44 protein-coding genes (2 of these 44 only partly in view) are annotated in these 57,671 nt (G+C 72.9%); 20 read left to right on the top strand and 24 right to left on the bottom strand.

All coding sequences use genetic code 11. The features are described 5' to 3' along the window. From QEZ54_RS27855 to QEZ54_RS27845, 3 genes are all read left to right on the top strand, one after another. A protein-coding gene (locus QEZ54_RS27855) for an AfsR/SARP family transcriptional regulator (protein ID WP_281307697.1) crosses the window boundary here: on the top strand, nt 1-1,301 show its end. It extends 1,765 nt beyond the left edge of the window; only the last 1,301 of its 3,066 coding nucleotides appear in the window; its start codon lies off the left edge, out of view; the stop codon is at nt 1,299-1,301. Nucleotides 1,302-1,423: 122 nt separating this feature from the next. Then, the gene (locus QEZ54_RS27850) at nt 1,424-1,669 is read left to right on the top strand and encodes a hypothetical protein (protein ID WP_281307696.1); all 246 of its coding nucleotides are present in this window, start codon (nt 1,424-1,426) and stop codon (nt 1,667-1,669) included. A gap of 150 nt (nt 1,670-1,819) precedes the next feature. Beyond that, the gene (locus QEZ54_RS27845; RefSeq protein ID WP_281307695.1) at nt 1,820-1,978 is read left to right on the top strand and encodes a hypothetical protein; all 159 of its coding nucleotides are present in this window, start codon (nt 1,820-1,822) and stop codon (nt 1,976-1,978) included. A 355-nt stretch (nt 1,979-2,333) separates the two neighbouring features. On the opposite strand, the gene QEZ54_RS27840 is transcribed toward QEZ54_RS27845, so the two are convergent. The 5 genes from QEZ54_RS27840 to QEZ54_RS27820 all read right to left on the bottom strand — a co-directional run bounded on the left by QEZ54_RS27840 (nt 2,334) and on the right by QEZ54_RS27820 (nt 6,631). Then, the gene (locus tag QEZ54_RS27840) at nt 2,334-3,254 is read right to left on the bottom strand and encodes a universal stress protein (RefSeq protein ID WP_281307694.1); all 921 of its coding nucleotides are present in this window, start codon (nt 3,252-3,254) and stop codon (nt 2,334-2,336) included. Nucleotides 3,255-3,377: 123 nt separating this feature from the next. Then, nucleotides 3,378-4,478 carry a CBS domain-containing protein gene (locus QEZ54_RS27835; protein ID WP_281307693.1) on the bottom strand — a complete coding sequence of 367 codons (1,101 nt, stop codon included), beginning with the start codon at nt 4,476-4,478 and terminating at the stop codon, nt 3,378-3,380. A gap of 47 nt (nt 4,479-4,525) precedes the next feature. Next, complete coding sequence (locus QEZ54_RS27830) at nt 4,526-5,506, bottom strand: nitroreductase family protein (protein ID WP_281307692.1); 981 nt, start codon at nt 5,504-5,506, stop codon at nt 4,526-4,528. Nucleotides 5,507-5,735: 229 nt separating this feature from the next. Further along, a complete protein-coding gene (locus QEZ54_RS27825; protein ID WP_281307691.1) occupies nt 5,736-6,161 on the bottom strand; it encodes a CBS domain-containing protein in 426 nt (141 codons plus the stop codon). Next, on the bottom strand, nt 6,158-6,631 hold the full coding sequence (locus QEZ54_RS27820; RefSeq protein WP_281307690.1) for a universal stress protein: 474 nt from the start codon (nt 6,629-6,631) through the stop codon (nt 6,158-6,160). Before QEZ54_RS27820 ends, QEZ54_RS27825 begins: the two co-directional genes overlap by 4 nt. A 300-nt stretch (nt 6,632-6,931) precedes the next feature. Between QEZ54_RS27820 and QEZ54_RS27815 the strand changes: the two genes are divergently transcribed. The 3 genes from QEZ54_RS27815 (at nt 6,932) to QEZ54_RS27805 (ending at nt 8,563) form a co-directional block, all read left to right on the top strand. Continuing rightward, nucleotides 6,932-7,327 (top strand): Hsp20/alpha crystallin family protein, encoded by a 396-nt coding sequence (locus tag QEZ54_RS27815; protein ID WP_281307689.1) that lies wholly within the window; start codon nt 6,932-6,934, stop codon nt 7,325-7,327. A 65-nt stretch (nt 7,328-7,392) separates the two neighbouring features. Then, nucleotides 7,393-7,809 (top strand): CBS domain-containing protein, encoded by a 417-nt coding sequence (locus tag QEZ54_RS27810; RefSeq protein ID WP_281307688.1) that lies wholly within the window; start codon nt 7,393-7,395, stop codon nt 7,807-7,809. 523 nt (nt 7,810-8,332) lie between these two features. After that, nucleotides 8,333-8,563 (top strand): hypothetical protein, encoded by a 231-nt coding sequence (locus tag QEZ54_RS27805; RefSeq protein WP_281307687.1) that lies wholly within the window; start codon nt 8,333-8,335, stop codon nt 8,561-8,563. Between the two features lie 44 nt (nt 8,564-8,607). Here the strand turns inward: QEZ54_RS27805 and QEZ54_RS27800 are convergent, their stop codons facing one another. Beyond that, complete coding sequence (locus QEZ54_RS27800; protein ID WP_281307686.1) at nt 8,608-11,133, bottom strand: cation-translocating P-type ATPase; 2,526 nt, start codon at nt 11,131-11,133, stop codon at nt 8,608-8,610. 169 nt (nt 11,134-11,302) lie between these two features. Here QEZ54_RS27800 and mgtA point away from each other — a divergent pair, with 169 nt between their 5' ends. The 4 genes from mgtA to QEZ54_RS27780 all read left to right on the top strand — a co-directional run bounded on the left by mgtA (nt 11,303) and on the right by QEZ54_RS27780 (nt 17,639). Further along, nucleotides 11,303-13,990: a magnesium-translocating P-type ATPase gene (gene mgtA / locus QEZ54_RS27795; RefSeq protein WP_281307685.1), complete on the top strand. Its 2,688-nt coding sequence runs from the start codon at nt 11,303-11,305 to the stop codon at nt 13,988-13,990. Between the two features lie 116 nt (nt 13,991-14,106). Further along, nucleotides 14,107-14,487, top strand: a complete 381-nt coding sequence (locus QEZ54_RS27790) for a hypothetical protein (protein ID WP_281307684.1) — start codon at nt 14,107-14,109, stop codon at nt 14,485-14,487. Further along, nucleotides 14,484-15,032 carry a hypothetical protein gene (locus QEZ54_RS27785; RefSeq protein WP_281307683.1) on the top strand — a complete coding sequence of 183 codons (549 nt, stop codon included), beginning with the start codon at nt 14,484-14,486 and terminating at the stop codon, nt 15,030-15,032. Before QEZ54_RS27790 ends, QEZ54_RS27785 begins: the two co-directional genes overlap by 4 nt. Before the next feature lie 240 nt (nt 15,033-15,272). Next, on the top strand, nt 15,273-17,639 hold the full coding sequence (locus tag QEZ54_RS27780) for a phosphoketolase family protein (RefSeq protein WP_281307682.1): 2,367 nt from the start codon (nt 15,273-15,275) through the stop codon (nt 17,637-17,639). Nucleotides 17,640-17,858: 219 nt separating this feature from the next. Here the strand turns inward: QEZ54_RS27780 and QEZ54_RS27775 are convergent, their stop codons facing one another. Further along, nucleotides 17,859-19,382 (bottom strand): multicopper oxidase family protein, encoded by a 1,524-nt coding sequence (locus QEZ54_RS27775; protein ID WP_281307681.1) that lies wholly within the window; start codon nt 19,380-19,382, stop codon nt 17,859-17,861. A 231-nt stretch (nt 19,383-19,613) separates the two neighbouring features. Here QEZ54_RS27775 and QEZ54_RS27770 point away from each other — a divergent pair, with 231 nt between their 5' ends. The 4 genes from QEZ54_RS27770 (at nt 19,614) to QEZ54_RS27755 (ending at nt 23,502) form a co-directional block, all read left to right on the top strand. Next, nucleotides 19,614-20,342 (top strand): VIT family protein, encoded by a 729-nt coding sequence (locus QEZ54_RS27770; RefSeq protein WP_281307680.1) that lies wholly within the window; start codon nt 19,614-19,616, stop codon nt 20,340-20,342. Nucleotides 20,343-20,520: 178 nt separating this feature from the next. Further along, nucleotides 20,521-21,486, top strand: a complete 966-nt coding sequence (locus QEZ54_RS27765; RefSeq protein WP_281307679.1) for a GlxA family transcriptional regulator — start codon at nt 20,521-20,523, stop codon at nt 21,484-21,486. Nucleotides 21,487-21,546: 60 nt separating this feature from the next. Next, the gene (locus QEZ54_RS27760) at nt 21,547-22,908 is read left to right on the top strand and encodes a DJ-1/PfpI family protein (protein ID WP_281307678.1); all 1,362 of its coding nucleotides are present in this window, start codon (nt 21,547-21,549) and stop codon (nt 22,906-22,908) included. A gap of 189 nt (nt 22,909-23,097) precedes the next feature. Continuing rightward, on the top strand, nt 23,098-23,502 hold the full coding sequence (locus tag QEZ54_RS27755; RefSeq protein WP_281307677.1) for a DUF6069 family protein: 405 nt from the start codon (nt 23,098-23,100) through the stop codon (nt 23,500-23,502). Nucleotides 23,503-23,675: 173 nt separating this feature from the next. On the opposite strand, the gene QEZ54_RS27750 is transcribed toward QEZ54_RS27755, so the two are convergent. The 8 genes from QEZ54_RS27750 to QEZ54_RS27715 form a co-directional block, all read right to left on the bottom strand. Next, the gene (locus QEZ54_RS27750) at nt 23,676-24,206 is read right to left on the bottom strand and encodes a hypothetical protein (protein WP_281307676.1); all 531 of its coding nucleotides are present in this window, start codon (nt 24,204-24,206) and stop codon (nt 23,676-23,678) included. 101 nt (nt 24,207-24,307) lie between these two features. Continuing rightward, nucleotides 24,308-25,741 (bottom strand): VCBS repeat-containing protein, encoded by a 1,434-nt coding sequence (locus tag QEZ54_RS27745; protein WP_281307675.1) that lies wholly within the window; start codon nt 25,739-25,741, stop codon nt 24,308-24,310. A gap of 90 nt (nt 25,742-25,831) precedes the next feature. Continuing rightward, nucleotides 25,832-28,801 carry a BTAD domain-containing putative transcriptional regulator gene (locus QEZ54_RS27740; protein ID WP_281307674.1) on the bottom strand — a complete coding sequence of 990 codons (2,970 nt, stop codon included), beginning with the start codon at nt 28,799-28,801 and terminating at the stop codon, nt 25,832-25,834. A gap of 226 nt (nt 28,802-29,027) precedes the next feature. Next, nucleotides 29,028-29,645, bottom strand: a complete 618-nt coding sequence (locus QEZ54_RS27735; RefSeq protein WP_281307673.1) for a C39 family peptidase — start codon at nt 29,643-29,645, stop codon at nt 29,028-29,030. Nucleotides 29,646-29,762: 117 nt separating this feature from the next. After that, nucleotides 29,763-30,983 (bottom strand): DUF6596 domain-containing protein, encoded by a 1,221-nt coding sequence (locus QEZ54_RS27730; protein WP_281307672.1) that lies wholly within the window; start codon nt 30,981-30,983, stop codon nt 29,763-29,765. Continuing rightward, on the bottom strand, nt 30,980-31,312 hold the full coding sequence (locus QEZ54_RS27725; protein WP_281307671.1) for a YciI family protein: 333 nt from the start codon (nt 31,310-31,312) through the stop codon (nt 30,980-30,982). The genes QEZ54_RS27730 and QEZ54_RS27725 overlap by 4 nt, the downstream gene beginning before the upstream one ends. A gap of 117 nt (nt 31,313-31,429) precedes the next feature. Next, nucleotides 31,430-33,859 carry a glycoside hydrolase family 3 C-terminal domain-containing protein gene (locus QEZ54_RS27720; protein ID WP_281307670.1) on the bottom strand — a complete coding sequence of 810 codons (2,430 nt, stop codon included), beginning with the start codon at nt 33,857-33,859 and terminating at the stop codon, nt 31,430-31,432. After that, a complete protein-coding gene (locus tag QEZ54_RS27715) occupies nt 33,856-34,302 on the bottom strand; it encodes a MarR family transcriptional regulator (RefSeq protein WP_281307669.1) in 447 nt (148 codons plus the stop codon). Before QEZ54_RS27715 ends, QEZ54_RS27720 begins: the two co-directional genes overlap by 4 nt. A 159-nt stretch (nt 34,303-34,461) precedes the next feature. Between QEZ54_RS27715 and QEZ54_RS27710 the strand changes: the two genes are divergently transcribed. Beyond that, nucleotides 34,462-35,946, top strand: coding sequence for a cellulose binding domain-containing protein (locus QEZ54_RS27710; RefSeq protein ID WP_281307668.1), 1,485 nt, complete (start codon nt 34,462-34,464; stop codon nt 35,944-35,946). On the opposite strand, the gene recQ is transcribed toward QEZ54_RS27710, so the two are convergent. Next, nucleotides 35,936-37,762 carry a DNA helicase RecQ gene (gene recQ, locus QEZ54_RS27705; protein WP_281307667.1) on the bottom strand — a complete coding sequence of 609 codons (1,827 nt, stop codon included), beginning with the start codon at nt 37,760-37,762 and terminating at the stop codon, nt 35,936-35,938. The two genes, QEZ54_RS27710 and recQ, sit on opposite strands and share 11 nt — an antisense overlap. Before the next feature lie 241 nt (nt 37,763-38,003). On the opposite strand from recQ, the gene QEZ54_RS27700 reads away from it, so the two are divergent. After that, entirely contained in the window at nt 38,004-39,026 is a 1,023-nt protein-coding gene (locus tag QEZ54_RS27700; RefSeq protein ID WP_281307666.1) for a LacI family DNA-binding transcriptional regulator, read from the top strand. A 78-nt stretch (nt 39,027-39,104) separates the two neighbouring features. Further along, nucleotides 39,105-39,611 carry a GNAT family N-acetyltransferase gene (locus QEZ54_RS27695; protein WP_281307665.1) on the top strand — a complete coding sequence of 169 codons (507 nt, stop codon included), beginning with the start codon at nt 39,105-39,107 and terminating at the stop codon, nt 39,609-39,611. Nucleotides 39,612-39,752: 141 nt separating this feature from the next. Here the strand turns inward: QEZ54_RS27695 and QEZ54_RS27690 are convergent, their stop codons facing one another. Continuing rightward, nucleotides 39,753-41,141, bottom strand: coding sequence for a hypothetical protein (locus QEZ54_RS27690; protein ID WP_281307664.1), 1,389 nt, complete (start codon nt 41,139-41,141; stop codon nt 39,753-39,755). A gap of 225 nt (nt 41,142-41,366) precedes the next feature. On the opposite strand from QEZ54_RS27690, the gene QEZ54_RS27685 reads away from it, so the two are divergent. The 3 genes from QEZ54_RS27685 to QEZ54_RS27675 all read left to right on the top strand — a co-directional run bounded on the left by QEZ54_RS27685 (nt 41,367) and on the right by QEZ54_RS27675 (nt 45,537). After that, the gene (locus QEZ54_RS27685) at nt 41,367-44,318 is read left to right on the top strand and encodes an AfsR/SARP family transcriptional regulator (protein ID WP_281307663.1); all 2,952 of its coding nucleotides are present in this window, start codon (nt 41,367-41,369) and stop codon (nt 44,316-44,318) included. Between the two features lie 70 nt (nt 44,319-44,388). Next, the gene (locus tag QEZ54_RS27680; protein ID WP_281307662.1) at nt 44,389-45,021 is read left to right on the top strand and encodes a M15 family metallopeptidase; all 633 of its coding nucleotides are present in this window, start codon (nt 44,389-44,391) and stop codon (nt 45,019-45,021) included. A 45-nt stretch (nt 45,022-45,066) separates the two neighbouring features. Further along, entirely contained in the window at nt 45,067-45,537 is a 471-nt protein-coding gene (locus tag QEZ54_RS27675) for an Rrf2 family transcriptional regulator (protein ID WP_281307661.1), read from the top strand. Between the two features lie 12 nt (nt 45,538-45,549). Here QEZ54_RS27675 and QEZ54_RS27670 read toward each other — a convergent pair whose 3' ends face one another. From QEZ54_RS27670 to QEZ54_RS27640, 7 genes are all read right to left on the bottom strand, one after another. After that, entirely contained in the window at nt 45,550-47,151 is a 1,602-nt protein-coding gene (locus QEZ54_RS27670) for a bifunctional 3-(3-hydroxy-phenyl)propionate/3-hydroxycinnamic acid hydroxylase (protein ID WP_281307660.1), read from the bottom strand. A gap of 87 nt (nt 47,152-47,238) precedes the next feature. Further along, the gene (locus QEZ54_RS27665; RefSeq protein WP_281307659.1) at nt 47,239-50,313 is read right to left on the bottom strand and encodes an AfsR/SARP family transcriptional regulator; all 3,075 of its coding nucleotides are present in this window, start codon (nt 50,311-50,313) and stop codon (nt 47,239-47,241) included. A 375-nt stretch (nt 50,314-50,688) separates the two neighbouring features. After that, nucleotides 50,689-53,049 carry a M4 family metallopeptidase gene (locus QEZ54_RS27660; RefSeq protein WP_281307658.1) on the bottom strand — a complete coding sequence of 787 codons (2,361 nt, stop codon included), beginning with the start codon at nt 53,047-53,049 and terminating at the stop codon, nt 50,689-50,691. Between the two features lie 99 nt (nt 53,050-53,148). After that, nucleotides 53,149-54,492 (bottom strand): alpha-lytic protease prodomain-containing protein, encoded by a 1,344-nt coding sequence (locus QEZ54_RS27655; protein WP_281307657.1) that lies wholly within the window; start codon nt 54,490-54,492, stop codon nt 53,149-53,151. Nucleotides 54,493-55,408: 916 nt separating this feature from the next. Beyond that, on the bottom strand, nt 55,409-56,305 hold the full coding sequence (locus QEZ54_RS27650) for an aminoglycoside phosphotransferase family protein (protein ID WP_281307656.1): 897 nt from the start codon (nt 56,303-56,305) through the stop codon (nt 55,409-55,411). Then, the gene (locus QEZ54_RS27645; protein ID WP_281307655.1) at nt 56,298-57,341 is read right to left on the bottom strand and encodes a LacI family DNA-binding transcriptional regulator; all 1,044 of its coding nucleotides are present in this window, start codon (nt 57,339-57,341) and stop codon (nt 56,298-56,300) included. Before QEZ54_RS27645 ends, QEZ54_RS27650 begins: the two co-directional genes overlap by 8 nt. 32 nt (nt 57,342-57,373) lie before the next feature. Beyond that, on the bottom strand, nt 57,374-57,671 hold the 3' end of the coding sequence (locus QEZ54_RS27640) for an ABC transporter permease (protein WP_281307654.1). It continues 725 nt past the right edge of the window; only the last 298 of its 1,023 coding nucleotides appear in the window; its start codon lies off the right edge, out of view — the gene reads right to left on this strand; it ends in the stop codon at nt 57,374-57,376.

Here is a 57,671-nt window from a genome sequence, read left to right as displayed (position 1 = left end):
ACCAGCCGGAGTTCGCCCGCTACGCCTACCACGACCTGGTCGGCAGCTTCGCCCGGGGCAACCTGCGGCAGCTGCCCGACGGCAGCCGCGCCGACGCGGTGCGGCGCCTGGTCACGCACTACCTGAGCGCCAGCGGAGCGGCGTGCGCGGTGCTGTTCCCGGGCCGCAACCACCGCCCGACCGGCGTCGAGCCGCCCGCCGGACCCGCGCCCGCGTTCGGTGACGCCGACCGAGCCCAGACGTGGTTCGGCCGCGAGCACATCACCCTCGTCTCGGTGGTCGACCTGGCGGTGCGGGAGGAGCTCTTCCAGCATGCGGTGTTCCTCAGCCGCGACGTCGCGTTCTACCTGAACGCCTGCGGTTACCTGGACGAGTTCGCGGAGCTGGCCCGGATCGGCGTCGCCGCCGCCCGGCGGCTGGGCGACGCCGGGATCCTGGGCATGAGCCTGTCGAATCTCGGGGTGGCCTGCTGGAAGCTGGGGCGCTTCGACGAAGGCGTCACCGTCGCCGCCGAAGGGCTGGAGCTGGCGGTACGGGCCGGCGACCAGCGCACCCAGGCGCACTGCGAGGGAACCCTCGGGCTGTACAAGGGGCTGCTGGGCGAGTTCGACGCGGCCCTGGCGCATCTGCGGGCCGCGATCGCGCTTGAGCACGAGTTGCGCACGCCCAGGGCCGCCGCGGAGAGCCTGACCGTGCTCAGTGCGCTCTTCGAGCAGTGGGGCCGCTACCCGGAGGCCGTCGAGGCGGCGGCTCAGGCGGTGGCGCTGATCCGCGGCCTGAGCAGGCACGAGTCGGCGCTGGTCGCGTTGACCGACCTGGCCGCGGCGCGGCTGGGCCTGGGCGAGGTCGACGGGGCCGAGCAGTGCCTGGCCGAGGCGCGGCTGTCCTGCGACGACAGCCGGGAGGCCGGTCAGGTGGCGCTGACGCTTGCGCTGTCCGCCGAACTCGCCCACCGCCGGGGCGACCTGGGGGCCGCGGCGGAGTACGCGGGGCAGGCCGCCGAGGCCGCCGAGCGGACCGCCTCGCCGCTGCGCCGGGCCAAGGTGGAGAACCTGCTCGGGCGGCTGCTGCTCGCGCGCGGCGACGCCGGGGCGGCGCTGCACCTGCACACCCGCGCGTACGAGACCGCCGTCGCGGTCAGGTTCCGCGTCGAGGAGGCGTACGCGCTAGCGGGGATGGCTGCCGCCGCGCACGCCCTGGGCGACCGGGACGCGGCCGCCGCCTTCGGGGCCGACGCGGAGGCCGTCTTCGAGGCGCTGGACATCCCGCGCGACCGCCGCCGTCGGCCCGCCGCGGCCTGAATTGCCGGTCGCCTGCCGGTCGATTGCCTGGCCGGTGACGGCCGCCATGGGCAGGCTGGCAGGTGACGACCCTGTGCCGCCGGTCGCCGTACGCGCTTCGCACCTGAACAGGGAGAACGGCCGTGACCAGCTACCGCGTCGACACCGCCACCACCGACGGCATGCACCGGGTGGTCGCGATCGGGGTCGCGACGCCCGACGGCGCGGCCCACCCCGCCGCACTCACCGAGGCGGAGCTCGCGGTGCTGCGGTCGGCGGTCCGGGGGCGGCTCGACCAGCTGGGACATGAGGCGGGCCCGGCGGTGACGGTCGTGGCCATGATCGACGCCCGCCCGCACATCGTCTCCTGCCGCCCCGTCGGCGCCTGATCGCCGCACCGGCGGCTGCCAGCGGTTCTGAGCTGCGCGGACGACTCGTTCCCGGCGATGCCGGCAGCAGCGGGAATGCGACGGGACCGGTTCGGGAACGGTCGGCGCGAACGTGGGGCCATCCGATACGCAGTCCAGCGGGGAGCCGTCATGAAGCGCAAGCTGATCCTGGTGTCCGGCATCGTCGCCGCGGCCCAGGCCCTGGTCCTCACGGCCGCCGTGGTCGGCGGTCACGCCGCCCCGCAGCCGCGCGGCACCGGCTACACCGTGCTCGCCGAGGACAAGGGCCCGACGGTCGTCGGCCGTTGAGCAGACCGGAGCACGACCGCGGCGCCCGCGACCGGTGGTCGCCGGGCGCCGTATACGGCGCAGCCGTGGAAGGAGCGGATACCGCGGGCGCGGCGGTCTCCGCCGCGCGTATGAGTCCTGTCCGCTCCGGCGAGGCTGACGCGGCGAGCACGGCCAGCGCGAAGCCTGCCGCCGGTGCGAGCAACCCCTCGCGGATACGCCGTCCGGCCCGCCGGTCCAGGCCGAGGGCCACGCCGGCGATCGCGCCGCACTCGGGTCCGAGGATCATGACGGCGACGATGAGGATCTCCACAGCTCGCCGGTCTGCGCCGCCGCGACGGGCGACGAACGTCGCGGCGCCAGCTCCCTGACGCCGTCACCGCTGGTGGACGACAGCGACCGTGCCTTTGCCATGCACGACCAGCGCGTGGCTGGCGGAGCCCAGTAGCATGCCGGCGAATCCGCCGTGGCCGCGGCTGCCGACGACCGTCAAAGCCACATCCGCGGAGGCGTCGAGCAGCACCCGTTCAGCGTTCAGGCTCAAGACCGCACGCAGTTCGATGTCGAGGATGTCAGCCCACGGCGTGACCGCCTTGGCGAGCATCTGCTCGGACTCCCGCCGCGACAGCTCTTCCGAATTCATGTCCGGCTCTTCACCGTAGCCCCAGGTTGCCGGCGAGTGGACGTTCAGCATGATCAGCTTGGTCCGGCGCAGTGCGGCCTCCTGGGCGGCGAATGCAAGGGCTGCCAGCGCGGTGGCGGATCCGTCGTACCCGACCAGGACCGGTCCGGGCAGCAGCGATGCCGTGCCCGCTCCCCCATCGGGTTCGCGTAGACGGACGACGATGACGGTCGTGTGGGCATGCGCGGCCACCTGGGCGGCGACCGATCCCAGCAGCAGCCCCTCGAATCCGCCGGCACCCCGGCTGCCGACGGCGACGATCTGTGCACGGCGTGACTGCTCGATCAGCACGGACGCACCCGCCCCTGCCAGCAGGCGGGTCTGGATCTCCAGCGCCGGGTGAGCGGCACTGATCTGCGCCGCGACGGCGGCCAGCGCCTGCTCGGCGCCGTAGCGGGAAGCCTCCTGCCCGCCGGCCAGGCGGTCGGCGCCGAGCCATGGGCCGAAGCCGTAGAGCGGGCTCTGGTATCCGCAGCACAGTTCGAGTGTGGTGTTGCGCTCCTGGGCGAGCAGTGCCGCATACTGCGCGGCCTGTGCGCTGTGGGCCGATCCGTCCACCCCCGCGACGACGGGGCGAGGATCTCGACTGACTCCACCCTCGACGTCAGGGTCCATATGTCCACGATGCTCCCGTGACCACAGCGTCCGCTACGAAACAACGGATCTGACGGGCACGGATCCGGGGATGGCCGGTCCTGCGTTCCGCGACTGCTCGACCTTCCGCCGGGGACGCGGACGCTACCGCGAGTGAGCCGTGCGGTGGGGAACCACGAGTACCGGCACGCTCGCGCCCCTGATGCACTCGGCACTGACCGAGCCCAGTCGCCGCCGCGCTCCCGCCGCACCGTAGCGGCCCAGGACGAGCATCGTGGCGTCGGCGGCTTGAGCCATGAGGACGTGCGCGGGCCTGCCCTGCAGGACCGCCGTTCGGATCACCACGTCGACCCGGTGCCGATCCGGCAGATCGCGAATCTCGCCGGACAGCATGGTCTCCATCTCGCGGCACTGGTCGGGGTTTCCATCACGCGGATCGCGGACCGCGATGGCCAGCACGCTGCCACCCCGGGTCGCGGCAGCGGCCACCGACCACCGCAGTGCCTGCCTGGCGTCGTCGGACCCGTCGACTCCGACGACGAACTGCGGGCCCGGGTGGTTCGGGGGCGCCGCCGATGCCGCGGGCTGCGGTGCGGCAGGGTCGTCGTCGATGTCGAAGGTGAGCTGGTCGATGACCTGGGTGACGCCTGGCACCGTCCCGGTCAACCGGGCCGCGATCCGGCTCTTGCTGGCCTGGTGTACCGCTCCGGTGAGGGTGACGACTCCGTGGTCCACGGCCACGGCGATGGCGTGGGGTTCCAGGCGCAGCACGTGCAGCACGGTCTCGGCGATATCAGCTCTGATGTCCGAATCTCTCCGGCGGAAGACCTGCAACAGGTCGCGCCGGGTCAGCATGCCGATCATGCGACCCTGCCGATCGACGACGGGAAGCTGCTTCACGCGCTGCTCGGCCATCAGCCGGGCGGCGTCGGCGGCGCTGGTCTCAGGGGGCACCGTCAGCGCCGGGGCGGTCATGAGCTGCGACGCCACGGCCGCCTCAGCCTTGTGGCGGGCGGCTCTGCGGGAGGGTCTCTCCAGCAGGGGCCGGGTTCCGACCGGCTCGTCAGAGAACTCGACCCGGCGCAGCAGGTCCCCCTCGGTGACGATGCCGGCCAGCCGGCGCAGGTCATCGTGCACGGCGACCGCGTTGACCCGCTGCCGGGCGAGCAGCCCCGCGATCTCGGCGTACGGAGTGTCCAGGCCGACGGTGGCCGCGTCACGGGTCATGAGATCGCGGACGCTCATCCGACGGTCACCGGTGCGCGCGACGTCATGGCAGCCTCCTCGTCGCATCAGCGTGGGTTGATGACCTCTTCGGCCAGTCGCCGGGTCGTCGACGGGGGCGGTTCGCCAGGCGGGCCGTAGCCGACCCGAACGGCGATCTGCGGATGCCCGATGCCCGGCAGCAGGGTGCGCAACTGGTCGCGGGTGGTGGGCAGTTCTGTGACGTCGCTGATCGGCGCCGTGGACAGCCCGGTCGCCACAGCGGTCAGCAGCAGCGCCGACAGTGCCTCCCCGGCCCGCAGCCAGTGGACCGGTGTGTCGCCGTCGGTGTACACGAGCAGGTACCGGGCGCCGCGGTCGTTCTCCCATCCCGGGTGCATCACGGGTCCGCCGAATGGTGCGTAGTCGCGTACCGGAACCCGGCGTGGCGCGGCGGGCACGGCCCCCGCGGTGTCGACACCGTCGCCGCTCCACGGCGGCCGGTGGGTCCAGTCGGCGAGTTCGGCACGATAGTAGGCGTCGGACAGTTGAAGGGCGCCCGCTTCGACCGCGATCAGCCCGAGGACGGCGATGTGGCTGTCGTCGACGACGAGCGCGTGCGCATGTTCTGATTCCGCGGCGACTATGAGCGTGCGGCAGATGGCGTCGCCGACCGGCTGGGCGGTGAACGGACGCCGGTCGGTGCGGCGGCGGTTGATCGCCGCTGCGGCCTGCATTTCGGCGAGCGTCGGCTCGTGCGGCCCGGTGACCCGGATGGTGGCGAGCAGGTCGGGCTCGGTCGGATCGGGCATCCGGGCGATGTCACACGCTTCGCCGGCGTCGGCGAGCGCGACACGGCCGTGGTGCAGGGCGGCGCCGCAGCTGACGGTCATCAGACGGCCGTCAGGGTCGGCGACGAGCAGTTGCCGGCTGCGGTCGGCGTACAGACGGGCGCGTGGGCCGTCGATCCGCCACCGCCAGGGCTGGGTATTGAAGATCGACGGCGCGGCGAGAGCTGCCCGAACGGCGCGCTGCAGGGCCTTTTCCTCGGTGTTCTGTGTGGTCTGCATGATTTCACCGTGCGCGTCCGGACGCGGGCGCCGACAGGGAACGGGGACCTGCCTGGGCATGCCGATGGTCCTCTACTACGCACCAGGCGCAGTCGATGCGAAACCTGCCGTAAGAGGGGAACGGGCACTGATCGTTTCCAGATCAGTGCCCGTTCGACAGGGGATGAAGCGCCACGGCGGGCGCTGACGTCTCACTCCATCGGTATGCGTCAGCGCCTGTCGATGGCGGTCAGCCGGCTAGTAGCGCGATGAGATCGCTGCTGGTGAACATTCCGACCGCCACTCCGGAGCCGTCGACGACCGCCACGGCGTCACCGCCGTGGCCGCGCATCACGCGGGCGGCATCGCCGACGGTCGCCTCGTCGGTCACGACGGCGGCACGTTCTACGACCGCACCTGCGGCGACCAGCCCGAGATCCGGTTCGGTGGCCCAAGCGCCGGTGATCGCGCGGGCGGCCAGGACTCCTTCGCACCGCCCGGAGTCGCCGGTGACCACCAGGTGCCGGATCCCGGCCCCGAGCATCACGGCGGTCGCCTGACGCAGGCTCGTCTCGACCGCCACCGACACCACCGGCCGGGTCATGACCTGAGTGACCGAGCGGCGCAACCACCGCCGGTCGTCGCCGGTCACCGGGACGCAGTAGAGCGCCTTCATCCGACACCCGGCCCAGCCGCCACCGGGACCGGCTCGGCGGCCCGATGCGCCGTGGTCGGCACCGGGATGACCACCACCGGGCACGGCGACTTCGACACGCACTCCTCGGCGACCGATCCCATGACCGTGTGGTGGACCCGGCTGTGACCGTGGCTTCCCACGACCAGCAGTTCGGCTGTCTGAGCGGCCTGGGTGAGCACGTCGGCGGCTCGGCCTTCGACGACCTCGGCGGCCACGGTGACACCGCGCCGGCCCGGTGCCGTCTCCAGTTCGCGGTCGAGCGCCTGCTGGGCGAGGTCGCGGTAGACGCCTCGTCCGGCCACCGGCCCGTCCGGGTCGTCCCAGCTCCAGGCCAACACGACCTGTACCGCCGCTCCGGTGGCCGCAGCCTGCCGCAGGGCCCAGTCCAGCGCGCGCCGACCACCCTGGGAGCCGTCGACACCGACGACGATCTGCCGCATCCCGTCCATGTCCCTCACATCCTTGTCGTTGGGTCCTCTCCGTCACTTCTCCTTCCAGGCTGCGGCGGCCCACTCGGCCGGGTGAGGGCCGAAATACCCGGACGGCAGGGACCATCGCCGTGACCTGCACAGCTATCACCGACAAGTCGCCTGCGTCCCTGGCACACTGAGCAACCATCCCAGCGGCCCGCTGGTCCGCCGTTTTCGCAGTTCAGGACCGAAGTCCCACCTTGAGCACACCTACCGGCCCTGCCGCTGGGCGTCCGGTGGACATGCAATGGAGGCAGCAGGACACGAAAGGAGGAGGTCATGACCACGCTCATTCCCCGCCTGTTCGGGGACCTGTCCGACCTGTTCGAGCCCGAGCGGCCCATGTTCGCCGGACACGTGATCCGGGTCGAGGACTCGCTCACCGACGAGCATTACCAGATCAGGGCTGAGCTGCCGGGCCTAGACCCGGAGAAGGACATCCAGGTCAGCGTCGACGGCGGCGTGCTGAGCATCCACGCCGAGCGGCGGGAGCAGGAGAAGGGCAAGACGCGCACGGAGTTCCGCTACGGCATGCTCAGCCGTAGCGTACGGCTGCCCGGCAACGCTGACCTGTCCGCCATCCGCGCCGACTACGACAAGGGCGTGCTTGAGGTCACGGTGCCGCTGAAGGCCACCGAACCGCCGGCCCGACAGATCACGGTCAACGCCAAGTAGACCCCGACCGCCGGTGCCACGGTCAGTCGTCCACCGGCGGCGCCCACGCGGAGAGGACCACCACCATGAAGACCTCCGCGGACACGCGGCCGCAGCTCGCGCGGACACCGGTGCAGCAGATCATGAGTCGGCCGGTGTACTGTGCCCGCATCTCCAGCCTGCTCGGTAACGCGCTGGCCGGGATGGCCCGCCACCGGGTACGACATCTGGTCGTCATAGACGACTATGACCGCTGTGTCGGTGTCATCGCCGATCGTGCGATCGTCGCCGCATGGGCCGCCAACCCCACATCGCTGAGCAGTCACACCGTCGAGACGATCCTGGACCCGCACCCGGCTGTCGTCGACAGCGACGCCACCGTCATGGACGCGGCACGGCTCATGGGCAAGACCGGGGTCGACGCCGTCGCGGTCGTCGAAGGGCACGGTGTCGCGACAGGCATCATCACCGGCGTGGATCTAGTAGCCCTGCTCGCTCACTGACCCATCAGGCTCGGTCGCGCAGTGTCGACACTTGCGGTACCGCGTCGCTGCGGGGGAGTCCGCGTTCGCCTGCCTGAACGCGCCGGGAACGGGCAGTTCGAAGGAGGCGGTGTGACTTAGGTCCTGTGTTCGGGACGGCAGGACCCTGACCAGGACCGGTTGCCGTACGCGACGGTAGAGACGTGGAACTGCAACGCGTACTCGACGGCATGTGCCGGGAGGGCGTCTGGGCCGAGGCCGTTCGGGGCCGGGCGTCCATGGAAGCAGTCGGCAATCTCCTGGCTGCGGTCGGCCACGCGGTGAACACGGGTCGGCCGTATCAGCCGCCGTCGCGGACACGGCCATCCGTGCAACGGCTGGGCACCCGGCCGACCGATAGGCGCCGCCCGGAGTTCTGGCGTGCCGAGCAGCACAGCCGGGCCGACATCTTCCGCTGGGGCGGGCATGATGATGCCGGCCGGTACCTGGCGGTGGTCATCGGTACCCACGACGACACCTTCCCGAGCACGAAAGAGCCGCTGAGGTGGTGCAGGTGCTACTGCGCGCCTTCGCGCGAGCGGGCGTGGTCGTGACGCTGCACCCGCAGATCGCGCAGGTGCCTGCCGGACGCGAACACCTACGGCTGCTGCTGGGCCGCCAGGGCGCCATACAGATGGTCATGACGGCGGGGCCGCTGCAGGGCGGCATGAATGCCGGGGCGCTGTCGACGATCCTGCGCACCGAGCCGCTGCAGTCGGCGCCTGACGCACGGTAAGCACCCTGCCGCCTGCTGCTCGACCCGCCGACCGCAGGCTCTGATCAGCTTTCGGGCCGGCGAACGCGGCGCGCACACCACAGCAGCAGGCCGGGCAACGCCGCCAGCAGGACACAGCAGCCAAGCTGTGATCCGGTCAGGGCAGCGGTGTCCAGCAGTGTCCGCAGGGCAGGGATGCTGACGGCGGCCAACTGCGCCAGCGCCGACAGCGCCACAGCGCCGAGCAGGCCCGGATTGGCCCATCTGGTGGCTGCGGTGCGGTTGGCCCGGACCGCCAGGGCCACGCCGAGTTGCGCCAGGCCGAGGGTCATGAACAGCATGCTCTGCCAGGGCCAGCCCTGACGCGACCCGTACACCCCCGCAGTCAGGGATACTGCCGTCAGCGCGGCGCCCAGGGCGAGAATCGCCCGGAGCAGGCCGTCACCGAGGACCTGCTCGCCCGGTGGCCGGGGCGGGCGGTGCAGGACGCCGGGTTCGGCGGGTTCGGCGCCGAGTGCCACGCCGGGCAGGCCGTGGGTGAGCAGGTTGATCCAGAGGATCTGGCCGGGCAGCAGCGGCACGCCGAGGCCCAGTAGCGGTCCGAGGAGCATCACGGCCAGTTCGGCGGTGCCGCCAGCGAGTCCGTAGCGAAGGAAGCGGCGGATGTTGTCGTACACGCGGCGGCCTTCGCCGACGGCGTGGGTGACGGTGGCGAGGTTGTCGTCGACGAGGACGAGGTCCGCGGCCTGGCGGGCCACCTCCGTGCCGCCGCCCATCGCGACGCCGATGTCGGCGCGGCGCAGCGCGGGGGCGTCGTTGACCCCGTCACCGGTCATCGCGACGACCTCACCGTGCTGCTGGAGTTCGGCGATGATGTCGAGCTTCTGCTCAGGGTGGGTGCGGGCGAACACCTGCACCCGGTGGGCCTGCTGAGGCTGCCCGCCGGTGCCGACGGGTTCGCCGGGGTGCCAGATGCCCAGCTGCGCGCTGATGTGGGCGGCGGTCGCCGGGTGGTCACCGGTGATCAGGATGAGCCGGATGCCGGCAGCGGCGAACCCGGCGGCGGTGGCCGCCGCCGCGGCGCGCAGGGGGTCTTCGATGCCGACGACGCCCACCACCCGCAGGCCGCGCGGTGCGATCGGGCTGCCGGGCGCCGCCGACGTCGCGGCGGCCACGGCGATCACCCGCATACCTGCGGCGGCCAGGTCCGCGGCGGCGGCACGGGCCGCAGGGGCACCGGGGTCGTCCTCGGCCAGGACCGGTGAGGACAGCACGGTCTCCGGTGCGCCCTTGCAGATGGTGAGGAAACCGCCGCCGGGTTCGGCGTGCACGGTGGTCATCTGCCGGGTGGCCTGGTCGAACGGGTGCTCGGCCAGGCGCGGCGCGCAGTCCCGTACCGCGTCCGGGTTCAGGCCGCACCGCCCGGCGAGCGCCACGAGGGCGGCTTCGAGGGGATCGCCGACCGCCGACCAGCCCGAGTCCTCCGCGGTGGGTGGCAGCAGAGCCGCGTCGGAGCACAGCACCCCGGCCCGGGCCAGGGCCAGCAGTCCCGGGGCGGGCGGCGGCGTGACGGTTCCGGCCGGGGCGTACCCGACGCCGGTGACCGTGTAGTCGGTGCCGTCGGCGTACGCGCGCCGGGCGCTCATCCGGCCTTCGGTCATGGTGCCGGTCTTGTCGGCGGCCAGGACGGTGACGGAGCCCAGGGTCTCCACGGCGTGGAGGTTGCGCGGGATGGCCCGGTGCCGCGCCATCCGGCGGGCGCCCAGAGCCAGGGCGAGGGTCACTACCGCGGGCAGGGACTCGGGCACGGCCGCCACCACGAGGCTGACCGACGTCAGCGCCATCAGCAGCAGCGGCCGTCCGGCGGCGATCCCGGCGGCGAACACGACCAGGCAGAGCACGACGATCGTGGCCCCGAGGACCCGGCCGAGCCGGGTCAGGCGCCGCTGCAGCGGCGTCGGTCCGCCGGTGGTGTGGGCGACCAGCGTGGCGATGCGGCCCATGGCGCTGTCCGGCCCGGTCCGGATGACCTGCCCGACCGCACGGCCGCTGACCATCACGGTCCCCGCGCTGAGGTGCTCTCCCACCGTCCGGGTCACCGGCACCGACTCGCCGGTGAGCGCGGACTCGTCGACCTGGCAGCCGAACGCGTCCGACAACCGCAGGTCCGCCGGCACGACATCGCCTGCCTCGATCCGGACCAGGTCCCCGCGCACCAGCCCGGCCGCGGCCACGACCCGGTCGGTGCCGTCGCGTACCACGCGGGCGGCCGGTGCGGCCAGTTCGTCCAGGGCCGCGATGGCGCGGTCGGCGCGCACCTGCTGTACGACACCGATGGCGGTGTTGAGGAACACCACCACGGCGATGATCGCGGTGTCCGGCCAGTCGCCGAGGATCGCAGTGACCGCTCCGGCGGCCAGCAGCAGTGTGACCAGCGGGTCGGCCAGTTGCCGGCCGACCCTGCCCCAGAGGTGTCTGCGTCGGGGCTGCTCGACCGTGTTCGGGCCGTCGGCGGCGAGCCGGCGGACGACTTCGTCCGTGCTGAGGCCGTGCGGCGATACGTCGCGGTCCGGGATGGTCGTCGCGGTCATGGGTTCAGCGTGCGCTGCGGGGGGGCCGACGGCCCAGGGCCGAGCCGACCGCCGTACCCGGGTCGAAAGTCCTGCCGCAGACGCGGACCGGGCCGGCAGGCGCTGCGGCACGACAGCATGGGCCGGAAGACCCTGTGCGCGGCCGCCGTGCTGAGAGTGACATGGTGGTATGGCATCGATCGCGCCCGTGACCGGTCGTGGTCCGACGACCGTCGACACGCTCGACGTCGGACAGGCGTCGGCGATGCCCGCCGAGGAGGTCCTGGCCGCGCTCGGATCCGGGCCCTCGGGACTGTCGGATGAAAGCGCGGCGCGGCGTCTGCGCTCACACGGGCCGAACGCGGTACGCACCCACGCCGTGTCGCCGTCGGCGGTGCTGCTGCGCCAACTGCGCAGTCCCCTGCTGGTGCTGCTCGCGGCCGCCGCTGCCGTGTCGTTCGCCGTGGGCCGGCATCCTGACGCCGTCATCATCGGCATCATCCTGCTGGGCAGCGTCGGCCTTGGTTTCGCCAACGAGTTCCGGGCCGAACGCGCCGCGGCGATGCTGCACGAGCGGATCCGGCACACCGCGGTCTGCCTGCGCGGCGATCGGCCCTTGAGCCTCGACGTCACCGACCTGACCCCGGGTGATGTGGTGCGGTTGTCGGCCGGTGAGATCGTGCCCGCCGACGTTCGGCTGCTCGCCGTCCAAAGTCTGACGTGTGACGAGTCCGTGCTGACCGGTGAGGGCAGGCCCGTGCCCAAGCAGACCGGCCCGGTCGAGGCGGGCGCCGCGTTGGCGGAGCTGTCCTGCTGCGCGCTGATGGGCACTGTGGTGCATGCCGGTATCGGCACCGCCGTCGTCGTCGCCACCGGAGGCCGGACCCGGTTCGGCCTGGTGGCGCTGCAGCTGGGCACCCGCCACCCGGAGACACGTTTTCAGGCCGGGCTGCGCAGGTTCTCCGAGCTGTTGCTGGGCGTGGCGGCCGTGCTGACCGTCGCGATCTTCGTCATCAACCTGCTGCTGGCCCGGCCGTTGCTGCAGGCGCTGCTGTTCTCGCTGGCGATCGCCGTGGGTATCACGCCGCAGCTGCTGCCGGCGATCGTCACGACGAGTCTGGCGTCCGGTTCCCGGCGCCTGGCACGGATCAAGGTGCTGGTCAAACGGCTGGTCTGCATCGAGGATCTGGGCGACGTCGACGTGCTGGTGACCGACAAGACCGGGACTCTCACCCGGGCCGCGGTCGCCTACGCCGAGGCGCTGGACCCGTACGGCGATCCCCGCCCCGCTGTCGCGACGCTGGGTCTGGTCTGCGCCGATCCTTCTGCGCGGGGTGGTGGCAACCCGCTGGACGTCGCGCTGTGGCAGGCTGGCCTGCCCGAGCCAGTGGGCTGGAAGGTGCTGGCGGGTGTTCCGTTCGATCACGAGCGGCGGATGGCCAGCGTCCTGGCCGACGACCCGGACGGCGTACGGCTGCTGGTCGTCAAGGGCGCACCCGAATCGGTACTGGCCCGGTGCGAAGACGTGCCCGACCGCGCGGAGCAGGTGCTAGGCGACCGCTTCGCCGCCGGTGCCCGCGTGATCGCGGTGGCCAGCCGCCCCGCCCTCGACGTCACGGCGGTGTCGCCTGCCGACGAAGCCCGGTTGCACCTGGCAGGGTTTCTTGTCTTCGCCGACCCCGTCAAGCCCGACGCGAACGAGGCGGTCGCCCGCCTGACCGATCTCGGCATCGCCGTCAAAATCGCCACGGGCGACAACGCGCTGGTCACCGCCCAAGTCTGCGCCCAGATCGGCATGACCGGACCGCTGGTGCTGACCGGCGCCGACGTCGACCGGCTCGACGACGCCGCGCTCGTCGACGCCGCCGACCAGGCGACGGCGTTCGCCAGGGTGACCCCTGAGCACAAGGCAAGGATCGTAAGGGCGCTGCGCGAACACGGGCGAGCGGTCGCGTTCCTCGGCGACGGGGTCAACGACGCCCTCGGCCTGCACGCCGCGGACGTCGGCATCTCCGTCGACACCGCCACCGACGTCGTCAAGGACGCCGCCGATGTGATCCTGCTGGACAAGGACCTGCACGTACTTGCCGACGGTGTCGTCGAAGGGCGGCGCATCTTCACCAACACCGTCAAGTACGTGCTGATGGGCACCTCCAGCAACTTCGGCAACATGTTCAGCGCCGCCGCCGCGTCGGCGTTCCTGCCCTTCCTGCCGATGCTGCCGTCGCAGATCCTGCTGAACAACCTGCTGTACGACACCGGTCAGCTGGCCATCCCGTCCGACCGGGTCGACCCGGAGCAGCTGCGCTCCCCCAGCCACTGGGACCTGCACCTCATCCGCCGGTTCATGCTGTTCTTCGGCCCCATCAGCTCCGTGTTCGACTTCCTCACGTTCGCCGCCATGATCGGCGTCCTGCACGCCGGGCCGGCGCTGTTCCGCAGCGGCTGGTTCGTCGAGTCCCTGGCCACCCAGACCCTCGTCATCTTCGCCATCCGGACCCGGCGCACGCCGTTCTTCCGCAGCCGACCCAGCACGCTGCTCGTGTTCGCGGCGGGTGCCGTGGTCCTCGCGGGGGTGCTCATCCCGTACTCGCCCTGGGCGGCCGTCCTCGGTTTCCGACCGCTGCCCGCCACGTTCCTGCTCGCTGTCGGCGTGATGGTGGTGGCATACCTCGCGCTGGTTGAAGGCGGCAAACGGCTGTTCTACGCCGAACCTGCCGGCGCCCCTGCCGCGCGCTGGCGAAACACCGCGCATGCGGTCGGCCGCCGCGCCGCGAGGTTCAGCCATCGGCGCCATGCGCGTCCCCTACGGCTGCGAACGGCGGCAAGACCGAGGCTTCGGGCAGGAAGGCGACCGGGGTGGGACAGGCGGCGCTGAACCGCGCCTAGTCCCGTCGCACCCGGATGCGGGGCGTGGGCGGCCGCCAGGCCGCCACTGAACCGCGGCGAGCACCGTTGGTGCAGGTAGGTCCCGTCTATCTGCAAGGAACCGTCATGCGCGCAACATCGAAAGTGCTCATGCTGGTCGCGCTAGCGACCGCCCTGCTGGCGAGCGCCTGCGGTGCCACCACGGACGTCGCCGGTGCGTCGAAGCAGGCCGTGAGCGGCTCGGCCACCGCCGCAGCGACTCCGGCGGCCGCACCGGCGGCATCGCCCGCGGTGCGGATCTCGGCGAACACGGCGACCGAGAAGGACATCGCCGCCGCGCTGGGGGCCGTCGGGGTCGCCAACCCGGGCCGGTGGGCCGAGGAGGTCGTGGAGTACCGGCCGTACGACGCGGCGGACGTGAAGCTGGACCGGCTGCGGCAGAAGCTCGCCAAGTACAAGCCCGGCGACGACACAATGAACAAGATCCTCAGCGCGTTGAAGCCGTGACCGTACAGGAGCGGCTGCGCGGCCTCGGCACCGCCGCCGGGTTGCGGATCGGCGTGCTGTGCCTGGCGGCGGTCGCCGCCGGCGGCACCGCCGTGGAGCTGGCCGCCGAGCGGCACTGGGACACCCCGGTGCAGTTGCTGCCGTGGGCGGCGCTGGCGCTGCTGGCCGCCGCGCTGCTGCTTCTGGCCGTCCGCCCCCGACCCGCTTCGGTCCGCACGAGTCGGGTGCTCGCGGCGATCGTGCTGTTCCTCGCGGCGATCGGCGTCTGGGAGCATGTCGAGGCCAACTTCGACGCGGGTTGGCTGGACGCGCTCCACGGCTCGGGCTGGGACTCCCTGCCCACGTCGACCCGCTGGTGGTACGCGGTCGCCAAGGTCGTGGGACCGGCCCCGCCGCTGGCTCCCGGCGTGCTGGCACAGGCGTCGCTGCTGGTGCTGCTGGCTGCCTGGCGGCACCCGGCCAGCGCTGCACCATGCCGAGATCGCCCTCGACGGCCAGGCCTACCAGGTCGACGTACGCATACTTCTCGATCCGACGTGTCCTAAGCATCTGGCGACGTCGACTGTCGCCGAGGACGTCGAGGAGTCGCGGCGGCCACACAGCAACCCCACGATCGACAAGGACCGGCAGCTGGCGCCCTACGGTGGGCCTTTGGTCCTTCATCGGCATGAGCGGCGGGAGACGGCCGAGCCGACACGGCGCGGGCGCGGCGGTCGACAGGCCGAAGGTCCCGGCATCCACGGGGAAGCGGACTCTACGTCACATCCTGCACACTCGTCACGCTGATGCGCATGGATATCGCGCAGGGCGCCCCGCTGGGCGCGCAGGAACTCTTCCGCCTCGACGCGCACTGGCGCGCGGCCAACTACCTGTCCGTGGGGCAGATCTATCTGATGGCCAATCCGCTACTGGCGGGGCCCCTGCTACCCGAGCATGTCAAGCCGCGCCTGCTGGGCCACTGGGGCACCACGCCGGGCCTCAACCTGCTCTACACCCACCTCAACCGGATCATCAGCACGCGTGGCCAGGAGGCGATCTTCATTACCGGCCCGGGTCACGGCGGGCCGGGCCTGCTGGCCAACACCTGGTTGGAGGGCACCTACAGCGAGGTGTATCCGCATGTGAGCCGCGACGAGCGGGGCATGGGCCGGCTGTTCAAGCAGTTCTCGTTCCCAGGCGGTGTGCCCAGCCACGTCGCGCCGGAGACACCGGGCTCCATCCACGAGGGCGGCGAGCTCGGCTACAGCCTGTCCCATGCGTACGGTGCGGCGCTGGACAACCCGGAGCTGCTGGTCGCATGCGTCATCGGCGACGGCGAGGCTGAGACCGGCCCGCTGGCGGCGTCGTGGCACTCCAACAAGTTCCTCGACCCGGTCGGGGACGGCGCGGTGCTGCCGATCCTGCACCTCAACGGCTATAAGATCGCCAATCCGACGGTGCTTGCCCGCCTGTCGGACGACGAGCTGACGGCGCTGCTGACCGGTTACGGGCACAAGCCGTATCTGGTGGAAGGCGATGATCCGGTCGCGGTGCACCAGCTGCTGGCCGCGACCCTGGATGCCGTCTGCGAGGAGATCGCCGCGATCCAGGCCGCCGCCCGCGCCGGCGAGCCGGCCGACCGGCCGCGTTGGCCGATGATCGTGCTGCGTACGCCGAAGGGCTGGACCGGCCCGAAGGAGGTCGACGGGCTGCCGGTCGAGGGCACGTGGCGGGCGCACCAGGTGCCGTTGTCGGCGGCCCGTGACGATACCGACCACCTCGCGATGCTCGCCGAGTGGATGCGCTCGTACCGGCCGCAGGAGCTGTTCGACGCCACCGGCGCGCCGCGCCCGGAGGTGGTCGACTGGCTGCCCGCCGGCGAACTGCGCATGGGCGCCAACCCGCATACCAACGGCGGGCGGCTGGTCCGCGACCTTGAGTTGCCCGACTTCCGGACGTACGGCGTCAAGCCCGGGCTGCCGGCGGAGCCGACCCGGGTGCTCGGCGGCTGGGTTCGCGACACGATGGCCGCCAACGCGCCTTTCCGCAACTTCCGGATCGTCGGTCCGGACGAGACGGAGTCCAACCGCCTGGGTGCCGTGCTCGACGTCACGGGTAAGGCATGGCACGCTCGCACCGCCGACACCGATCTGCACCTGGACCGGCACGGCCGGGTCATGGAGATCCTGTCCGAGCACACCTGCCAGGGTTGGCTGGAAGGCTACCTGCTCACCGGACGGCACGGCCTGTTCTCCTGCTACGAGGCGTTCGTCCACATCGTCGACTCGATGGTCAACCAGCACGCCAAATGGCTCAAGGTCTCCCGGGAGCTGGACTGGCGCAGGCCGATCCCGTCACTGAACTACCTGCTCACCTCGCATGTGTGGCGCCAGGACCACAACGGCTTCTCGCACCAGGATCCCGGGTTCATCGACCACGTCGTCAACAAGAAGGCCGACGTCATCCGGGTCTACCTGCCCCCGGACGCGAACACTCTGCTGAGCGTGGCCGATCACTGCCTGCGCAGCCGTGACTGCGTCAACGTGATCGTGGCCGGCAAGCAGCCCGCGCCGACGTTCCTGGACATGGACGAGGCGGTGGCGCACTGCTCCCGCGGGCTGGGCATCTGGCCATGGGCCGCCGACGACGGCGGCGACCCCGACGTCGTGCTCGCCGCTGCGGGCGATGTGCCGACCGTGGAGGTGCTGGCCGCCGCCGACCTGCTCCGCGAGCACCTACCCGAGCTGCGGGTACGGGTCGTCAACGTCGTCGACCTGATGCGGCTGCAGCCGTCCGGCGAGCACCCGCACGGACTGCCCGACGCCGAGTACGACGCCATCTTCACCGCGGACAGGCCCGTCGTGTTCGCCTATCACGGCTACCCGTGGCTGGTCCACCGCCTCACCTACCGACGGGCCGGGCACGCCCACCTCCACGTGCGCGGCTACAAGGAGGAAGGCACCACCACGACGCCGTTCGACATGCTGGTCCGCAACGACATGGACCGGTTCCACCTGGTCATGGATGTCATCGACCGGGTGCCGGGCCTGGCCCGCAAAGCCGCGGCCCTGCGCCAGGCGATGGTCGACCGGCGTACCGAGCACGCCGCCTACATCCGCGAGACCGGTCAAGACCTGCCGGAGATCCGCGACTGGACCCCAACGCGCCGCTGAGAGCGGCCCGGAGAAGGATCCAAGGCTGCCACCCGAGGCGACTCCCGCCCGGCGACCCGCAGACAATGTCGATGAAGCGTACCCCCGGCCACGGGGGAAGCCGGGGGTACGCGTCCCGCGGCCTCGGGCCGCAGGTGAACACACGCTAGCCGAGGTCATTGAGGCGTACAACCGGCAACAAAGTGTTCAGTTCACCGCGGCCCTGCCCCGGGCCTGTGGTCACAGTCGGTAGCCGAGCAGTGCCATCATGCCCGCTTCGGCGTGGTAGGCGTTGTGGCAGTGGATCATCCACCGACCGGGGTTGTCGGCGTCGAACAACGTCGTGACCGTTTCGCCCGGCCGGACCACCACGGTGTCCTTGCGCGGACCGTCGGTCGCACCCAGCGCGAAAGCGTGGCCGTGGAAATGCATGGGATGAAACATCATCGTTCGGTTCGTGTAGTCGACGCGTACCCGCTCACCGGCCTCGACGAGGTACGCCACCGCACCGTGCTCGTCGTGTCGCCCGTCGATCCCCCAGTCGTAGGACATCATGCCTCCGGTCAGCGCCAACCGCAGCGCGCGGTCGGGGGCGCGGGGGTGCAGGACCTGCCGCTCGGTCGCCTGCAGCGCGCGGGGGTCGGCCAGTCGCCGGTCGAGTTCGGCGGGGTGCGCGGCGGCGGGCGGCGCGGCACCGCCGCCGCTGCGCACCACCGCCATCGCCGCCCCCGGCTTGCCTTCGGCGATCGCGGCCAGCGGGAAGACCCCGTCGCCGAGGGTGACCAGCACGTCGTAGCGCTCTCCCATGCCCAGCAGCACGGCGTCGACCTCGACCGGGCGGACAGCGTGCCCGTCTGTGTGTGTCAGCAGCAGCCGGTGATCGCCGAGCGCCACCCGGAACGCCGTATCTGCGGCGGCGTTCACCATGCGAAGTCGGATCCGCTCGCCGGGCCTGCCGCGCAACGTGGGCGGGTCGGTAGGCATTCGGCCGTTGAGGAGGTAGAAGGGGTAGGCGACGTCGCCGCCGGGCCCGCCGAGCAGAGCGCTGGTGGGACCGGCCGCTCCCATCATGTGGTGGTGCATCGTGCTGCGGCGCAGCCCGTCGAACACCTGTTCCGGTGTCGCGGCGACTCCGTCGGTCCAGTCGTCGAGCACCATCGTCCACTCGTCGTCGTAGGCCAGCGGCTCGCTGGGGTCTTCGACGATCAGTACGGCGTACATGCCGCGATCGGCTTGTACGCCGGTGTGCGGATGCAGCCAGTAGGTGCCGGGCTCAGCTGCGGTGAACTGGTAGGTGAAGTCGCTGCCGGGCGTGATGGGCGGCTGCGTGACGTACGGGACGCCGTCGGCGTCGTTGCGAAGGGCGACGCCGTGCCAGTGCACGCTGGTATCGACGGGCAGCAGGTTCGTGACGCGCGCCCTGACCTGCTCGCCTGCCCGCACCCGTAGTTGGGGGGCCGGGACGGTGCCGTTGTAGCACCAGGTCGCGGCGATCCGACCGCCGAGGTCGACGTCGGCCATGGTCGCGGTGAGGTGGAAGTCGCGCACCGTGCCGGGGTGGCGGTCGGCCTCCACCGCGAGCACCTGCGGGCTGTCGGGTGCGACAGTGGCTGCCGATGGGGGTACGCAGGCCGCGAGCGTCGCCGCCCCGACGCCGCCTACTCCGGCGGCAAGGACCGATCTGCGGGTGAATCCCATCGTCGGCGCGGCAGAGGTGCTGGACGGTCGGTCCTGCGGGTCGATGACCGGTCGGACGGCACTCATGGGACGCTCCCGTTCCGGCTGCCGCCCGAACGGCGGCAGCCGCTGACTGCGCGAGGGGCCTACAGGACGAATGTGCGCTGGGGCGAGGACCGCGTGGTAGAGGCGGCGGTCCTCTCCTCGCCGAGCAGGGTCGGCCGCGGGCGGGTCTTTGGTCCCTCACCTGGGGACCGGCAGCTGTCCTGTGCCGGCGCCATGGCCGCATCTGGCGGGTAGGCTGTCGAGGAGGCTCACATGGCACGCCTGGAGAGGGCCGTCTCAGCGCATCCCGGCGAACCGCACCGGGGCGGGATCGCGTCCCGCTTGAACTGGCTGCGGGCGGGGGTGCTCGGCGCCAACGACGGAATCGTCTCCACCGCGGGCCTGGTGGTCGGCGTGGCGGGCGCGACGACCTCCGCCGGGGCGATCCTGACCGCCGGCGTCGCCGGGTTGGTCGCCGGGGCGGTGTCGATGGCGCTGGGCGAGTACGTCTCGGTCAGCAGTCAGCGCGACACCGAACGGGCGCTGCTGGCCAAGGAGCGCGCCGAGCTCGACGAGTTTCCCGAGCAGGAACTCGACGAGCTGACCGCGCTGTACGAGGCGAAGGGCCTGGCACCGGCGACGGCCAGGCAGGTCGCCGTCGAGCTGACCGCCGCTGATGCCTTCGCCGCTCATGCGGAGGTCGAGTTGGGGATATCGGCGCAGGAACTGACCAATCCGTGGCACGCGGCGGGTTCGTCAGCGCTCGCGTTCACCGCTGGTTCGTCGCTGCCGCTGGCGGCGATCCTGCTGCCGCCGGCCGGTATCCGGATTCCGGTGACGTTCGTGGTGGTCCTCGTCGCGCTGGCGCTGACCGGCCTGATCAGCGCGCGTCTCGGCGGATCGCCGGCGACGCGGGCGATCGTGCGGCTGGTGACGGGAGGCGCGGCGGCCATGGTGGTGACCTACGGGATCGGCCACTTGCTCGGTGTCGCCGCAGGCTGAAGCCGGCTCTGGCCAGCGGTGAACCGGTGAGCCGTCTCGCCGACGACCTGCCGCACGTCCGCCGGCTCGCTCGCGCCGGCAGTCGCACGATCAGGGAAGGCTATGAGTGCCTGATCCGTCCGTTGGCGGGCCTGCCGCGCCCTTCCAGGCGCCCGCCTCGGCTGGCTAGCCTGAGTCGGTGAGTGATGAACCGCGTACCGGTCGCATCGTGGTGCTGGTGCTGGCCGAGGTGAACCTGCTGGACCTGAGCGGCCCGGTGCAGGTCTTCGACGCGGCGGCGCACCTCGGCGCCGACTACCGCATCGAGTACGCCGCCGAAGGGCCCCGGCAGCGCTCCGCGCAGGGCCTGCTGCTGGCCGGATTGACCAGCCTGCCGCCGCTGTACCCCGGGGATCTGGTCCTGGTACCCGGCCCGCGCCTGTCACCGACGGCCGGGGCGGACGGGGCGCCGCTGGTGCCGCCGACCGTCACGTCATGGCTGGCCGAGGCCCACCGCGCCGGGGCGCGGATCGCGGCGGTGTGCACCGGCGCCGCCGCGCTCGGCGAGGCGGGGCTGCTGAACGGGCGCCGCTGCACCACCCACTGGGGCCTGACCGAGCACCTGCGACGGCGCTACCCGGCCGCCCGGGTCCGCGACGGCGCCCTGTACATCCACGACGGCCCGATCAGCACCAGCGCCGGGATCAGCGCGGGCATCGACCTGGCCCTGTCACTGGTCGAACGCGACCACGGCCCCGCCCTGACCGCCGCCGTGGCCCGGGAACTGGTCCTCTACCTGCGCCGCGGCGGCGACCAGCAGCAGCTCAACCCGTTCCTGGCGCACCGCGACCACCTGCACCCGGCCGTGCACCGGGTGCAGGAGTACCTGGTGCAGCACCTGGACGCCCAGCACACCCTCGACGAGCTGGCCGCCCTGGCCTGCGTGTCCAAACGCGGCCTGACCCGGGCCTTCACCGCGGCGATCGGGCTGACGCCGCTGGAATACCAGCAGGGCCTGCGGCTGGAACTGGCCGGCAGCCTGCTCGCGCAGACCACCCTGACAGTGGAGGCGGTCGCGGCCCGCTGCGGGTTCCGCGACCCCCGGCACTTCCGCCGTCTGTTCCGCGCCCGCTTCGGCCGCACCCCGTCGGCCGCCCGCGCCTGAACCGTCCCGCCCTTCCTGCCGTACCCCCGGATCCTGTCGCACCCCGAGCAAGGAGAGACGATGCCCCGTGCCCTGCGCCGGACCGCCCTGGCCCTGACCGGCCTGATACTGGCCGCCGCGACGCTGACCGCCGTCGCCGCCGCCGGCGTCACCGCGGCCATGACCGCCAGCTTCGCCGCGCTGCCACCCGACCCGCCCGCTGCGGGCTGGCCCGCGCCCCGGCCGGTGCCGCCAGGACCGCACCGGGTCGCGGTCCTGGCCGGGCCGGACGGATCGGTGGTCGGCGACGTGCTCGCCCCCTACGAGGTCTTCGCCCGGTCCGAGCAGTTCGCCGTCTTCACGGTGTCCACGGCCAGGGTGCCGGTGGCGCTGTCCGGCGGCCTGCACCTGCTGCCCGACTACACCGTGTCCGAACTCGACCGCCGACCCGACCTGGCGCCCGAGGTCGTGGTGGTGCCCGCGTTCGTCGACCCGGCGGCCGCCTCGGCGGCACCGCTGCGGGACTGGCTGGCCAGGCAGGCCGCACGCGGCGCGCGCATCCTCGGCGTGTGCTCCGGGGTCGAGGTGGTCGCGGCGGCGGGCCTGCTCGACGGGCGTGCGGCCACCACGCACTGGTCCAACCTGGACCGGCTCCGCGGCAGCCGACCCGCCGTGCGCTGGCAGGCCGGCCGCCGGTACGTCGACGACGGCCCGTTCACCACGACCGCCGGCGTGACCTCCGGAGTCGTCGGCGCACTGCACGTCATGCAGCTGCTCGCCGGACCCGCCGAGGCGGCCCGGATCGGCGGGCGGCTCCACTTCCCCGGCTGGTCGCCGACTGCCGGCACCGCCATCGACGCACTGAGCCTGCGACCCGGCGACCTGCCGTACGCGCTGAACGCGGCCTTCCCGCTGGGACGACCCACGCTCGCGGTGGGACTGGTCGACGGGGTCGGCGAGCTCGACGCGGCGGCACTCTTCGAGCTGTACGGCGGCACCGCCAACGCCGCCGCCCTGGTCGCCCTGGGCACCGGCCGCACCGTGACCACCGCCCACGGCATGACCCTGGTCGTCGTCGCGGCGTCCGACGCCGACGCCGACGCCGACCGGTTCCTCGTCCCCGGGGTACGCGACCCCGCCGCCGTGGACCCGGCGCTCACCGGCTGGGCGCAAGCGCGCAAGCTGCGGATCGAGTTGCCGCACGCCGCGCAGCGCCCCGACGAGTTCAGCTTCGACCCGGTGCTGCGCGACCTCGCCGCGCACACCGACCGCGCCACCGCGCTGGCCTCGGCCCGTTTCACCGAGTACCCCACCGACCAGCTGACCCTCGACGGTCCCGCCTGGCCCTGGCGCCCGACGCTCCTGCTGGCCCTGACCCTCGCCCTCGCCACCGCCGTCGGCCTGCTCCCCCTCCTGCTGTCCCGCCCCCGCCGCCGTGCATGATCACCGGGAGGGACCGGGAGACCTGCCGTCCCCTGTCCGCCGGGTGTGAGCTGCGGCGTGTGGCGTCGGCAGGTGCCCTCCGCGCTGTTCCGCCGAGATCGTTGCGGGTGCCGTGTCGATTCCGGGGGCCGCCGTTCGTCCTCTGATGGGAGGCCGGACGTTCCGGCCGCTGATTCACCGGAGGACACCATGACCACCACTGACACCACCGCGACCATGAGCCTGGGCCGGATGCTCGCGGTGGGCGCCCTCGCCACGGCGGTCGCCAGCGCCGCCACGGCCGCTGTCGCCGCCGCCGGCCGGGCCGCCGGGATCAGCCTCGACGTGGGCGGCGTACCGATCCCGATCTCGGGCTTCGCACTGCTGACGGCGGTGTTCTCGGCCGTCGGGCTGGTCCTGGCCGCGGTGCTGTTCCGCACGGTGCGGCACCCGCGACGCGTCTTCGTCTGGACCACGGTGGTGCTGACCGTGCTGTCCCTGGTCCCGGACGTGGTCGCGGACGCCGCAGTGTCCACCAGAGCGCTGCTGATGCTCACCCATCTGGTCGCGGCCGCGATCGTGGTCCCGGCGGTCGCCCGGCGCCTACCCGCCTGACCCGCCCGCTCCGGAGGCCGCGCGGCGCCGATCGGTGACCGCTGCGGCCTCCGGGACGCGGCGATGGCGGCCGAACACCCGCAACGTCGTGGACGCGATCCTGTACGTGGTGCGGACCGGATGCGCCCGGCGGCAGCCCGTCCGACCCCCCACCGTGGCAGAGAGGTCCCGGCTCAGTCCACGCCCCCGGAGGCGGGACGGACGGCCCGCAGCCATCGAGGCGGCAGTCCGTCGCCGGTAGCCGGTCCGGGCGCCGAGGACCAGTGCCACCAGCGTTCGGCGTCGTCGGCCAACCCCACCGAGCGCAGCGCCCGCGCGAACATCTTCCAGCCAGGCGACCTGCCTGGCGGCGCGGCGTCGGCGACGCCCGGCGTGGTGTGGCAGGCCGCTGTGCCGCATCCGGCAGAGGGAAGCAGTTCGCGACCCCCTGCCGTGCACAGCGTCATGTCTACCGAGTGGCCGGACCGGTGATCGACCGGCCAGGCCGGGACCGGCGCCTCAGTCGGCTGCCAGAGCGGAAGCACCACCAGCAGTCGCAGGCTCGCGGGCAGCAGCGTCTGCGCCGTGACGAGCCGGTCGACCAGCCCTGCCCGCAGAAGAACGGGGCCGCCGCCGGAGAGCAGGCTGTCGTGCAGCCTCAGGGCGATCGACCCGCGGATATCCACCAGCTGCTCGGGGCAGCCCTGGTGCTCAGTGTTGACCATGTGTCTCGGACCTGTTCGGGGAGGAAGGCAACTGCCACCGGTGCGGTCGCCGTCGTTCTCGGCGATCGCACCGGTGGCCTGATCGATGACCGGGCTGCGGGTCAGAAGAGCATGTCGAAGGCGTGGAAGTCGTAGCCGATGATCGACGAGCCGGTGAACCCGGTGGAGCCGTTGCCCTTGTAGAGGTACATCTCCATGTCGGACGAGTTCCGGGCGATCAGATCGGCGTTGCCGTCGCCGTCGAAGTCGCCCGCGCCGACGAACAGGTCGAACGCGCCCCAGCCGATGCCGATCTGGGTGACGTTGCTGAACCCGTTGGCGCCGTTGCCGCTGTACAGCAGCAGGTTCGTGGTCGCCGCGTCTCGGGCGACGAGGTCCATGTTGCCGTCGTTGTTGAAGTCCCCGGGAGCGATGAGCCGGTCGAACGCCCCCCAGTTGACCCCGATCTCGGCCGAGCCCGTGAAGCCGCCGGAACCGTTGCCCTTGAACAGGTACAGGTTCTTGGTGCTGGTGGCCCGGGCGATCAGGTCGGCCTTTCCGTCCCGGTCGAAGTCGCCGGGCGCCACGATCATCTCGTACGACGCCAGGTTGATGCCCAGGTAGAGCGCGGCGCCGAATTGGCCGCCGCCGGTGCCCGGGTAGAGGTAGAGGTCCTTGGTGGTGCTGTTGCGGGCGAACAGGTCCGCGTTGCCGTCGCCGTCGAAGTCCCCGGCGGAGGTCACCATGTCGAAGCCGCCCCAGCCGATCCCCGCGGTCGACTGGCCGGAGAGCACGGTTCGGTTGCCGCGGTACAGGTAGAGATCGTTCACGCCGGCCACCCTGCCGATGACGTCGACCTTGCCGTCGTTGTCGAAGTCGTCGTACTTGCCGGTGGTGATCCGCTTGTACCGCACCGGCTTGTAGTGGTTGTTGATCTTGGTGGTCAACAGCTCGCCGGTGACCGCGTAGATGTCGTTCGCCTCGCTGGACTCGTGGATGTAGTTGATCCTGGTGTGGGCGGCGTCGGCCCAGCCGGTGAACAGCACGATGTGTCCGGTGCCGTCGTCCCCGGCGCCGAACGCGGTGCCGTCGTGGTTGTCGTCCTTCGGGTTGACCAGCGCGTCGCCGGGAAGAAGCGAAGACGAGGCGATCACGTCGGTGAAGCCGTTGTAGAGGAGGGCGTCGGTGTCCGGGGTCGCCCAGCCGTCGCTCGTCGTCGCGAACTTCCAGGCCATGGCGACGAATCCGGAGCAGTCGGGCCGGTAGAGGTTCGTGCCGCCCAGCCCGTTGGTGTATGGCGCGCCGTTGCCGGCGCAGACGCTCGGTGTGGTGCTCGCGCAGTACTCGACGTCCCGCTCCAGCCAGTTCCGCGCACGTGCCAGCACGTCGCCGCGGGAGACCATCGGCCCCATGCCGAAGTAGGCCTGCGCCGCCTGCGGCTCCGACGCCATGGTCACGGTCGTCCCGCCCACCACGCCGAAGCCCGCCGCCGCGAGCACCGCCATCCCGGCGCCCGCAACCCTGCTCAGCAGGTTCTTCTTCATCTCGAATCTCATCTCGGAGCTCCTTCATCTCGCGCTGCTTGCCCGACGTGAAGAAGCTTCCGAGGCGCCGCCAAAAAACCGCCAAACGCGCGCCAAATCCCGTTATTCAGCGGCCGTGAGCTCCTGATACTCGCGAGCGCCGTGATCGCGGAAGACCTTCATGGCCTGCTGCCGCAGCGCTTGCGCCTCCGCTGTCCGGCGTTGCCGATCGGCGACCAGCGAGAGATCGTGCTGGGTGCGGGCGGTCCACAGGGGAGCCTCCATGGTGGCCCAGACCTTGAGCGCCTCGCTCAGATGGCGCCGGGCGAGACCGAGGGCGAGGTCCCGGTCGGGGCCGCCGGCGGCGAGGTGCCACTGGCCGAGCACCCGCAGGGTGACCGCCTCGCCGAACCGGTCGTGATGCTGGCGGCTGACCTCGAGTACCCAGTCCAGCTGGTCGAGTCCCCGCTGGTCGGCCAGGCCCTGCCGGAGCCGGGCCTTCCACAGCGCCCGCACCGCGTAGGCTTCGAGGAAGGCGTCGCCGAGCTCGCGGAAGATCGACGCGGCCTGCTCGCAGAGCTCGACCGCGTCATCCAGTTTCGACAGCGCGCGGTGGTATAGGCCGAGGCTGCGCAGGGTGAGGCCCTCACCGAGGCGGCTGCCGGCGCGCCGGTAGGCGACGAGGGACTCCTCCAGGTCGGACAGGGCCTGAGGGTAGTCGCCGAGCTCCAGCCGGACGGACCCGGACATGCGCAGGGCGTAGCCGATGCCGATGTCGTCCTGGGTACGCCGCAGGATCGTCGCCGCCTCGCCGAGGAAGTGCAAGGCTTCCCGCAGGCGGCCGGGTTCGCGGCACGCCGCGCCCAGGCCGGCGAGCGTGGCGGCCTGGCCGCGCAGGTCGGCCTGCTCGCGGAACAGGTCGAGCGCCTGCTGGAAGGTCAGGCGCGCCTGGTCGTAGTGGTCCTGCAGGTAGTACAGCTGGCCGAGGTCGGCGATCATGAGCGCTTCGATGTGCCGGTCGCCGGCGCGGCGTGCGGCCTGAAGGATGGCGGTGATGATGCGCGTACGGGTGTCGAACCGGGTGGCGCCGCTGAGCACGGGCGAGTACTGGTCGGGCGCGAATCGGCTGGCCAGCGCGTGCAGCCCGAGCGAAGCCGCCCGCTCCACCCCCGCGACCAGAGAGGTCTGCTCGGCCTCGAACCACGCCCTGGGCTGCGGCAGGGCCGGACCCGAGTCGACGGCAGGCCCGTGCGCGCGCCAGCGGATGTCGTCGGGAGGGGTGTCGCTGCCGGCCCGCTGGATGTGGCCGAGCCAGCCGTGCAGCACCCGCGACACCGCCAGGCTCAGCTCGTCCGCACCCGTCCCGGCCGTCGCCTGCTCGCACGCCCACAGCCGGACAAGATCATGGATGCGGTACCGGACATTGCCCAGCCGGTCGACCATCGGGCATTCGATCAGCTGGGCCTCGACCAGCTCGTCGAGGATCGTCTCGGCTTGCGCGGCCGAGCAGCCGGCGAGCCAGCCCACGGTCCAGCAGGCGAACTCCGGTACCCCGAAATAGCCGATCAGCCGCAGCGCGTGCCGGGTCTGCGGGCGCAACGACTGGCTGCTCAGCTCGATGCTGGCCCGCAGCCCGCTGTCAGCGGTGGACAGCTCGTCGAGCCGCCGGGACTCGTCGGCGAGACGGTCGGCCAGCCAGCGCAGGGGCAGCTGGCTGCGGCTCGCCAGCCGGGCGCCCGCCAGGCGGATGGCCAGCGGCAGATCCGCGCAGTGGCCGACGATGCGCCGGGCCGACTCCGGGTCGGACCCCACCCGCTGCGCGCCGACGATCCGGGTGAACAGCTCCATGGCCTGCGGCGAGGGCAGCACGCCGAGCTCGATCAGCAGGGCGCCCGCCAGCCCGGTCAGCCTGTCGCGGGAAGTGATCAGAACCGTGGTCTCGGGCGTCGACGGCAGCAGCGGGCCCAGCTGGGCCAGGTCGCGGACATCGTCGAGTACGACGAGCAGCCGCCTGCCTTCGACCAGGCTCCGGAACAGATCGCTGCGATCCGCCGTGGACTCGGGGATGCCGGTCGGCTCGACGCCCAGCGCCCGCAGGAACCGGACGAGGACCTCGCCGTGCGGGGCCGGGGTATCGGTCATGCCCCGCAGCTCGGCATACAGCTGACCGTCAGGATGCGACGCGGCCAGCTGCCGGGCCACCTGCGCGGCGACGGCCGACTTGCCGACCCCGGCCGGCCCGCTGATGACGCGCAGCGAGCTCTGCCCCGGCTGGGTCAGCAGCCGGATCTCGTCGTGGCGCCCGGTGAAGTCGTCCACGAGCCGGGGCAGCAGCCTGGGTACGGCCGCGGCCCGGGCGGTGGTGGCGATCTCGCCACGCAGCAGCCGCTCGTGCAGAGCGGTCAGCTCCGGCCCGGGGTCGATGCCCAGCTCATCGCTGAGATGAACCCGGCAGTCGCGATAGCAGGCCAGTGCCTCCGGCTGCCTGCCCTGCCGATACAGCGCGGTCATCAGCAGGCCGCACAGCCTCTCGTCGGCAGGATGGGTGCGGACCAGAGCCGTCAGCTCAGCCACGATCTCGTCGTGCCAGCCGAGGTCGAGCTCGGCGGCCAGCCGATCAGTCAGCGCCGCCAGGCACGACTCCTCCAGCCGCATCGCCTCGCCGGCGAGCGCGGACTGCGCCAGACCGGCGAGGGCCGGTCCCCGCCACAGCCGAAGCGCATCGCGCAGCAGCTCCACCCGTGCCGCGCCGGCGGAATCCCGGGCCCTGGCGACCAGGTCGGCGAACACGTCCCGGTCGAGTGCCTCCGCCGGGATGTCCAGCAGGTAGCCAGGTGCCCGCGTCACGATGACCTGGGCCAGCCCCACCTCGGCGAGCGAGCGGCGCAGCGTCGCGACATAGACCTGGATCATCGAGCGGACCGTCTCGGGCGGATGCTCGCCCCAGATCACATCGATGATCCGGGACACCGGAACCACCCTGCCCCGTTCGAGCATCAGCAGGGCGAGCAACGCCTGCGGCTTCGCCCCGCCCAGGACGGCACGCCGACCGGCGGCCCATACCTCGATCGGGCCGAGCACCTTGAACTGCATCCCCGCTCCTCAACATCTCGGCTCGGCACAGAGACCGCTCGGCGGTGGCTTTTAGTTGCACCGCCATGCCGGTTGAGTCCACTGAGACCTGTCGTTGCCCCGACACCTCGCCAGGGAGTCGATGCAGAGCGGTCACGCGTCGAGCAGGTGCCGCGCCGGTTCAGTGAATCCGCGAGACACACCCCGGCGGCCGCGCAGTGACTGCGCGGCCGCCGGGGTGTGTGCGTCAGGCGGAGTAGCCCCGCAGGGCGATCCAGTGCGCGAGGCGGTCGGTCGACATCCAGTACCAGCCGTAGCCGTTGGCGTCGGCGGAGTCGGCGATCTTCACGGTCCAGCCGTCGTTGCTGTAGCCGGTCACGGCCAGGTAGTGGCCGCCGGAGTAGCTGTGCCAGTCGCCGTCGGTGTCCATCGCCGAGCCGACGACGTTGACCACCAGCGGGTAGTTGCGGTCGATGTCGTAGACGACGTCCCACTGCAGCCGGTTGATCTCGGCCTGCGTCGCCGAGTTGCCGGGGATCCACTTGGTCTCGTAGAAGCCGGTGGCGCCGAGCGAATTGAGCACCCGGGTGGTGTCGGCCGCCGAATTCGTGCCGTTCGTCGTCGTGCCGAGCTGGCCGGCGATGTAGGTCTGCGTGTAGTAGTAGCCGCGGCCGGTCAGCGCGATCCGGGTCGCGGCCGGGCCGCAGTAGTAGCCGTTCTGCTGCCACTGGAACTCGTAACTCAGCTCGCGTGAAGCGGCGGCCGAGGCTGGTGCGGCGGTGCCGAGCACGCTTGCCGTCGATGCCGTCAGGGCGATCAGCGCGATGGCGATGACCCGGCTGATCCGTCCGGTCGAGAGGCGCATCGTGTTCTCCTTCATTCGAAATCGGAATCGCTTTATGCATTCCAATTTCCAATAAGGAGCCGCCGGTCACCAGGAAAGGAGTCGGCATTAGACCGGCACGCCACCGGCAAGAACGGATCAGCGGCCCGCGAGCTGGTCGCGCCGCCGGATCAGGTACGCCCTCTCCGCGGTGTTGCCGGTCAGTTCGATGGCCTGGTCGTACGCCGACCGCGCCTGCGCGCTGCGGCCCAGCCGTCGCAGCAGCTCGGCCCGGGTGGCGTGGTAAGCGTGGTAGCCCGCCAGCGGCAGCGCGTCCACCTCGGCCAGCGCGACCTGCGGGCCGTCGAGTTCGGCGACGGCGATCGCCCGGTTGAGCCGCACGATCGGGGAGGGGTCGAGCCGCAGCAGCTGGTCGTAGAGCGCGACGACCTGGGACCAGTCGGTGTCGCGGACGTCGCGGGCGTCGGTGTGCACGGCGTTGATCGCGGCGAGGATCTGGTACCGGCCCGGCGCCTGACCGGAGGCGAGCCGCGCGCGGACCAGGGCGTGGCCCTCGGCGATGAGGGCCCGGTCCCAGGCGCCCCGGTCCTGGTCGGCGAGGTTCACCAGCTCGCCGCTGACCGCCACCCGCGCGGCCCGGCGGGCCTCGGTCAGCAGCATCAGCGCCAGCAGCCCGGCGGTCTCGCCGTCGGCCGGCAGCAGGGCGCGGACCAGGCGGGTCAGCCGGATCGCCTCGGCGGTCAGGTCGGCGCGCACCGCCTCCTTCTCCGGACCGGAGGCCAGGTAGCCCTCGTTGAAGATCAGGTAGAGGACGGCCAGGACACCGGTGACCCGGGCCGGGATGTCCTCGCGCAGCGGCACCCCGTACGGGATGCGGGCTGCCTTGATCTTCGCCTTGGCGCGGGTGATCCGCTGGCCCATGGCGGTCTCCTGGACCAGGAACGCGCGGGCGATCTCGGGCACCGTCAGGCCGCCGACCATCCGCAGGGTCAGCGCGATCCGCGCCTCCATGGCCAGCGCCGGGTGGCAGCAGGTGAACACGAGCCGCAGCCGGTCGTCCTCGATCGCGCCCGGCGGGTCGGGGGTGTCGAACAGCATCAGCGCCTCCCGGTGCTTGTCCGCGCGCCGGACCTCGCGTCGCAGCCGGTCGACGGCCTTGCGGTATGCGGTCGTGGTCAGCCACGCGCCGGGGTTGGGCGGGACGCCGTCGACCGGCCAGTGCTCGACCGCGGCCGCGAACGCCTCGGCGGCGGTCTCCTCGGCGAGGTCGAGGTCGCCCAGGCGCCTGGCCAGGGTCGCGACCAGCCGGGCCCACTCCGCGCGGTGGACCCGGGTGATCACGTCGTCGAGGCCGGTCATTCGCCCAGGAAGGGCCGCAGCTCGACGCGGCGGTTGCAGCTCTTGGAGCCCTGGGCCGCCAGCCGCAGCGCCAGGTCGAGGTGCGGCGCCTCGATGATCCAGAAGCCGATGATGTGCTCCTTCGACTCCAGGTACGGGCCGTCGGTGAACACCGCCTCGCCGCCCCGGGCGTCGATGACCGTCGCCGAGCCGGGCGAGGCGAGGCCGCTGGCGAAGACCCAGTGGCCGTCAGCCTGCAGCTGCTCGTTGAAGACGTCGATCGCCGCCATCTCGTCGTCGGTGGCGAGCTCGCTCGAGTCGTGGAGCACGGAGATCAGGTACTGCGTCATCGGGATCATCTCCTGTCGTCGGGCGGCCGCCCCTCGGGCCGCCTCACCACAGCTACGAACGCGGCAGCCCCGATCCGACAACGGCCGCGGAGATTTCTCCGGCGGCTTCTCCGCGCCTCACCGGCCCCGGGAGCTCAGCAGTCCGCGCAGGCCGCGCAGCCGCCTGCCGTTGATGAGGTCGAGCAGGCCCTGCTGCACCGACCGGCTGACCGCGCCCCGGGTGCCCAGGGCCAGCATCCGCAGCGGCATCTCGTCCAGCATCGCCGCGACCAGGTACGCCATCGGGCTGGTCGGGTCGGCGATCACCTCCCGGGACTTGCGCCGGGCGACGTACTGCAGGGTGCGGGTCACCAGCGAGGACCGCATGTCGGCCAGCGGCGTGTTCAGGGTGAACGCGCCGGGCCGGTCGGCGGTGTTGGCGGGCAGCGGGCGGCCGTACAGGTCGGCGAAGGCGGTGCGGTCGAACTCCTGCCCGGGCGCGGGCAGCGGGTACGCCGACGGCTCGGGCGCGGGGTCGCCGCCGGTCAGGTCGAGCACCGCGACGGCGCGGATGTCGCGCGAGGACGAGCCGACGCGGATCTCGAACCGGCCGGCCTCGACCGACCAGTCGCCCCGGCCGGTGTCGTAGTAGGCGAACGCGCGCCGGTCCAGCTCCACGGCGACCTGCTGGGACTGGCCGGGGCGCAGCCGCACCTTGGCGAAGCCGGCCAGCTCCTGCTGCGGCCGGAACACGGTGGAGGCGCAGTCGTGCACGTACACCTGCACGACCTCGCTGCCCTCGCGCTCGCCGGTGTTGGTGACCGTCACGCTCACCTGCACCGGCTGCCCGGCCTCGGCCACCGCCGCGTCCAGGGCCAGGCCGGAGTAGGCGAACGTCGTGTACGACAGCCCGTGCCCGAACGGGAACATCACGTCCACGTGCGCGCTGTCGTAGTAGCGGTAGCCCACGTAGACGCTCTCGCGGTACTCGGTCACCGCGGGGGCGTCGGCGATCGCGTGGGTGGGGTTGTCCTCCCAGCGGTGCGGGAACGTCTCGGCCAGCCGCCCGCCCGGTTCGGCCGCACCGAACAGCACGTCGGCGACCGCGCTGCCACCGGCCTGCCCGCCGAGGTAGCCCTCGACGACGGCGGGCACGCCGCGCAGCCACGGCATCTCGACCGGCGCGCCGTTGGCGAGCACCACCACGGCCTTGTCGTGCACTGCCGTGACCGCGTGGACCAGGGCGTCGTGGGCGGCGGGCAGGGCCAGGTGGGTGCGGTCCAGGCCTTCGGTCTCGTACCCCTCGGTCAGGCCGACGAAGACCAGGACCACGTCGGCGTCGCGGGCGGTCGCGCGGGCCTGCGCCAGCAGCTCCTCGTCGACCTCGCCGCGGTCGCGGTGGTAGCCGGGCGCGTACGCCACCTGCTCCCCCGCCAGCTCGCAGATCCGGGTGTACGCGTCGTCGACGCGGTGCGGGTTGATCCCGGCGCTGCCCGCGCCCTGGAACCGGGGCTGCCTGGCGAACGCGCCGACGACGGCGATCCTGCCCTGCGGCGCCAGCGGCAGCAGCCCGCCCTCGTTCTTGAGGAGCACCGTGCCCTCGGTGGCGGCCCGGCGCGCCAGCGCGTGGTGGGCGTCGCGGTCGTAGCCGTGGCCGCCCGCGCGGACCTGCGCGGTCCGCTCGATCAGGGTAAGCACCCGGGCGGCGGCCCGGTCCAGCACCGCCTCGGGCAGGGTCCCGTCGGCGAGGGCGTCGAGGATGAGCCGGTCGTTGTGCCCGCCGTAGCCGGGCATCTCGACGTCGAGCCCGGCGGCCAGGCCGGGCACCCGCTCGTCGACGGCGCCCCAGTCGGACACGACCAGCCCGTCGAAGCCCCACCGCTCGCGCAGCACCGTGGTCAGCAGCCATTCGTGCTGGCTGCAGTGCACCCCGTTGAGCCGGTTGTACGCGCACATCACCGTCCACGGGCGGGCCCGGGTGACGGCGAGCTCGAACGCGGTCAGGTAGATCTCGTGCAGGGCCCGCTCGTCGACGGCGGCGTCGATGTTGAAGCGCCGCCGCTCCTGGTTGTTGGCGGCGAAGTGCTTGAGCGAGGCGCCGACGCCCCGGCTCTGCACGCCCCGGATCCAGGCCGCGCCGAGCAGGCCCGCCAGCAGCGGGTCCTCGGAGAAGTACTCGAAGTTGCGGCCGCACAGCGGGCTGCGCTTGATGTTGACGCCGGGGCCGAGCAGGACGCTGACGTCGTTGGCGCGGGCCTCGTCGCCCAGGGCCCGGCCGACCTCCTCGACCAGGTCCGGGTCCCAGGACGCGGCCAGCGCCGAGGAGGTGGGGAAGCAGGTGGCCGGTTCGCTCTTGCCGTCGACGTCGCTGCCGTCGTGCTCCTTGCGCAGGCCGTACGGCCCGTCGGCGACCATGATCGGCGGGACGTCCAGGCGCGGTACGCCGTACAGGTGCCAGAAGTCGCTGCCCGCGCAGAGGGCGGCCTTCTCGGCCGGGGTCATCCGGGCGACCAGGTCGGTGACCGCCGGGTCGAACTCCTCGGCGACCGGGCGCGCCTCGGTGCTCACGCGGCCACCGGCGTCGCGGTCATCGCCTGGGACAGGCCGTGCAGCAGCGCGGCGAGGTGCTCGCGGTCGGGGCCGGGCACGGGCAGTTCGGTGACGCTGGCCTCGATCCGGGCGGCGATGCGCTCCTGCAGCTGCCGGCCGCGCGGGGCCAGGAAGGCGCGGATGCGGCGCCGGTCGGCGGGGTCGATGCGCCGGTAGACCAGGCCCAGCTCGACGAGCTGGTCCACCACCTTGGTCAGGGTGCCCGGGGGCAGGAAGGAGCGGTCGGCCACCTCGGTCATGGGCCGCCCGCCGCCCTCGGCGAGCAGGTGCAGCACCCGCCACGCCTCGGCCGAGCAGCCCTCCTCGTGCAGGATGCCCGCCACACGCCGGGACAGCAGCCGTTCGGCCTGGGTCAGCAGCTGCAGCAGGTCGGCAGCGGTGCCCGCGGGCAGCACAGACATGGCCCTCCTTCTCGGCTGGAACACCGACCGTAGTCGGTCGCGGTCAAGTGTGCCGCCCCGGTGCCTGCGGCGGAAGCGTCCAGACGATCACTCTTGGCTTTCCGGGCCCGAGGATGTTCCATGTAACAGTTAACCACCCTTCCTAAAAGGAGCGAGTCGATGCGCAGACCCCTCCTGGCCGCCGCCGGCGCGGTGGCCACCCTGCTCGCCGCGGCGGTCCCGGCGCTGCTGAGCACCCCGGCCGCCGCCGCGGCCCCCCGGCTCACCGCGACGGTCACGCAGGTCAGCGTGTGGGACGCCGGCTACGGCGCCGACGTCGCCGTCGCCAACAGCGGCGACGCGGCCGCGACCGGCTGGACCGTCGAGTTCGACCTGCCCGCCGGCACCACCGTCAGCTCATCGTGGAGCTCGACCCGCACCCAGACCGGCCAGCACTACAGGTTCACGAACCTGAGCTGGAACGGAACCGTCAGCCCCGGCGCGTCCCAGACGTTCGGCTTTAACGCCGCCGGCCGGGGCACCCCGCTGAACTGCACGGTCAACGGCGCGCCCTGCTCCGGCGGCACCGCCTCGCCCAGCCCCAGCGCGCCGCCCAGCCCGTCGGCGTCGCCGAGTCCGTCCGCCTCGCCCAGGCCGTCGCCCAGCCCGTCGGTCTCGCCCAGCCCGTCCGGGCCGATCGTGGACGTCGCCACGGCGGCGCAGCTGAGCAGCGCGCTGGCGGCGGCGAACCCGGGGCAGACGATCCGGCTCGCGCCGGGCACGTACCGGGGGGCGTTCGCGAGCCAGCGGGCCGGAACCGCGGCCGCGCCGATCACGCTGACCGGGCCGCGCACCGCGGTCCTGATCAACGACGGGCCCAGCGGCACCGCCCCGTCCTGCCCCGCCCCCACCGCGGGCTGGGACTCCGGCTACGGCCTGTGGCTGTTCGGCGCGCCGTACTGGAACCTCACCGGGTTCACCGTCGCGGAGTCGAAGAAGGGGATCGTGCTCGACAACTCCCACCACGTCGTCATCGACGGGGTGTACGTGCACCACACCGAGGACGAGGGCATCCACTTCCGCCGCTCCTCGGCCGACGGGATCCTGCGCAACTCGGTCGTCGAGTACACCGGCCTGGTCCAGCCCGGCTACGGCGAGGGCGTCTACCTCGGGTCGGCCGGGTCGAACTGGGACTGCCACGGCAACTCCGGCGGCGTCGACCGCTCCGACCGGGTCCAGGTGCTGAACAACCGGATCGGGCCGAACGTCGCCGCCGAGCTGATCGACGTCAAGGAGGGCACCTTCGACGGGGTCATCCGGGGCAACACGTTCAACGGGCAGGGGATCTCGGGGCAGAACTCAGCCGACTCCTGGATCGACGTCAAGGGCATCGGCTACCTGATCGAGGGCAACACCGGCACGTTCGCCGCGCCGGGCACCTTCGTCAACGGGTACGAGACGCACAACCCGGTCACCACCCCGGCGTTCCTCAACGGCTGCGGCAACATCTGGCGGGCCAACACCTCCGACCTCGGCGGCGTCGGCCAGTACGCCATCAAGATCACGTCCACGTCGAAGTGCGCCGGCAACCTCAACGTCGTCTACGGCTCCAACACCGTCACCGACGCCGTCAACGGCCTGACCAACATCGCCGTCACTCCGTAAGCGCGACCAGGATCTGCTCGCCGTACTTGGCGAGCTTGTTCTCGCCGACGCCGCTGATGCGGCCCAGCTCGGCGAGGCTGGTCGGCACGTCGGTGGCGATCTGGCGCAGCGTCGCGTCATGGAACACGACATACGCCGGCACGCCCTGCTCCTTGGCCGTGGCCGCCCGCCAGGCACGCAGCTTCTCGAACAGCTGCGTCGCCTGCGCGGGCAGCTCGGCCACGGCCGCAGCGGCGGCGGACCTGCGCCCCGACGACGAGCCGCCGCCGGAGCGGGCCGCCCGCTCCGGCTCGCGGCGCATCTGCACGTCGCGGCGGCGCCCCAGCACGTCGGCCGACGCGTCGGTCAACGCGAGCGTGCTGTACTCCCCCTCGACCGCCAGCAGCCCCTGCGCCAGCAGCTGGCGCACCACCGCGCGCCACTCCGACTCGCTCAGGTCGCTGCCGATGCCGAACACCGACAGCTCCTGGTGGCGGTGCTGGCGCACCTTGTCGGTCTCCCGGCCGAGCAGGATGTCGATCGACTGCCCCGCGCCGAAGCGCTGGTTGCGCTCGCGCTGCAGCCGCAGCACCGTCGACAGCAGCTTCTGCGCCGGGACGGTCCCGTCCCAGGTCTGCGGCGGGCTGAGGCAGGTGTCGCAGTTGCCGCAGGCCTCGCCGCCCGGCTCGCCGAAGTATGCCAGCAGCTGCACGCGGCGGCAGGTGACCGTCTCGCACAGGGCCAGCATCGCGTCCAGGTGCGCGGCCAGGCCCCGCCGGTAGGCGAGGTCGCCCTCCGAGCTGTCGATCATCTTGCGCTGCTGGACCACGTCCTGCAGGCCGTAGGCCAGCCACGCCGTCGACGGCAGCCCGTCGCGCCCGGCCCGGCCGGTCTCCTGGTAGTAGCCCTCGACCGACTTGGGCAGGTCCAGGTGCGCCACGAACCGCACGTCCGGCTTGTCGATGCCCATTCCGAACGCGATCGTGGCCACCATGACCAGGCCCTCCTCGCGCAGGAACCGCGACTGGTTGGTCGCGCGGGTGCGCGCGTCCAGGCCCGCGTGGTACGGCAGTGCCGGGATGCCGTTGTCGACCAGCAGCTGCGCCGTCTTCTCCACCGACGCCCGCGACAGGCAGTAGACGATGCCCGCGTCGCCGGAGTGCTCCTCGCGCAGCAGCTCCAGCAGCTGCTTGGCCGGGTTGTTCTTGGGCACGATCCGGTACTGGATGTTGGGCCGGTCGAAGCTGGAGATGAACAGCTTGGCGTCGCCCAGGTTGAGCCGGGTCGCGATCTCGACGCGGGTGGCGGTCGTCGCGGTCGCGGTCAGCGCGATGCGCGGCACGTCCGGGAACCGCTCGTGCAGCACCGACAGGGCCAGGTAGTCGGGCCGGAAGTCGTGGCCCCACTGCGACACGCAGTGCGCCTCGTCGATGGCGAACAGCGAGATCCTGCCCCGCTCCAGCAGCCGCAGCGCAGACCCGGAGGCCAGGCCCTCCGGCGCCAGGTAGAGCAGGTCGATCTCACCGGCCAGGAACTCCGCCTCGACCACCTTGCGCTCGTCGAGGTCGAGGGTCGAGTTGAGGAAGTTCGCCCGCACGCCCAGCGCCCGCAGCGCGTCCACCTGGTCCTGCATCAGCGCGATCAGCGGGGAGATCACCACGCCGACGCCCGGGCGCACCAGCGCCGGGATCTGGTAGCAGAGTGACTTGCCGCCGCCGGTCGGCATCAGCACCAGCGCGTCGCCACCGCCGATGACATGGTCGATGATGTCGGCCTGGGCGCCGCGGAAGCTGTCATAACCGAAGACCCTGCTCAGCACCTCTGCCGCATCACGCACCCGTCGATCCTAGGCGGCGGGGCCGACGAACCCGAAAACGCGGCTGTGGATAACCGCGCAGCTCACGCCGCCACCTGCGCGGACAGGGCCGACCGGCGCGCCGGCAGCGGCACCGCGGACGAGCAGCGACCCCGCGCGGGCACACCAGGCTGCCGGCCACGATCGGCTGACCCGAAGGCGGAGCAGGTCCCGGGCCCGGGGCGGATGGATCCCGGTGGGGTCTGGTTGCCAGACTGTGCGGATGCCCGCGCCCAAGCCCCGTCCCACGCTCGCGGTGGTCGCCCGCGAGGCGCACGTGACCGTGCCGACGGTCTCGAAGGTCCTCAACGGGCACACCGACGTCTCCAGCGACACCCGGCGCCGGGTCGAGGCGCTGCTCACCGCGTACGGCTATCAGCGCCCCCGCACCGCCCGGCGCCGCGAGCACCGGGGCAACCTGATCGACTTCGTGATCAACGAACTCGACTCGGCGTGGGGCCTGTCCCTGCTGACCGGGGTCGAGCAGGTCGCCGAGGACGCCGGGGCCGGGCTCGTGGTGACGGTCCTGCACAACCGGGCGAGCCTGACCCGCCGCTGGCTGGACGCGGTCACCGCGCGCGGCTCCAACGGCGCCATCCTGATCCTGTCGCAGCTGGCCGAGGAGCACCAGGCCGAGCTGCGCCGCCGGGCGGTCCCGTTCGTGTTGGTCGACGGTATCGAGCAGCCCTCGCCGCAGGTGCCCAGTGTCGGCGCGACCAACTTCGCCGGGGGTTACGCCGCCACGCAGCACCTGCTCGGGCTGGGCCACCGGCGGATCGCCGCGATCGGCGGGCCGGAGCAGCTGCTGTGCTGCCGGGCCCGGCTGGCCGGGTACCGGGCGGCGCTGGAGGCGGCCGGGGTCCAGCCCGACCGCGAGCTGGTCCGGTTCGGCGACTTCCACCACGAGGGCGGGTTCGCCCGGGCGCGGGAGCTGCTGGACCTCGCCGATCCGCCGACCGCGATCTTCGCCGGCTCCGACCAGCAGGCCACCGGGGTGTACGAGGCCGCGCGGCTGGCCGGGCGGCAGATCCCGCGCGACCTCAGCGTCGTCGGGTTCGACGACCTCGTCTACGCGCAGTGGACCTCGCCGCCGCTGACCACCGTCCGGCAGCCGCTGCTGGAGATGGGCGCGGCGGCCGCCCGGATCCTGCTGCGCCTGGTCAACGGCGAGAAGCTGGACGCGCCCCGGATCGAACTGGCCACCGAACTCGTCGTCCGCAGCAGTACCGCACCGCCCGCGCGGTAGCGCCTCCCGCGCGGACGCGGGCCGCCTCTCGCTGGTAAACGGCTCGTGCTGTGCCGCGACGCCCGGAACAATGGCGCGATGCGTATCCGACCGGCCCGTCCGGCTGAGCTGCCCGCCCTGCAGGACGTCGAGCGTGCCGCCGGAGAGTGCTTCCGCGAGATCGGCATGCCCGAGATCGCCGGGGACGAACCGCTGCCGCTCGACGTGCTCGCCGGCTACCAGCGCGCGGGCCGCGCCTGGGTCGTGACCGACCCGGCCGACTCACCCGTCGGCTATCTCCTCGCCGACGTGGTCGACGGCAACCTCCACGTCGAGCAGGTGTCGGTCCACCCCGGCCACGCCCGCCGCGGGCTGGGGCGGCTGCTGCTGGACCACCTGGCCGACCGTGCGCGGGCCGCCGGCGTACCGGCGCTCACCCTCACCACGTTCGCCGAGGTGCCCTGGAACGGCCCGTACTACACCCGGTGCGGCTTCGCCGTCCTCGACGACGGCGACGTCACCCCCGGACTGCGGGCCGTGCGGGACCGGGAAGCCGCGCACGGACTCGACCGCTGGCCCCGCGTGTGCATGCGCCGACTTCTGTGACCCGGCGCTCGGCCGGTCCCGGCCGCGGACAACCGCCGGACGGGTCCGGCCGAGGAGGTCCGCAGCGGGAGCGGAGCACGGGAAAGACAGGTGCGGCGGACCGATGGCCGCCGCACCTGCCTTGACGAGTCGACCTGCGGGTCAGGCCATCCGGTCGCTCTCGCGGGTCCAGCCGTACAGGCCGATGCTCTGCTTGGCCCAGACGTAACCCTCAGCCCCGATGATCATCTGTACGCCGCCGCCGGTGGCGATGCCCTTCACGCCGGAGTCCGACTCACGGACCCAGCCGCCGGTGCCCAGCTCGGTGTTCTTCGCCCAGACCACGCCGGTGTCGTCGAGCCGCATCTGCAGGCCGTTGGTGCCGGTGGCGATCGCGACCTGGCCGGGGCCGCTCTCCTGGGTCCAGCCGTACAGGCCGATGCCGAACTTGGCCCACACCTGGCCGGTGGCGTCGAGCATCATCTGCAGGCCCTGGTCGCCGACGGCGATCGCGGTCGCCGTGCTGCTCTCCTTCGTCCAGCCGTACAGGCCGATGGTGTTCTTCGCCCAGACGTAGCCGTCCGCGCCGATGATCATCTGCACGCCGCCGTTGGTGGCGATGGCCTGCACCCCGCCGTCGCTCTCCTTGGTCCAGCCGTACAGGCCGATGCCCTTCTTGGCGTGCACCCGGCCGGCCGCGTCGAGGATCATCTGGGTGCCGTCGTTGCCGACCGCGATCGCGGTCATCCCCGGGTCGGTCTCGCGGGTCCAGCCGTACAGGCCGATGTCCTCCTTGGCCCAGACGGTGCCGGTGTCGTCGAGGATCATCTGGACGAAGCCGTTGCTGGCGACCTGGGTGATCGCCGCGTCGCTCTCCACGGTCCAGCCGTACAGGCCGACGCTCTGCTTGGCCAGCGCCCGCCCCTGCGTGTCGATGATCATCTGGGTGTAGTCGTAGCCGACCGCGATCGTGCCCGTGTCCTCGACGATCTTCTTGTAGCGCCGCGGCTTGTAGTTGCCCGCCGAGTGGTTGTCGATCAGGCCGTCGGACCCGCCGTCGATCCAGTCGACCGAGATGTGGGCCGGAGCGCTGCCGAAGGCGAAGTACTCGAACTTGCCCGAGCTGTAGTCGATCCACCGTTTGAACAGGATCACGTGGCCCTCGGCCTTGTTGTTCAGCGCGTCACCCGGCCGCAGCTCGGCCGCGCCGATCGACTTGGTGATGTTCTCCAGGCTTCCGGTGTTCTCCGCGGTGCTGATGTGCCAGGCCATGTCGACCAGGCCCGAGCAGTCGTTGCGGTACAGCCGGTCCTCGCCGGGGCCGTAGGTCCGCTCCGCCTGGACGTACGGCGAGATCGCCCGGTCGATCCAGGTCTGCGCGCGGCTCACCACCTCGCTGCGGGCGATGTAGGTGTCGAGGCCCGAGATCGCGAACGCCGGCTTGGCGTCGTCCACGACCGCGGCGGCGGTGGCGGCCACCACGCCGAGGGCGGCGGCCATGGTCACGCCGAGCGTGAGGCTGACGGTGCGGCGCAGCAGGTCGGTACGCATGAGGGGCTCTCCTTCGCCTTGTCCGACCGGTCTTTCCGGCCGACGAGAGGAGCTTGCGGACCGCCGCTGCAACGCCTCTGGAACTTCGCGGTACATCGTCTACAGCGGAATGACCGGCGGACGTGACCTGCCCGATCTCCAACCACACAGCCGATTCCCCGCCGCGGCACCTCTCGTTAACGTGGCCCATCGCTTTGTCATGGGGGACGAGTGCAGATACGAATATTGGGACCGGTCGAAGCGTGGGCCGACGGCCGGGCAGTGCCGCTCGGCGGGGCCAAGCCACGGGCGCTGCTCGCCGCGCTGGCGCTGGAGCTCGACCGCGTGGTCCCGGTCAACCGGCTCATCGACCTCGTCTGGGCCGAGGATCCACCGGACACCGCTCGGGCGCTGATCCAGACCTACGTCAAGAACCTCCGCCGGGCCTTCGCCGACGTGGGCGAACCCGAGGTCATCGCCACCGTCGCACCCGGATACGCGCTGCGGATCGCGGCCGGGGCCATCGACGCGCACGCCTTCAGCACGCTGCTGGAGCAGGCCCGGCAGGCGCCGCCCGCGGAGGCGGTCGAGCTGCTCGGCCGCGCCGAGGCGCTGTGGCGCGGCCCGGCGCTGGCCGGCCTGGAGGACACCCGGCTGTCCGGCGAGGCGGTCCGACTGGACGAGCTGCGGCTGACCGCCGTCGAGGAGCGGATCGCGGCGGAGCTGTCACTGGGTCGGCACGGCCACCTGTCCGAGCTGACCGGCCTGGTCGGCCGCCATCCGGTCAACGAGCGGCTGCGCGGGCACCTGATGGTCTCGCTGTACCGGATGGGCCGCCAGGCCGACGCGCTGGCCTCGTTTCGCGAATGCCGCGACCTGCTCATCGAGGAGCTGGGCGTGGAGCCGGGCGCCGAGCTGACCGCGCTGCACTCGGCGATCCTGCGGGGCAGCCTCACGACCGCCGACAGCGCCTCGGCGACCGTCCGGGTGCCGGCCCAGCTGCCGCCGGTGCCGGCCGACTTCACCGGCCGGGCCGCCGAGTCGGCCGCGCTCACCGGCGGCACCCACCCGGTCCGCGTGATCTCGGGCCAGGGCGGCAGCGGCAAGTCCGCGCTGCTGGCCATCGCCGCCCGCGAACTCGCCCCGGCCTACCCCGACGGCACCCTGCACGCCGACCTGCACGGGATGAGCGACGCACCCGCGGCCGCCGCCGAGATCCAGGCCCGCTTCCTGCGCGCCGTCGGCGTCGCCGACGAGCACCTGCCCGTCGGTGCCGAGGAACGGACCCAGCTCTACCGCAGCACGCTGGTCGGGCGGCGGATGCTGGTGCTGCTGGACGACGCCCGCAACGCGGCCCAGGTCCGGCCGCTGCTGCCCGGCACCGCCGACTGCGTGGTGCTGATCACCTCCCGGGACCGGCTGGCCGGCCTGGACGGCGCGCAGCGCATCGAGCTCGGGGTGCTGCCCGACGGCGAGGCGGCCGAGCTGCTGCGCCGGGTCGTCGGTGCCGAGCGGGTCGACGGCGACCCCGCCGCGGCCCGGCGGATCATCGCCCACTGCGGCAACCTGCCGCTGGCGATCCGGCTGGCCGGGGCCAAACTGGTGTCGCGGCAGCGGTGGCCGCTGAGCGTGCTGGCCGACCGCCTCGGCGACGAGAGCCGGCGCCTGTCCGAGCTGTCCACACAGGAGCTCTGCGTCCGGGCCAGCATCGAGCTCAGCTGCCAGGGCCTGGACCCGCACGAGCTCATGATGCTGCGGCGGCTGGGCTACCTCGGTCTGCCCGACTTCTCCGCCTGGGTGGCCGGGTGGCTGCTCGACCGGGACAAGGCCGACGCCGACGCTCTCATCGAGTCGCTGGTCGACGGCCAGCTGGTCGAGTACGTCGGCGTGGACGCGTTCGGCAGCCTGCGCTACCGCATGCACGACCTGGTGCGGCTCTACGCCCGGGAACGGGCCCAGCGGGAGGAGCCGCACGCGGACCTGGTCGCGTCGGTGGCCCGCACCCTCGGCGGCTGGCTCACCCTGATCGACAACCTCGGTGCCGAGTCGCCGCCCGAGGACGTCAACTGGCGGTACACGCTCAGCAACGTGTACCGGCCGTCGGAGCAGATGGCCGCGCGCACGTCGACCGATCCGGGCAACTGGTTCGCCGCCGAGCAGCAGTCCCTGACCGCCGGCGTCGAGCGGGCCGCCGCGCTCGGACTGCACGAGCTGGTCTGCGAGCTGGCCTCGGCCCGCTTCGCCGCGGTGACCTCGGGAACCAACCGCTTCGAGGTCACCTCCCGGATCAACCAGGCCGCGCTGGCGGCCGTGCGTGCGGCCGGGGACGTGCGCCGCGAGGGCGTGATGCTCGCCGAGCTGGGCAAGCTGCGCTACTACCAGGACCAGTACGCCGAGGCCCGCACCTTCTACAACGAGGCGCTGACCAAGTTCCGCGAGGTCGGGGACGTGCAGGGGCAGGCGGCGGCGCTGGCGGGGCTGGGCACCGCCTGCCGGGAGCCGGGCCACCTGGTCGAGGCGCTGCACTTCCTGAGCCAGGCCGACACGCTGCTGCGCGAACTGGGCGACCCGGCGGGCCTCGGCTACGTCCTGCGGCTGACCGGATCGGTGCAGCTGGAGCTGGGCGACTATCCGGCGGCGGCGCATTCGCTGGCGGAGTCGCTGGCGGCGTACCGGGCGACGGGCAGCATCCGGGGCGAGGGGTACACGCTGCGCACGCTCGGCCTCTACCACCGGGCCCGCGGCGACTACGAACCGGCGATCGAGGCCTGCGAGCAGGCCCGGGAGATCTTCCGCAAGGTCGGGGACGAGCTGATGGAGGCGTACGCCACCCGGTCGCTGGCCAAGGCGTGCCTGCGGATCGGGCGCACCGACCAGGTGGTGGAGCAGCTGGAGTGGTCGCTGTCGACCAGCCACAGCCTCGGCGACCGGTTCGGGCAGGCGGTGACGCTGCGCACCCTCGGCGACGCCCATCTGCGGCTGGACCGGGCCGATCTGGCCGGCAACTTCCTGCGGGCCTCGCTGGAGCTGTTCGAGTCGTTCGAGTCGCCGCTGTGGGCGGCCCGGGTGCGGCGCGACCTCAGCGCGCTGCACAGCGCCCGGGGTGAGCACGAGCAGGCGGCCCTGCTGCGGGCCGACGCGCTACGGGTCTTCCACGACCACGGCGCCCGGGAGCACGCCGAGCTGCTCGGCGGCTGATCGGGGCGTTACAGCGGAATTCCAGTGTGCGGTCGCACGATCTAGCGACCGCACACTGGAAGGGCACGTCATGTCCGAGATCATTTCTTTGTCCGATCCCCGGGTCGCTGCCGTACCCGTGGCCGACTGCGGGGAACCGCTGGTCGACGTCCGGGCGATGGCGGCGCTGCGGATGGACCAGCTGGTGGCCGACGTCGACGGCTCGTACGCCCAGGTGCGGCAGGGGGTGGCCGACCGGCTGGTGATGGCGCAGATGCTGCTGCCGCGGGGTCTGCGGCTGCTCGTCGTCGAGGGGTACCGGCGCGCGGAGGAGCAGCAGCGGCTGTTCGAGGCGGCGGTGGCGCGGCTGCGGGCCGACCGTCCGGACGGCGACGACTCGCTGCGCCGCGCCGCCGCCCGGCACTGCCCGCCGCCGCCGCTGGCCCCGCACCTCACCGGCGGGGCGGTCGACCTGACACTGTGCACCGTCGACGGGGTGCGGCTGTGGCTGGGCACGGAGCTGCACGACACCGGCTCGGCGCTGTGCACCAGCGACGCCGACGTCGACCGTCAGGCCCGCGCCAACCGGGACCTGCTCGGCTCGGCGATGCGCCAGGCCGGGCTGGTCAACTACCCGGCCCAGTGGTGGCACTGGTCGTACGGCGACCGCTACTGGGCCCTGCTCACCGGCGCACCCGCGGCCCGCTACGGCAACCACCCCTGAGCTGTACTCGGACAGCTTTCATCCGGGATGCGTACCATGGACGGCATGAAGCTGTCCGGGGGCGTGGAGTGGGCGCTGCACTGCTGTTTCGCGCTGACGGCGGCCACCGAGCCGGTGCCCGCCGTCCGGCTCGCCCGACTCCACGACGTCTCCCCCAGCTACCTGGCCAAGCAGCTGCAGGAGCTGTCCCGGGCCGGACTCGTGCGGTCGGTGCAGGGCAAGGCGGGCGGCTACCTGCTCACCCGCCCGGCCGCGGAGATCACCGTGCTCGACGTCGTGGAGGCGATCGAGGGGCCGGCCGGGGCGTTCGTCTGCACCGAGGTGCGCCAGCGCGGCCCGCTGGCCGCCCCGCCGGAGTCGTGCACAGCCCCGTGCGGCATCGCCCGGGTCATGTACGACGCCGACCGCGCCTGGCGGCAGTCGCTGCGGCAGGTGACCATCGCGGACCTGGCCCGCAGCGTCGGCGCCGACTCCACGGCCCAGGTCCGCGACTGGCTGGCCACGGGCCGCGCCTGAACGCCGCCGCCGTCAGTCCACCGCCGGGCGGTCCGCCCCGAGTGCCCCGACCAGCGAGTCCGCCACCTCGGCCAGCGACCGCGCCGACGCCGTCGCGTAGACGAACCGGTCCGGGCGCAGCACCGCCGCCCCGGCCCGGTGCCGCCGGAACCACTCCGTCAGCCGCCCGTCGGTGTCGGCGACCTCGAGGTGGCTCCCGTCGGTGACCGCCGGTGCGACCCCGGGCGGGCAGACCCGCACAAACCGTACCGGCAGGTCCCGCCACCCGGCCGCGGCCTGCGGCCCGGCCTCGGGGCCGAGCACCGCGAACCCGTCGCCCAGCACCTCGTCCAGCGGCACCGGGGCCGCCGCGCCCGCGACGGCGACCAGCGGCTGCGGGAACATCGTCCCGGCGGGGCCGCCGCCCCGGTGCCAGCCGGCCCGGTGCCGGGGCAGCGGCTTGAACTCGAAGTGCCGCACGAACCGCCGGACCCGGGGCAGCAGCTGCACCCCGCGCAGCAGCACGTCGCGCAGTTTCGCGCCCGCCCGGCTGCGGGCCAGGAACACCCGGCCCACCCCGACCGTGATCCGCGCCATCTCCTCGGTGTGCGGGCGGCGCTCCTGCTCGTAGGTGTCCAGCAGCGACTGCCCGGCCCGCCCGGCCAGCACCAGGTGCAGCTTCCAGACCAGGTTCGCCGCGTCGCGCAGCCCGCTGCACAGCCCCTGCCCCATGAACGGCGGCATCTGGTGCGCGGCGTCGCCGAGCAGGAAGACCCGACCGGCCCGCCAGCGGTCGGCGACCAGGTGGTTGAAGGTGTACACCGCCGCCCGGCGCACCTGGAACCGCTGCGGGTCGACGTACGGCGAGACCAGGTCGGCCACGGCGGCCGGGTGCTCGACCTGCTCGGCGGTCTCCCCCGGCCGCAGCATGAACTCCAGCCGGTAGCCGCCGTCGGCGGCCGGTGACACGAACGCCGGGCGGCGCCAGTCGCACACGAACCTGGTCCGGTCCAGCCGCACCGCCTCCGGCGGCAGGTCACCGGAGACCGCCAGCCACGGCTCCTCGTACGTCGACCCGCGCAGCTCGACACCGGCCAGCACCCGGGTGGTGCTGCGGGCACCGTCGCAGCCCAGCACATACCGGGCGCGTACCTGCGCCTCGGCACCGGAGGCCAGGTCGCGCAGCCGCGCGGAGACGCCGTCGGCATCGGGCGACAACTCCGCCAGCGCCACCCCCAGCCGCAGCTCCACCTGCGGGAACCTGGCCAGTCCGGCCCGCAGCGCGTGCTCCAGGCGCGGCTGGTCGAAGAACTGCAGCGGCGGATGGCCCAGCCCGAAGTCCACCTCGGACAGCGCGATGTGCGCGAACGGCCGGCCCGCGCCGTCGGTGTAGTCGACCAGCGGCGCCCGCCGCATCCCGTCGGTGACCTCGGCCAGCAGGCCCGCCGCCTGGTAGATGCGCAGCGCCTCGTCGTCGCAGGAGAAGGCGCGGGGCTGGCCGTGCGGCTCGCGGCTGCGCTCCACCACCAGGGTGGTGACGCCGCGCAGCCCGAGCAGGTTGGCGGTCAGCGCGCCGACCGGGCCGCAGCCGACGACCAGCACGTCGACCTCGGTGGGGCGTTCGGGGGTGGACACGATTGCTCCTTCAGGGCGGGTTCCACATACCCGTCCAGGGCATCAGGGCGCCGTGGAGGCGGCGTGCAGGCCGCGTGCAGGCGCGCCTCAACGCAGGTCGGCGACCGTCCGCGCGATCCGGTCGGCCAGCAGGCGGGCGCCCTGCCCGGCCGCGACCGCGGCAGCCCGGTCCAGGCCGGACCGGTCGCCGGTGGCCAGCGCCCGCAGGCGCAGCAGCTCGGCCAGGAACACCCGCTCGCCGGTCTGCGCCGCCAGCGCCAGGCCCTCCGCCGCCAGCTCCGCCGCGCCGGTGCGGTCGCCCGCCGCCAGGTGCGCGGCGGCCATCGCGCCGAGGGTCACGGTACGGGTGGCGCGCAGGCCGAGACGGTAGATGCCCTCGTACGCCGCGCGCAGCCGGTCGCGGGCCGCCGGGTCGCCGCCCGACACCGCCGCCCAGGCGGCGAACAGCTCCGCCGTGGTGACGAAGTGCGGCATGCCGTGCGCCTGCCCGAGCTGCCGGAACCGCAGCGCCGCGGCGCTGCCCGCGGCGGCGTCCAGCTCCTGCAGGCCGAGCCACGCCGCGTACAGGGCCGCGTTGGCCCGCCCGTACGGGTCGTCGAGCCGGTCGGCCAGCACCGCCGCGGCGGTCAGGTCCTGCTGCGCACCGGCCCGGTCGCCGCGCAGCGACCGCACCAGCGCCCGGAAGTTGTACGGCGCCAGCGCCGGCCGCCGCGCCACCTCCCGCCCCAGCAGCCGCGGGTCCATCCCCGACAGCAGGCGGGCGGACTCGGTCAGCCGCCGCTCCGCCTCACCCAACCGCCCCAGGAAGTAGTACGCCGCGCCGAGCAGGTACGCCCCGGCCGCCCGAGCCAGCTCGTCGTCCTCGGCCGCCAGCGGCACCGCCAGCTCTACGCAGATCGCGTACTCGGCGCGGTTGGCGGCCAGCTCGCCCAGCACCCACCGCGCCGAGGCGAGATCAGTCCCCGGGCCGACCGCCGCCAGCAGTTCGCGGGCCCGCGCACAGGCCCGGTCCACCGCGTCGCTGCCGATGCCGACCGTGACCTGCAGCAGCGCGGCCCGCTGCAACTGCACCGACAGCTCCCGCGCGGCCGCACCGTCCCGCTCGGACAGCTGCGCCGCGGCCAGGTCCAGGTGCGCCAGCGCGTCCTCGTACGCCAGGCGCCGGGTCGCGTCGTCAGCCGCCCGCAGCAGCCAGCGCAGGTGGTCGTCGCCGTGGCCCAGGCCGACCGCCCGGCCGTAGTGGAAGGCGATCGCGGAAGGTGCGGCCCCGCCGAGCCGCTCCTGCGCCAGCGCCAGCCGGGCGTGCAGCCACGCCCGCCGGGGCGGCGCCAGCAGCGCGTAGCCGACCTCGGCGTAGAGCGGGTGCCCGAACCCGACCCGGCCGGGTTCGGTCTCGACGACCAGCCGCGCGGCGAACGCGGGAACCAGCGCCTCGGCCAGCGCGGGCACCGGCGTGTCCAGCACCTGAGCCAGCAGCCGCAGGTCCAGCTCCTGCCCGCCGACAGCCAGCACGTCCAGGCAGTCACGCGTCGGGGCGGGCAGGGCGTCCAGCCGCAGCGACAGCGCGTCGCGGACGGTGGGCGGCAGCTCGGCCGATGCGCCCTGGCGCAGCAGCTCCACGGCGAAGAACGGATTGCCGCCGGTGCGGTGGCGCAGCGCCGCGACCGCCTCCGGCGCGGGGTCGCCGCCGGTCTGGCTGCGGATCAGCTCGGCGAGCGCGGCCTCGTCGAGCCCGGACAGGTCGAGCCGGACGGTGCCGGGGGCGCGGGCCAGCTCCGCGACTGCGGCGACCAGGCCGGCATCGTGCTGGTAGGGCCGGGTCGTCAACACGACCAGGGCGCGGGTGGACGCCAGGGCACCGGCGAGGAAGTTGAGCAGCAGCAGCGAGTCGGGGTCGGCGGCGTGCAGGTCGTCGATCACCATCAGCAGCCCGCGCTCGGCGGCGGCCGCGGCGACCAGCTCGGCGACGGCCTCGTACAGGCGGAACCGCGCGACCGGATCGGCCTGGCCGGACGCTTCCGGGGCGTGCGCGCCCAGGGCGGCCAGCTGGCCGGTCGCGGCCTGCCCGGCCCTGGGCCCGTCGGCGAGTCGCCGTACGAGCTGGACCCAGACCCAGAACGGCGGTGCCTGGCCCACGGCCGGGCAGCGGGCCCACACCACCGGCGTCCCGTCTCGTTCGGCGGCGGCCGCGGCCCGCTCGGCGACGCTGGTCTTGCCGACGCCCGCCTCGCCGACGACCAGCGCGAAGCGTCCGGTCCCGGCGACGGCCGCCGCGCGGGCCTCGGCGAGCCGCCCCAGCACGGCCGCCCGGCCGGGCAGCGCCTGCTCGGCGGCACCGGCTCCGGGCAGGCTGCCCGGTCCGCGCCGCGGTGGGTCCAGCGCCGGGTCCTGCGCCAGGATCGCCCGGTGTACGGCCCGCAGCCGCTCGCCCGGATCGAGCCCGTACTCGCCGGACAGCAGCCGGTGCGCCTCGGCGAACAGGGCCAGCGCCTCGGCCTGCCGCCCGCAGCGGTAGAGGGCCAGCATCAGCTGCGCCCGCGCGGCCTCGCGCAGCGGGTGCGCGGCCACGAACGCCTGAAGTTCGGGCAGCACGCGCAGGTGGCCGCCCGCCTCGACGGCGGCCGTCAGCCGCCCCTCGGCGGCCTGCAGCCGCAGCCCGTGCAGCCGGGCCAGGTCGGCCTGGACGGCGGAGAGGTCCGCGACGTCGGGCAGCGGGTCACCACGCCACAGGCTCAGCGCCGCGGTGTAGTCGCGTTCGGCGGCGGCCGCGGCGCCGTCGGCGTGCGCCGAGCCCGCGCGGGTGAGCAGCGCCTCGAACCGGTCCAGGTCGACCGCGTCGGCGGCGAGGTCCAGGTGGTAGCCGCCGTCGCGGTGGCGCAGCACGCGCGGTCCGGCACCGGCGGTCCGGTCCGGTTCGAGGATCCGGCGCAGCCCCGCGACGTGGGTGCGCAGCGTCGTGTCCGCGCTGGGCGGCGGGTCGCCGTCCCACAGGGCGTCGGCGAGCCAGTCGGTGCTCGCGAACCGGCCCGGCCGCAGGAGCAGCAGGGACAGCAGCGCCCGCTGCCTGCCGCTGCCGATCTCGGCGCGGCGGCCGGCGTGGTGCACGGACAGGCGGCCGAGCACGTCCACGGTCGGCCCCGGGCCGGGGCCTACCGCTGCCATGACGCCGAGTGGTCCACGGACGGCATCGTATCGGCCGAGTCCGCCGACGCGGCGGTTCGCTGTCCGACGTGACCGCAGCGAGACGCCGCCGCCCCTGCCGGTCCGATGCCACCGCCTGCCCTCACCGGCCGTGGCCTTCGCCGCACTCGCGCCGAGGAACGGGGCGGTGCCGACGCGGCCGCGGCCATAAGATCGACACCGGCGTGCTGGCCACGCCGCACCCCCATTTCGCCGGGCAGGAAGCGCACGTCACTTCGCTGGCGGATCCGTCCTCCGTCCTGGACGACGGGCAGTGGAGCCCGCCCGCTGACGCCCGGACGGCGGACGGGACGGCTGCCCCCTGAAGTCGGGCAGCCGTCCCTCCCCCACCCCGGACTAGCAGGCGCCCTGGTCGGACCAGACCGCCCACGAGCCGGGCGCACCGGGCTCCGCGCCGGTCGACCACCAGGTCGCCTTCCAGCGTCGCCCGTTGTAGGAGACCGTGTCGTCAGGCGCGTACGGCGTGGTGGCATTCCAGGCGGGCAGGCCGCCGCAGCCGCCGCCACCGCCGGTCACGGTCAGGGTGAAGGTCGCGGTGCGGGTCGCGCTGGTCCCGGCACCGGTCACGGTCAGCGTGTACGTCCCAGCCGCCGCGCTCGCCCCGACCGACACCGACAGCGTCGCCGAGCCGCCCGAGGTCACCGACGACGGGCTGACCGAGGCGGTCACCCCGGTCGGCGCGCCGGTCACCGACAGGCTCACCGTCTGCGCGCTGCCCGACGTGGTGCTGGTGCCCACCGACGCGGTCGTGGAGCTGCCCGCGGCCACGGTCGCCGACGACGGTGACAGCGTCACCGCGAAGTCGTTGCCGCCCGGCGCGGTCGTCACCGTGACCGTGTACGTGGCCGTGTGCGTCGCCGCGGAACCGGTACCGGTCACGGTGATCGCGGCCGACCCGGTCGCCGCCGACGCGCTCGCGGTCAGCGTCAGGGTGCTGGACCCGCCGGAGGTGACCGACGACGGGCTGAAGCTCGCCGTCACCCCGGACGGCAGGCCGCTCGCGGTCAGGTTGACCGTCTGCGCGCTGCCCGAGGTGGTCGCGGTCGAGACCGTGGTGGTCACCGACGCGCCCCGCTGCACCGAGCCGCTGCCGGGGCCGACCGTCAGCGAGAAGTCGTTGCCCGGGTTGGCGGTGCACTGGGCCTCGCCCGACTGCGCGGGCACGCTGACCGCGTCCCAGGCCGCCTTGACCGTGCGGCACTCCGCCGACGCCGCGCCGAACAGGTTGACCGCGGCCCGCAGCGTCGCCGTACGCACGTTGACGTAGCGCCAGGCCGAGGTCTTCAGGTTGAGCGCGGCCATGTAGATCTGGCCCGCCTTCTGCAGGCCGATGCCGGTGACCGAACTGCTGTTGCAGGTCGGGCTGGCCGGGTTGCCGCCACCGCCGGCCGAGCCGACGGCGGTCAGGTAGAACCAGTGGTTGTTCGGGCCCGCCGCCGCGTGCACCTCGGTGCTCGGGATCGCCGAGGAGTAGCAGTTCGGGTCGCCCAGCGCCGACGGGTTGTACATGTTGCGGATCGGCCCGCCGCCGACCAGGTCGACCTCCTCGCCGACGAGGAAGTCCGCCGGGTCGTTGGCGTTGTTGGCGTACGCCTCGGTCAGCGCGCCGAAGATGTCGCCGGTGGACTCGTTGATGCCGCCGTTCTCGTTGCCGGACCCGGCGCCGCCCGGCGTGGTCTGGAAGATGGCGTGGCCGTACTCGTGCGCCACCACGTCGATCGGGGTGGCCTGGCGGTTGTTGGCCTGGTTGTGGCCGAAGTTGGTGTAGCTGCCGTTCCAGTACGCGTTGACCTCGTTGAGGCCGACCCGGGCCGGGAAGCCGCCGCCGTTGCCGTCGATGCCGCTGCGGCCCAGCCACGCGCCGAGCATGTCCCACTCGCGCTGCACCGCGTAGAGCGCGTCCACGCAGGCGGTCTCCAGGTTGGTGCCGGAGCCGTTGCCCCACGCGTCGTCGGTGCCGGTGTAGGCGGTGCCGCCCTGCCCGCCGCAGCGGATGCCGGGCCGGGTGCCGTCGGTCATCGAGTACGAGGAGCCCGAGCCGCTGGTCGAGATGCCGACCTGGCCGTTGAAGTAGCCGTTGCCGCTGCCCAGGCGCACGTCGTCGCGTACGTCGAGCACGGCCGCGTTCGCGGCGTCGACGACCACGTGCAGGCGGCTGGGCGCGCCGCCCTTGCGGCCCTCCAGCACGACCTCGTAGGCGAGCCGGTCCCCGGCCGACGTCGCGAACACGACGAGCTGGGCCGAGGCGGTGCGGTCGACCCGGTCGAGCCGGCGGCGCGCGGTGGCGGCCGCCTCGGCCGCGGTGACCTTCGGGGTGGTGGTGGCCGGCTTGACGCCGCGGCCGATGGCCGAGGCGGTGTCGCGTACGGTGCCGTCGCGATCGGTGACCACCACGGCGTCACCGCCCAGCACGGGCAGGCCGCGGTAGGTGCGCTCGTACGCGACGTACTGGAAGCCGCCGGACCCGGCGACGACGTGACGGCGTACGAAGGTCTCGTCCGGGCCCTTGGCCAGGGCGTCGACCCCGGCGGTGGCGGCCCGGTCGGCGGCGGCCGCGGCGCGGGCGGCCGGGTCGGGCGCCGGGGCGGGTGCGGCGCCGGGGCTGGCCGCCGCGCCGGTCACACCCGGCAGCACCAGGGCGAGACCCACCGCCGCGGCGGTCGCCGCGAACGTGAGCCTGAGGCCGATGGATTTCACGAGGGGTATCTCCTTCTACGGGGTTGGTCGGGTCTGGTGGGTGGCCGGGGCGCCGTCCAGCGGAAGGTGCCCCGGCCACCCGGAGGGGAGGGAATCGTGCTAGCAGGCGCCGCGATCGGCCCAGACCGCCCAGGAGCCGGGCGCGCTGGGCTCGGCGCCGGTCGACCACCAGGTCGCCTCGTAGCGGCGGCTCTGGTAGGCGACGCTCGCGCCGGGCGCGTAGGCCGTGGTGGCGCTCCAGCCCGGCAGGCCGCCGCAGCCGCCGGGGTTGCCTGGCGAGGTGCTCGGGCCGGGCGAGGTCGGCGGGGTGCCGCCGCTGACCGTCAGCGTCAGCCCGTACGTCTGCAGGATCTCGTTGACCGACTGGAAGTAGGTCGTCCCGCCGGAGGAGCAGTTGCCCGAACCGCCGGAGGTGACGCCCTGCGCCTGGTCACCGGCGATGAGCGAACCGCCCGAGTCACCGGGTTCGGCGCAGACGTCGGTACGGATCAGACCGGTCACGGTGCCCTGCGAATAGGTGACCGAACTGTTGAGGGCGCTGACGGTGCCGCAGTGCCAGCCGGTGGTCGAACCCGAGCGGCACACCGAGGCGCCCACCCCGACCGCCTGCGAACCGGCCACCGCCACAGTGCCGGGGTAGCGGTTGACCTGCGCGCGGGGCGTGTTGCCGGCGGCGACCCGTACCCACGCGTAGTCGTTGCCCGGGAAGCTCGACCCGGCGAAGCTGCCGCTCGGCTGGGTCGTGGTCGCGCCACTGGTGCCGCAGTGCCCGGCGGTGACGAAGCCTCCCGTGACCGCGAACCCGACCGAGCAGCGGGTGCCGCTGCCGATGTAGTAAGCGTTGCCGCCGACGACGTCGATCAGCGGCCGGGGCTGCTCGGTGCTGGCCTCGAACCGGACCGTCGCGGCGTCCAGGCCGCTGGCGGCGACCCATGCCCTGGCCGCCTCCAGCGCACCGGCGCGGTAGAGGACCGCGACGGTGTTGCCGCGCACGTCCGGGTACCAGCCCGGAACCTGCGCGGGCGCCTGCGCGGCCCGGCGGTCGAGGCGGGCCGCCGCCTCCCGCAGCCCCGACTCGCTGCGCGCCACCAGCACCGGCTTCGCCCCGGCCGCGCGCACCCTGGCCGCCGCGGCCTCGCCGGTGACGGCGACGGTGAGCACCGAGGCGTCGTCGTTCAGATAGGCGCCGCCGAAGCCGGTACCGAGAGCGCGGCGCAGGCCGTCCTCGGTCCGCGCGAACGCCGATTCGCGCCCGAGCCGGGCCAGCGCCTGCTCCGGGCTGATCCGCAGAGTACGGGCCAGTTCGGACACCATGCCCCGGTCTGCCGCCACAGGGGTCGCGGCTGGTTGGCCGGTCGAGGCCACCGCGGCGGGCGTGACCACCAGGGCGACCGAGGCGGCCACCGTGGCGGCCAGCGCCGCGATCCACTTTCTGTCAGTCATGCAGGCGAATCTATGAACTTAATTAACAGTTCTGTACTACCGAACACCTCCTACCACCCACGCCGATACCCCCACCCCGCCCCGCCGCCCACAAACGCCGCACCCGCCAGCGCACGCCCGACCACCAGCGACCGGCGCGGATGGCGGGCGACTGGCCGCCGGTGATCGGCGGCGGATGGCGGGCGACTGGCCGCCGGTGATCGGCGGCGGATGGCGGGCGACTGGCGATTGGCAGCGGCATCAATGGCAAAGATCGCCCCAAAGCGGCACGGCGGCCGCAGCCAGTCGAGAAGTCCGCCCAACCCCGCGATCATCCCTCGGCGATCGTCGCCCGAGGTCAAAACCCCGCTCACAGACACACGCTCCGACCACAAACAACGATCACAGCCGGTACCGGGCTCCAAGATCGCAACTTCAGGTCACATCACCGCACGGCTTCGCCCCGCAACACCTGACAAACCGCGAACCGCCGGATGAACCGCCCCCAACCAGCGATCACTCCCGGTGATCGTCATCCGAGGTCAGAACCTCAATTGCAGGCGCACATTCCGACCACAAAGGACGATCACCGCCCAGACTGCACCCCAAGATCGCGCCTTCCGGCCACAACGCCCCACCGCCTCACCCACGCGACCGCCCGACGAACCGCACCGCTGACCGCCAACCGCCAACCGCCAACCGCTGACCGCTGACCGCTGACCGCTGACCGCTGACCGCTGACCGCTGACCGCCAAGAAAATGACCCCCGCCGGTGATCACCATTCGGAGATCGTCGAACGCGGTCACAACCTCGGCCGTCGGCGCAGGTTTTGACCGCGTTCCGCGATCACCGGAAGGAAGACGATCACCGGAAGGAAGAGGCGATCACCGAACGGAAAAGGCGATCGCCGGGAGGAAGGAGGCGGTGCGGATCGCGCTAGGGGCGGGGCAGGCGGGTGGGGACCAGGTGGGACCAGGCGGCGGGCGGGTCGGACAGGAAGCGCAGCAGGCCGAGAACCCGGCTGGCCGGCGGCGCGGTCCAGTGCCGCCGCCCCGGTTGCGGCGTCGGATCGCGCAGCCGCGCCAGCGCCCAGTGCAGGTGCACCCGCAGAACCGCCGTCGCGCTGACCGGCGCCTCCGGCGCCAGCTCGGCGTACCCGGCCAGCGCCTCGACCACCTCGGACAGCGGCAGCTTCGCGAAGTCGCCCGCCGGATCCCCCAGGTGCGTGTCACCCCAGTCGACCAGCGCCGCATACCCGCCGTCCGCGCCGGACAGCACGTTCTGCGGTGCCACATCCCCGTGCAGCACCGCCACGCCTTCGGGCGGCCGCAGCTCGTCGAGGTGGGCGAACCAGCGGGTGAGCCAGCGAGCCGTGTCGGAGTCGAGGTAGCCGACGGTGGCCATCGCGTCGACGAGGTCGACCGGGTCGCCGCCGACTTCGACGTGCAGCCCGGCCACGGGGGCCAGCGAGTGCAGGCGGGCCAGGTCGCGCCCGAGGTCGCGCAGCAGGTGCGGCGCGGCCGGCGACTCGGCGGCGGCGAGGTCGGTGCCGGGTACGCGCTCCTGCACCAGGTAGGGGGTGCAGGTCAGGCGCAGGCTGTCGTCGTACGCGATGATCGCGGGCGTGCGCACCCCGGCGGCCCGCGCCGGACCGATGACCAGCGTTTCGCGGCGCAGCTGGTCTTCGCTGCCGGGCTGGGCGATGCGCAGGAACAGGTGCTCGCCGAGGGTGAACGCGTGGTTGTCCATGCCGCCGGGGACCGGCCGCACCTGGTCGGGCGGCACGCCGTGGTGGGCGGCGATGGCGGCGGCCGCCGCTGCCAGGTCAGCCATGGGCGGCCGCGCCCAGGGTGCTCTCGCGAGGCACCAGCTCCCACGACGGCTGGAGTTCGCGCGGCTGCTCGGTGCCGCGCTGCTCCACCCGTGCGATCAGCGCCGACACCGCGAGCCGCCCGATGCTCTCCTTGTCCGGCGAGATCGTGGTGAGCGTAGGGCTGCTGAACCGCCCCTCCTCGATGTCGTCGAACCCGATCACGGCGACGTCCTCGGGCACCCGCAGGCCGCGCTCGTGCAGCGCGCGCATGGCGCCGATGGCGACCAGGTCGTTGTACGCGAACACCGCGTCCACCTGCTGGCCGCTGTCCAGCAGCCGGTGCACCGCGGCCGCCCCGTCGCCGCGCCCGAATGTCGGCGTGGTCGCCACCAGGCCCGCGTCGAAGCGGAGCCCGGCGGCGGCCAGCGCGTCCTCGTACCCGCGCAACCGCAGGTGGGCGGGTTGGCGGCGGGCGTCGGCGTGGGCGCCGACGAAGGCGATGCGCCGCCGGCCGAGGCCGATCAGGTGCTGCATGGCCGCGCTGCTGGCCGCCGCGTTGTCGATGGCGATGTGGTCGTACGGCACGTCGTACACGCTCTCGCCGACCAGCACCAGCGGGGTGGAGCTGGTCCGGGCCAGCACCGCGGCCCGGTCCAGCTGCACCGGGCTGAGGATCAGCCCGTCGATGATCTGCTCCCGGAACCCGTCGCTGACCAGGAGTTCCTTCTCCCGGTCACCGTCGGTGTAGTCGAGCAGCAGGGTGTACCCGTGCCGCCCGGCCTCCCGGATCGCCGCCCCGGCCAGCTCGGCGAAGTACGGGTTGTTCAACTCCGGGATCGCCAGCGCGATGATGCCGGTACGGCCCCGGCGCAGGTGCCGGGCGGACAGGTTGGGGGTGTACCCCAACTCGTCGATCGCCTGCTGCACGCGCTCCCGGGTGGCCTCGCCGACCGGCCGGTATCCGTTGATCACGTTGGAAACCGTCGCCAACGAAACACCGGCTCGCGCGGCGATCGTCTTGAGACTGACCCCCACCGCTGGGCTTCCTCCGCTCATTGCTCATTGTCATCATGGCCGGTGATCGAGCGTCAACGCAGACGCTGACTTCGGCTGAGGTACGTCTGCACGACCACCACCACGATCAGGAACGCTCCACTCACCACTGACTGGTAGGACGAGTCGAGTGTGCCGATCTGGTTGATCACGTTCTGGATCACGCCGAGCAGCAGCACTCCGCACAGCGTGCCGCTGACGCTGCCCGCCCCGCCGACCAGCAGCGTGCCGCCGATCACCACCGCGGCGATCGCGTCGAGCTCCATGCCGACGCCGAGGATGGTCACCCCGGAGGACAGCCGGGCCGCGTTCAGCGCCCCGGCGAACCCGGCC

Source organism: Catellatospora sp. KI3 (assembly GCF_029948125.1).
In the GTDB taxonomy this organism is placed as follows: domain Bacteria; phylum Actinomycetota; class Actinomycetes; order Mycobacteriales; family Micromonosporaceae; genus Catellatospora.
This window is presented reverse-complemented; position numbering and strand designations above follow the sequence as displayed.

Excerpts from the sequence above, each read along its gene's own strand:
- QEZ54_RS27845 (WP_281307695.1), top strand. The coding sequence starts at position 1,820 with ATGAAGCGCAAGCTGATCCTGGTGTCCGGCATCGTCGCCGCGGCCCAG.
- QEZ54_RS27840 (WP_281307694.1), bottom strand. The coding sequence starts at position 3,254 with ATGGACCCTGACGTCGAGGGTGGAGTCAGTCGAGATCCTCGCCCCGTC.
- QEZ54_RS27835 (WP_281307693.1), bottom strand. The coding sequence starts at position 4,478 with ATGAGCGTCCGCGATCTCATGACCCGTGACGCGGCCACCGTCGGCCTG.
- QEZ54_RS27830 (WP_281307692.1), bottom strand. The coding sequence starts at position 5,506 with ATGCAGACCACACAGAACACCGAGGAAAAGGCCCTGCAGCGCGCCGTT.
- QEZ54_RS27825 (WP_281307691.1), bottom strand. The coding sequence starts at position 6,161 with ATGAAGGCGCTCTACTGCGTCCCGGTGACCGGCGACGACCGGCGGTGG.
- QEZ54_RS27820 (WP_281307690.1), bottom strand. The coding sequence starts at position 6,631 with ATGGACGGGATGCGGCAGATCGTCGTCGGTGTCGACGGCTCCCAGGGT.
- QEZ54_RS27815 (WP_281307689.1), top strand. The coding sequence starts at position 6,932 with ATGACCACGCTCATTCCCCGCCTGTTCGGGGACCTGTCCGACCTGTTC.
- QEZ54_RS27810 (WP_281307688.1), top strand. The coding sequence starts at position 7,393 with ATGAAGACCTCCGCGGACACGCGGCCGCAGCTCGCGCGGACACCGGTG.
- QEZ54_RS27800 (WP_281307686.1), bottom strand. The coding sequence starts at position 11,133 with ATGACCGCGACGACCATCCCGGACCGCGACGTATCGCCGCACGGCCTC.
- mgtA (WP_281307685.1), top strand. The coding sequence starts at position 11,303 with ATGGCATCGATCGCGCCCGTGACCGGTCGTGGTCCGACGACCGTCGAC.
- QEZ54_RS27790 (WP_281307684.1), top strand. The coding sequence starts at position 14,107 with ATGCGCGCAACATCGAAAGTGCTCATGCTGGTCGCGCTAGCGACCGCC.
- QEZ54_RS27780 (WP_281307682.1), top strand. The coding sequence starts at position 15,273 with ATGCGCATGGATATCGCGCAGGGCGCCCCGCTGGGCGCGCAGGAACTC.
- QEZ54_RS27775 (WP_281307681.1), bottom strand. The coding sequence starts at position 19,382 with ATGAGTGCCGTCCGACCGGTCATCGACCCGCAGGACCGACCGTCCAGC.
- QEZ54_RS27770 (WP_281307680.1), top strand. The coding sequence starts at position 19,614 with ATGGCACGCCTGGAGAGGGCCGTCTCAGCGCATCCCGGCGAACCGCAC.
- QEZ54_RS27760 (WP_281307678.1), top strand. The coding sequence starts at position 21,547 with ATGCCCCGTGCCCTGCGCCGGACCGCCCTGGCCCTGACCGGCCTGATA.
- QEZ54_RS27755 (WP_281307677.1), top strand. The coding sequence starts at position 23,098 with ATGACCACCACTGACACCACCGCGACCATGAGCCTGGGCCGGATGCTC.
- QEZ54_RS27750 (WP_281307676.1), bottom strand. The coding sequence starts at position 24,206 with ATGGTCAACACTGAGCACCAGGGCTGCCCCGAGCAGCTGGTGGATATC.
- QEZ54_RS27745 (WP_281307675.1), bottom strand. The coding sequence starts at position 25,741 with ATGAGATTCGAGATGAAGAAGAACCTGCTGAGCAGGGTTGCGGGCGCC.
- QEZ54_RS27740 (WP_281307674.1), bottom strand. The coding sequence starts at position 28,801 with ATGCAGTTCAAGGTGCTCGGCCCGATCGAGGTATGGGCCGCCGGTCGG.
- QEZ54_RS27735 (WP_281307673.1), bottom strand. The coding sequence starts at position 29,645 with ATGCGCCTCTCGACCGGACGGATCAGCCGGGTCATCGCCATCGCGCTG.
- QEZ54_RS27730 (WP_281307672.1), bottom strand. The coding sequence starts at position 30,983 with ATGACCGGCCTCGACGACGTGATCACCCGGGTCCACCGCGCGGAGTGG.
- QEZ54_RS27725 (WP_281307671.1), bottom strand. The coding sequence starts at position 31,312 with ATGACGCAGTACCTGATCTCCGTGCTCCACGACTCGAGCGAGCTCGCC.
- QEZ54_RS27715 (WP_281307669.1), bottom strand. The coding sequence starts at position 34,302 with ATGTCTGTGCTGCCCGCGGGCACCGCTGCCGACCTGCTGCAGCTGCTG.
- QEZ54_RS27710 (WP_281307668.1), top strand. The coding sequence starts at position 34,462 with ATGCGCAGACCCCTCCTGGCCGCCGCCGGCGCGGTGGCCACCCTGCTC.
- QEZ54_RS27700 (WP_281307666.1), top strand. The coding sequence starts at position 38,004 with ATGCCCGCGCCCAAGCCCCGTCCCACGCTCGCGGTGGTCGCCCGCGAG.
- QEZ54_RS27695 (WP_281307665.1), top strand. The coding sequence starts at position 39,105 with ATGCGTATCCGACCGGCCCGTCCGGCTGAGCTGCCCGCCCTGCAGGAC.
- QEZ54_RS27690 (WP_281307664.1), bottom strand. The coding sequence starts at position 41,141 with ATGCGTACCGACCTGCTGCGCCGCACCGTCAGCCTCACGCTCGGCGTG.
- QEZ54_RS27680 (WP_281307662.1), top strand. The coding sequence starts at position 44,389 with ATGTCCGAGATCATTTCTTTGTCCGATCCCCGGGTCGCTGCCGTACCC.
- QEZ54_RS27675 (WP_281307661.1), top strand. The coding sequence starts at position 45,067 with ATGAAGCTGTCCGGGGGCGTGGAGTGGGCGCTGCACTGCTGTTTCGCG.
- QEZ54_RS27665 (WP_281307659.1), bottom strand. The coding sequence starts at position 50,313 with ATGGCAGCGGTAGGCCCCGGCCCGGGGCCGACCGTGGACGTGCTCGGC.
- QEZ54_RS27655 (WP_281307657.1), bottom strand. The coding sequence starts at position 54,492 with ATGACTGACAGAAAGTGGATCGCGGCGCTGGCCGCCACGGTGGCCGCC.
- QEZ54_RS27650 (WP_281307656.1), bottom strand. The coding sequence starts at position 56,305 with ATGGCTGACCTGGCAGCGGCGGCCGCCGCCATCGCCGCCCACCACGGC.
- QEZ54_RS27645 (WP_281307655.1), bottom strand. The coding sequence starts at position 57,341 with ATGAGCGGAGGAAGCCCAGCGGTGGGGGTCAGTCTCAAGACGATCGCC.